The sequence below is a fragment of the Streptomyces sp. Ru72 genome (genome assembly GCF_002920635.1).
Taxonomy (GTDB): domain Bacteria; phylum Actinomycetota; class Actinomycetes; order Streptomycetales; family Streptomycetaceae; genus Streptomyces.
The window spans coordinates 1-49,490 of sequence record NZ_PQSR01000058.1 but is presented as its reverse complement, the minus strand read 5'-3'; the positions used below and the strand labels follow the sequence as shown (position 1 = coordinate 49,490).

General features: G+C 71.3%; 51 protein-coding genes and 1 pseudogene. 27 read left to right on the top strand and 25 right to left on the bottom strand.

Going from position 1 to position 49,490, the window contains the following annotated elements; all coding sequences use genetic code 11:
• The 3 genes from C3488_RS24580 to C3488_RS24570 all read left to right on the top strand — a co-directional run.
• Positions 1 to 651, top strand: a 651-nt coding sequence (locus C3488_RS24580) for a uracil-DNA glycosylase (protein WP_103842851.1), incomplete at its 5' end; no start/stop codon positions are given.
• Positions 648 to 1,679 carry an N-acetylglucosamine kinase gene (locus C3488_RS24575; RefSeq protein WP_374955452.1) on the top strand — a complete coding sequence of 344 codons (1,032 nt, stop codon included), beginning with the start codon at positions 648 to 650 and terminating at the stop codon, positions 1,677 to 1,679. The genes C3488_RS24580 and C3488_RS24575, both read left to right, overlap by 4 nt.
• Before the next feature lie 168 nt (positions 1,680 to 1,847).
• Complete coding sequence (locus tag C3488_RS24570) at positions 1,848 to 2,771, top strand: sirohydrochlorin chelatase (protein WP_103842849.1); 924 nt, start codon at positions 1,848 to 1,850, stop codon at positions 2,769 to 2,771.
• A 106-nt stretch (positions 2,772 to 2,877) separates the two neighbouring features.
• Here C3488_RS24570 and C3488_RS24565 read toward each other — a convergent pair whose 3' ends face one another.
• Complete coding sequence (locus C3488_RS24565) at positions 2,878 to 4,365, bottom strand: FUSC family protein (protein WP_103842860.1); 1,488 nt, start codon at positions 4,363 to 4,365, stop codon at positions 2,878 to 2,880.
• 256 nt (positions 4,366 to 4,621) lie between these two features.
• Between C3488_RS24565 and C3488_RS24560 the strand changes: the two genes are divergently transcribed.
• Positions 4,622 to 5,098 carry an Lrp/AsnC family transcriptional regulator gene (locus C3488_RS24560; RefSeq protein WP_103842847.1) on the top strand — a complete coding sequence of 159 codons (477 nt, stop codon included), beginning with the start codon at positions 4,622 to 4,624 and terminating at the stop codon, positions 5,096 to 5,098.
• Positions 5,099 to 5,121: 23 nt separating this feature from the next.
• On the opposite strand, the gene C3488_RS24555 is transcribed toward C3488_RS24560, so the two are convergent.
• On the bottom strand, positions 5,122 to 5,883 hold the full coding sequence (locus C3488_RS24555) for a LysR substrate-binding domain-containing protein (RefSeq protein WP_103842845.1): 762 nt from the start codon (positions 5,881 to 5,883) through the stop codon (positions 5,122 to 5,124).
• A gap of 58 nt (positions 5,884 to 5,941) precedes the next feature.
• On the opposite strand from C3488_RS24555, the gene C3488_RS24550 reads away from it, so the two are divergent.
• Positions 5,942 to 6,346: a DUF5997 family protein gene (locus C3488_RS24550; RefSeq protein ID WP_103842843.1), complete on the top strand. Its 405-nt coding sequence runs from the start codon at positions 5,942 to 5,944 to the stop codon at positions 6,344 to 6,346.
• Positions 6,347 to 6,426: 80 nt separating this feature from the next.
• Here C3488_RS24550 and C3488_RS24545 read toward each other — a convergent pair whose 3' ends face one another.
• The gene (locus C3488_RS24545; protein WP_103842841.1) at positions 6,427 to 6,846 is read right to left on the bottom strand and encodes a CBS domain-containing protein; all 420 of its coding nucleotides are present in this window, start codon (positions 6,844 to 6,846) and stop codon (positions 6,427 to 6,429) included.
• A gap of 168 nt (positions 6,847 to 7,014) precedes the next feature.
• Positions 7,015 to 7,362, bottom strand: coding sequence for a DUF6479 family protein (locus C3488_RS24540; protein ID WP_258053626.1), 348 nt, complete (start codon positions 7,360 to 7,362; stop codon positions 7,015 to 7,017).
• Positions 7,363 to 7,613: 251 nt separating this feature from the next.
• Here C3488_RS24540 and ctaD point away from each other — a divergent pair, with 251 nt between their 5' ends.
• Complete coding sequence (ctaD, locus tag C3488_RS24535; protein WP_103842837.1) at positions 7,614 to 9,287, top strand: cytochrome c oxidase subunit I; 1,674 nt, start codon at positions 7,614 to 7,616, stop codon at positions 9,285 to 9,287.
• Positions 9,284 to 9,673, top strand: coding sequence for a cytochrome c oxidase subunit 4 (locus tag C3488_RS24530; protein WP_103842835.1), 390 nt, complete (start codon positions 9,284 to 9,286; stop codon positions 9,671 to 9,673). Before ctaD ends, C3488_RS24530 begins: the two co-directional genes overlap by 4 nt.
• Here the strand turns inward: C3488_RS24530 and C3488_RS24525 are convergent.
• The 6 genes from C3488_RS24525 to C3488_RS24500 all read right to left on the bottom strand — a co-directional run bounded on the left by C3488_RS24525 (position 9,603) and on the right by C3488_RS24500 (position 14,129).
• A complete protein-coding gene (locus C3488_RS24525; RefSeq protein ID WP_258053627.1) occupies positions 9,603 to 11,051 on the bottom strand; it encodes a ubiquinol-cytochrome c reductase cytochrome b subunit in 1,449 nt (482 codons plus the stop codon). The genes C3488_RS24530 and C3488_RS24525 overlap by 71 nt on opposite strands.
• A 236-nt stretch (positions 11,052 to 11,287) precedes the next feature.
• On the bottom strand, positions 11,288 to 11,476 hold the full coding sequence (locus C3488_RS24520; RefSeq protein WP_103842831.1) for a hypothetical protein: 189 nt from the start codon (positions 11,474 to 11,476) through the stop codon (positions 11,288 to 11,290).
• A gap of 92 nt (positions 11,477 to 11,568) precedes the next feature.
• Complete coding sequence (locus C3488_RS24515) at positions 11,569 to 12,588, bottom strand: iron-containing redox enzyme family protein (RefSeq protein WP_103842829.1); 1,020 nt, start codon at positions 12,586 to 12,588, stop codon at positions 11,569 to 11,571.
• Positions 12,585 to 12,860, bottom strand: coding sequence for a CDGSH iron-sulfur domain-containing protein (locus C3488_RS24510; RefSeq protein ID WP_103842858.1), 276 nt, complete (start codon positions 12,858 to 12,860; stop codon positions 12,585 to 12,587). Before C3488_RS24510 ends, C3488_RS24515 begins: the two co-directional genes overlap by 4 nt.
• Positions 12,861 to 12,873: 13 nt before the next feature.
• The gene (locus C3488_RS24505; protein WP_103842827.1) at positions 12,874 to 13,551 is read right to left on the bottom strand and encodes a HemK2/MTQ2 family protein methyltransferase; all 678 of its coding nucleotides are present in this window, start codon (positions 13,549 to 13,551) and stop codon (positions 12,874 to 12,876) included.
• 155 nt (positions 13,552 to 13,706) lie between these two features.
• Positions 13,707 to 14,129 carry a secondary thiamine-phosphate synthase enzyme YjbQ gene (locus C3488_RS24500; protein ID WP_103842825.1) on the bottom strand — a complete coding sequence of 141 codons (423 nt, stop codon included), beginning with the start codon at positions 14,127 to 14,129 and terminating at the stop codon, positions 13,707 to 13,709.
• A 122-nt stretch (positions 14,130 to 14,251) separates the two neighbouring features.
• Here C3488_RS24500 and C3488_RS42685 point away from each other — a divergent pair, with 122 nt between their 5' ends.
• The 6 genes and pseudogenes from C3488_RS42685 (at position 14,252) to C3488_RS24475 (ending at position 18,664) form a co-directional block, all read left to right on the top strand.
• Positions 14,252 to 14,335, top strand: a complete 84-nt coding sequence (locus C3488_RS42685) for a putative leader peptide (protein ID WP_313884353.1) — start codon at positions 14,252 to 14,254, stop codon at positions 14,333 to 14,335.
• A gap of 130 nt (positions 14,336 to 14,465) precedes the next feature.
• Positions 14,466 to 15,344, top strand: coding sequence for an ABC transporter permease (locus C3488_RS24495; RefSeq protein ID WP_103842823.1), 879 nt, complete (start codon positions 14,466 to 14,468; stop codon positions 15,342 to 15,344).
• The gene (locus C3488_RS24490; RefSeq protein WP_103842821.1) at positions 15,317 to 16,081 is read left to right on the top strand and encodes an ABC transporter ATP-binding protein; all 765 of its coding nucleotides are present in this window, start codon (positions 15,317 to 15,319) and stop codon (positions 16,079 to 16,081) included. The genes C3488_RS24495 and C3488_RS24490 overlap by 28 nt, the downstream gene beginning before the upstream one ends.
• A gap of 44 nt (positions 16,082 to 16,125) precedes the next feature.
• A complete protein-coding gene (locus C3488_RS24485) occupies positions 16,126 to 17,157 on the top strand; it encodes an ABC transporter substrate-binding protein (RefSeq protein WP_103842819.1) in 1,032 nt (343 codons plus the stop codon).
• 71 nt (positions 17,158 to 17,228) lie between these two features.
• Positions 17,229 to 17,526: pseudogene (locus C3488_RS24480) on the top strand (LLM class flavin-dependent oxidoreductase); the annotation flags it as partial.
• A gap of 58 nt (positions 17,527 to 17,584) precedes the next feature.
• Positions 17,585 to 18,664 carry an NAD(P)-binding domain-containing protein gene (locus C3488_RS24475; RefSeq protein WP_103842817.1) on the top strand — a complete coding sequence of 360 codons (1,080 nt, stop codon included), beginning with the start codon at positions 17,585 to 17,587 and terminating at the stop codon, positions 18,662 to 18,664.
• An 18-nt stretch (positions 18,665 to 18,682) separates the two neighbouring features.
• Here C3488_RS24475 and C3488_RS24470 read toward each other — a convergent pair whose 3' ends face one another.
• Complete coding sequence (locus C3488_RS24470) at positions 18,683 to 20,482, bottom strand: ABC transporter ATP-binding protein (RefSeq protein WP_103842815.1); 1,800 nt, start codon at positions 20,480 to 20,482, stop codon at positions 18,683 to 18,685.
• A 127-nt stretch (positions 20,483 to 20,609) separates the two neighbouring features.
• Between C3488_RS24470 and C3488_RS24465 the strand changes: the two genes are divergently transcribed.
• Positions 20,610 to 21,077 (top strand): MarR family winged helix-turn-helix transcriptional regulator, encoded by a 468-nt coding sequence (locus C3488_RS24465; protein WP_103842813.1) that lies wholly within the window; start codon positions 20,610 to 20,612, stop codon positions 21,075 to 21,077.
• A 92-nt stretch (positions 21,078 to 21,169) separates the two neighbouring features.
• Here C3488_RS24465 and C3488_RS24460 read toward each other — a convergent pair whose 3' ends face one another.
• Together C3488_RS24460 and C3488_RS24450 are read right to left on the bottom strand one after the other, a co-directional pair.
• The gene (locus tag C3488_RS24460; RefSeq protein WP_103842811.1) at positions 21,170 to 22,558 is read right to left on the bottom strand and encodes a cation:dicarboxylate symporter family transporter; all 1,389 of its coding nucleotides are present in this window, start codon (positions 22,556 to 22,558) and stop codon (positions 21,170 to 21,172) included.
• A gap of 589 nt (positions 22,559 to 23,147) precedes the next feature.
• The gene (locus C3488_RS24450) at positions 23,148 to 23,969 is read right to left on the bottom strand and encodes a hypothetical protein (protein ID WP_103842807.1); all 822 of its coding nucleotides are present in this window, start codon (positions 23,967 to 23,969) and stop codon (positions 23,148 to 23,150) included.
• 227 nt (positions 23,970 to 24,196) lie between these two features.
• Here C3488_RS24450 and C3488_RS24445 point away from each other — a divergent pair, with 227 nt between their 5' ends.
• From C3488_RS24445 to C3488_RS24430, 4 genes are all read left to right on the top strand, one after another.
• On the top strand, positions 24,197 to 26,005 hold the full coding sequence (locus tag C3488_RS24445) for an ABC transporter ATP-binding protein (RefSeq protein WP_103842805.1): 1,809 nt from the start codon (positions 24,197 to 24,199) through the stop codon (positions 26,003 to 26,005).
• Complete coding sequence (locus C3488_RS24440) at positions 26,002 to 27,783, top strand: ABC transporter ATP-binding protein (protein ID WP_103842803.1); 1,782 nt, start codon at positions 26,002 to 26,004, stop codon at positions 27,781 to 27,783. The genes C3488_RS24445 and C3488_RS24440 overlap by 4 nt, the downstream gene beginning before the upstream one ends.
• Positions 27,784 to 28,133: 350 nt before the next feature.
• Positions 28,134 to 28,604: a DUF5709 domain-containing protein gene (locus C3488_RS24435; RefSeq protein WP_103842801.1), complete on the top strand. Its 471-nt coding sequence runs from the start codon at positions 28,134 to 28,136 to the stop codon at positions 28,602 to 28,604.
• Positions 28,605 to 28,640: 36 nt separating this feature from the next.
• A complete protein-coding gene (locus C3488_RS24430) occupies positions 28,641 to 28,913 on the top strand; it encodes a type B 50S ribosomal protein L31 (protein ID WP_103842800.1) in 273 nt (90 codons plus the stop codon).
• Between the two features lie 41 nt (positions 28,914 to 28,954).
• Here the strand turns inward: C3488_RS24430 and C3488_RS24425 are convergent, their stop codons facing one another.
• Positions 28,955 to 29,749, bottom strand: a complete 795-nt coding sequence (locus C3488_RS24425; RefSeq protein WP_103842799.1) for a metal-dependent hydrolase — start codon at positions 29,747 to 29,749, stop codon at positions 28,955 to 28,957.
• A gap of 145 nt (positions 29,750 to 29,894) precedes the next feature.
• Between C3488_RS24425 and C3488_RS24420 the strand changes: the two genes are divergently transcribed.
• A complete protein-coding gene (locus C3488_RS24420) occupies positions 29,895 to 32,408 on the top strand; it encodes a DEAD/DEAH box helicase (RefSeq protein WP_103842797.1) in 2,514 nt (837 codons plus the stop codon).
• A gap of 19 nt (positions 32,409 to 32,427) precedes the next feature.
• A complete protein-coding gene (locus C3488_RS24415) occupies positions 32,428 to 33,300 on the top strand; it encodes an acyl-CoA thioesterase II (RefSeq protein WP_103842795.1) in 873 nt (290 codons plus the stop codon).
• Positions 33,301 to 33,347: 47 nt separating this feature from the next.
• Here the strand turns inward: C3488_RS24415 and C3488_RS24410 are convergent, their stop codons facing one another.
• Together C3488_RS24410 and C3488_RS24405 are read right to left on the bottom strand one after the other, a co-directional pair.
• Positions 33,348 to 34,436, bottom strand: coding sequence for a DUF6397 family protein (locus C3488_RS24410; protein ID WP_181139176.1), 1,089 nt, complete (start codon positions 34,434 to 34,436; stop codon positions 33,348 to 33,350).
• Between the two features lie 126 nt (positions 34,437 to 34,562).
• Positions 34,563 to 34,973: a roadblock/LC7 domain-containing protein gene (locus C3488_RS24405; RefSeq protein ID WP_103842793.1), complete on the bottom strand. Its 411-nt coding sequence runs from the start codon at positions 34,971 to 34,973 to the stop codon at positions 34,563 to 34,565.
• Between the two features lie 94 nt (positions 34,974 to 35,067).
• Here C3488_RS24405 and C3488_RS24400 point away from each other — a divergent pair, with 94 nt between their 5' ends.
• On the top strand, positions 35,068 to 35,496 hold the full coding sequence (locus tag C3488_RS24400; protein ID WP_103842791.1) for a PPOX class F420-dependent oxidoreductase: 429 nt from the start codon (positions 35,068 to 35,070) through the stop codon (positions 35,494 to 35,496).
• Between the two features lie 28 nt (positions 35,497 to 35,524).
• Here the strand turns inward: C3488_RS24400 and C3488_RS24395 are convergent, their stop codons facing one another.
• The 5 genes from C3488_RS24395 to C3488_RS24375 form a co-directional block, all read right to left on the bottom strand.
• A complete protein-coding gene (locus C3488_RS24395) occupies positions 35,525 to 36,130 on the bottom strand; it encodes an ATP/GTP-binding protein (RefSeq protein WP_103842789.1) in 606 nt (201 codons plus the stop codon).
• Positions 36,131 to 36,325: 195 nt separating this feature from the next.
• The gene (locus C3488_RS24390; protein WP_103842787.1) at positions 36,326 to 36,739 is read right to left on the bottom strand and encodes a DUF742 domain-containing protein; all 414 of its coding nucleotides are present in this window, start codon (positions 36,737 to 36,739) and stop codon (positions 36,326 to 36,328) included.
• Between the two features lie 19 nt (positions 36,740 to 36,758).
• Complete coding sequence (locus C3488_RS24385) at positions 36,759 to 37,196, bottom strand: roadblock/LC7 domain-containing protein (RefSeq protein WP_103842785.1); 438 nt, start codon at positions 37,194 to 37,196, stop codon at positions 36,759 to 36,761.
• Positions 37,193 to 39,721: a nitrate- and nitrite sensing domain-containing protein gene (locus tag C3488_RS24380; RefSeq protein WP_103842783.1), complete on the bottom strand. Its 2,529-nt coding sequence runs from the start codon at positions 39,719 to 39,721 to the stop codon at positions 37,193 to 37,195. Before C3488_RS24380 ends, C3488_RS24385 begins: the two co-directional genes overlap by 4 nt.
• A 48-nt stretch (positions 39,722 to 39,769) precedes the next feature.
• On the bottom strand, positions 39,770 to 40,543 hold the full coding sequence (locus C3488_RS24375) for an MHYT domain-containing protein (RefSeq protein ID WP_103842781.1): 774 nt from the start codon (positions 40,541 to 40,543) through the stop codon (positions 39,770 to 39,772).
• A gap of 152 nt (positions 40,544 to 40,695) precedes the next feature.
• On the opposite strand from C3488_RS24375, the gene C3488_RS24370 reads away from it, so the two are divergent.
• Complete coding sequence (locus C3488_RS24370) at positions 40,696 to 41,295, top strand: class I SAM-dependent methyltransferase (RefSeq protein ID WP_103842856.1); 600 nt, start codon at positions 40,696 to 40,698, stop codon at positions 41,293 to 41,295.
• Between the two features lie 76 nt (positions 41,296 to 41,371).
• On the opposite strand, the gene C3488_RS24365 is transcribed toward C3488_RS24370, so the two are convergent.
• A complete protein-coding gene (locus C3488_RS24365) occupies positions 41,372 to 42,280 on the bottom strand; it encodes an oxygenase MpaB family protein (protein WP_103842854.1) in 909 nt (302 codons plus the stop codon).
• 99 nt (positions 42,281 to 42,379) lie between these two features.
• Here C3488_RS24365 and C3488_RS24360 point away from each other — a divergent pair, with 99 nt between their 5' ends.
• From C3488_RS24360 to C3488_RS24350, 3 genes are all read left to right on the top strand, one after another.
• The gene (locus C3488_RS24360; protein ID WP_103842779.1) at positions 42,380 to 42,679 is read left to right on the top strand and encodes a hypothetical protein; all 300 of its coding nucleotides are present in this window, start codon (positions 42,380 to 42,382) and stop codon (positions 42,677 to 42,679) included.
• 131 nt (positions 42,680 to 42,810) lie between these two features.
• Positions 42,811 to 43,650 carry a hypothetical protein gene (locus C3488_RS24355; protein ID WP_103842777.1) on the top strand — a complete coding sequence of 280 codons (840 nt, stop codon included), beginning with the start codon at positions 42,811 to 42,813 and terminating at the stop codon, positions 43,648 to 43,650.
• A 149-nt stretch (positions 43,651 to 43,799) separates the two neighbouring features.
• The gene (locus C3488_RS24350) at positions 43,800 to 45,176 is read left to right on the top strand and encodes a tannase/feruloyl esterase family alpha/beta hydrolase (protein ID WP_103842775.1); all 1,377 of its coding nucleotides are present in this window, start codon (positions 43,800 to 43,802) and stop codon (positions 45,174 to 45,176) included.
• Between the two features lie 4 nt (positions 45,177 to 45,180).
• On the opposite strand, the gene C3488_RS24345 is transcribed toward C3488_RS24350, so the two are convergent.
• From C3488_RS24345 to xylA, 3 genes are all read right to left on the bottom strand, one after another.
• Entirely contained in the window at positions 45,181 to 45,363 is a 183-nt protein-coding gene (locus tag C3488_RS24345) for a hypothetical protein (protein WP_103842773.1), read from the bottom strand.
• A 144-nt stretch (positions 45,364 to 45,507) separates the two neighbouring features.
• On the bottom strand, positions 45,508 to 45,912 hold the full coding sequence (locus C3488_RS24340; protein ID WP_258053625.1) for a hypothetical protein: 405 nt from the start codon (positions 45,910 to 45,912) through the stop codon (positions 45,508 to 45,510).
• A 130-nt stretch (positions 45,913 to 46,042) separates the two neighbouring features.
• Positions 46,043 to 47,209 (bottom strand): xylose isomerase, encoded by a 1,167-nt coding sequence (xylA, locus tag C3488_RS24335; protein WP_103842771.1) that lies wholly within the window; start codon positions 47,207 to 47,209, stop codon positions 46,043 to 46,045.
• 197 nt (positions 47,210 to 47,406) lie between these two features.
• On the opposite strand from xylA, the gene xylB reads away from it, so the two are divergent.
• Both xylB and C3488_RS24325 read left to right on the top strand, forming a co-directional pair.
• The gene (gene xylB, locus C3488_RS24330; protein WP_103842769.1) at positions 47,407 to 48,852 is read left to right on the top strand and encodes a xylulokinase; all 1,446 of its coding nucleotides are present in this window, start codon (positions 47,407 to 47,409) and stop codon (positions 48,850 to 48,852) included.
• A gap of 17 nt (positions 48,853 to 48,869) precedes the next feature.
• Positions 48,870 to 49,490, top strand: a 621-nt coding sequence (locus tag C3488_RS24325) for an ROK family transcriptional regulator (RefSeq protein ID WP_146067918.1), incomplete at its 3' end; no start/stop codon positions are given.

Below are 49,490 nucleotides of genomic sequence, written 5' to 3'. Positions count from 1 at the left end.
GTCGAAGCAGGCTGGGCGAAGGCCCTGGAGCCGGTGGCCGAACGGATCGCCGCGATGGGGGACTTCCTGCGCGCGGAGATCGCCGCGGGGCGCACCTACCTCCCGGCGGGACCGAACGTCCTGCGGGCCTTCCAACAGCCCTTCGACGAGGTCCGAGTCCTGATCGTCGGCCAGGACCCCTATCCCACACCGGGCCACGCGGTCGGGTTGTCGTTCTCGGTCGCTGCGGACGTACGGCCGCTGCCGGGCAGCCTGATCAACATCTTCCGGGAGCTGAACGCCGACCTGGGCCTGCCCCAGCCGTCCAACGGCGACCTCACCCCGTGGACCGGGCAGGGCGTGCTGTTGCTCAACAGGGCGCTCACCACGGCTCCGCGCCGTCCTGCGGCCCACCGCGGCAAGGGCTGGGAGGAGGTGACCGAGCAGGCGATCCGGGCGCTGGCCGGGCGCGGCAAGCCGCTGGTGTCCATCCTGTGGGGCCGCGACGCGCGCAACCTGCGCCCGCTGCTGGGCGATCTCCCGGCGATCGAGTCCGCACACCCGTCGCCGATGTCGGCGGACCGGGGCTTCTTCGGCTCACGGCCGTTCAGCCGGGCCAACGACCTGCTCATCAGGCAGGGCGGGCAGCCGGTGGACTGGCGTCTGCCGTGACGCCCTCCGGGCCGGGGACCGTTCCGTCGGCGGGCGCACCCGGCGCGGTGCCGGAAGCCGTGCTCGCCGTCGACTCCGGGGGCTCCGGCCTGCGGGTCGCCCTTGCCCCGCGGGGCGGCCCGGCCGCGGCGGCGACGGGCCCGCGGACGTCCCGGGAGCCGGTGCGCACCGGTGCGCTGGGGATCGATGCCGGGCATCTACTGGAACAACTCCTGCCGATCGCAAGGCGGTTGCTGGCGGACGCCGGTGGTGCCGAAGTGCGGGCGGTCGCGGTCGGGACGGCAGGTCTGGCCACGCTGGGCGACGATCTGCGCGCCCGGCTTCCCGGCGCGCTCGCCCGTGAGCTCGGTGTCCGCAGGGTGGCGCTGGTCGCGGACGCCGTCACCGCCTACGCGGGCGCGCTCGGCGCACGCCCCGGCGCGGTGGTGGCGGCCGGCACCGGTCTGATCGCGCTCGGCACGGATCTGACGAGATGGCACCGGGCGGACGGCTGGGGTCATCTGCTGGGCGACTGCGGCGGCGGCGCGTGGATCGGGCGGGCCGGCCTGGAGGCGGCGCTGCGCGCGCATGACGGGCGGCCCGGCGGTTCCAAACGTCTGCTGGCGCGGGCCGAGGCGGTGTTCGGCCCGGTCACCGGCCTGCCCGGCAAGGTGTACCCGCGCCCCGACCGGGCGGCGGTGCTGGCGTCGTTCGCTCCCGAAGTGGCCGCCTGCGCCGCTGAGGACCCGGTCGCCGACGGCATCCTCTGCGCAGCCGCCCGGCACATGGCCGAATCCGCGGCCGCCGTGTGCCCCGCCTCGGGCGAGCCCCGCGTCGCTCTCACCGGGGGCCTGTTCCGGATGGGCGAGCCCCTTCTCGTACCGCTGCGGCGCGAGTTGGCGCACCAGGTGCCGCGGGCACGCCTGATCCCCGCGGAGGGTGACCCCCTGTCCGGCGCCGTACGCATCGCGCTCGCACTCGCGAACGATTCACTCACACTCCCCGACGACGAACACCTGTTGCATGTCGTGGTCGAAAAGAGTGAGTGATCCCCCTTGCCGGGAGAGGGGAGTTACGCCCTCGTATCTGGCGGAGAAGTCACACCGTATCGATCACTTCTCCTCCGCACGTAACTCATCAGACAAAACCGGACGGATACCGCTCACCTGCACCCTCCCCGAACAGGGGAGCCCACAAAGCCAGTAGCATGCGGCGCCATGAGCTCCCCCACTGGGCCCGCATCCGGCCTGCCTGTACGAATGCCGCGACCCCGCCAGCCCGGGCGGCACCGCCGCCCGGAACCCCTGGTGGCTCCCGAGGGCGCGCCTGCGCTCGTCCTCGCGGTGCCGGGCACTCCCAGCGCCGCCACGCGCAGCCTCGCCGAGGAGGTCGTGAGCATCGCGCGTTCCGAGCTGCCCGGCCTGGACGCGCGCATCGGCTACCTGGACGGGGACGACTCCGAGTTCCCCACGCTGAAGTCCGTGCTCACGCACACCGCCGAGGAGCGCACCGCACGCTACGAGCAGGCTGTCGCGGCCGGCCTCGAGGTCAAGGAGCCCGACGGCCCCGTCGCCGTGGTGGTACCGCTGCTGGCCGGGCCGGACAGCGCGCTGCTGCGTCGCGTCCGTCAGGCCGTCATGGACAGCCGGGTCGCGGCCGACCTGACCGATGCGCTCGGCCCGCACCCGCTGCTCGCCGAGGCGCTGCACGTGCGCCTGTCCGAGGCCGGTCTGGCTCGTGCCGACCGCGCCCGGCTGTTCACGGTCGCGACGGCCGCGGACGGCATCATCCTCGCCTCCGTCGGCGGCGACGAGGCCGTGCAGGCGGCCGGGATCACGGGCATGCTGCTGGCCGCGCGGCTCGCCGTCCCGGTGATGGCGGCGGCGCTGGACCAGGAGGGTTCGATCACGTCCGTGGCCGAGCAGCTGCGCTCCTCGGGCTCGCAGCAGCTGGCGCTCGCGCCGTACCTGATCGGCCCGGAGCTCGACCCGGGGCTGCTGGAGGCGGCCGCCGAGGAGGCGGGCTGCCCCGCCGCCGAGGCGCTCGGCCCGTACCCGGCGATCGGCAAGCTGGCGCTCGCCAAGTACACGACGGCGCTGGGCATCGCCCCGCAGCAGCCGCAGGGGACGCCGGTCCGCTGACCCCGCCGGACACCCGTACGGCCAAGGGCCCGCTCCTCCGGGGAGCGGGCCCTTGGCCGTGTCACGGGCAGGCCTTGCCGCCGACCACGCTGCGGGACGACCGGCGTCAGACCCGGACCGGGGACGAACCCTGCAGCGGAACGGCCAGGGCGATCAGGGCCCGCTCCAGTCCGTGGAGGTGGCTGAGGGCCTGCTCGGCGCCGGGGTGGTGGACCGGTACACCTGCGGGGGGCGTCACGGCGCGTTCGGGGACCGCTCCGAGCAGCGCCTCCACCGCGGTCTCGACGCGCCGGCACGCGTCCATGAGACGGGCGTCGTGCGAGGCGTCGGGGTCGGCGGCGACGGCGACGAGGCCGCGCGTCCGACGGGCGCACTCGTCGAGCAGCGCCAGCACCTGGCGGGCCCGGGCCTTGCGCGCCCGCAGCGGGTTCAGCGGATGCACCAACGGCGCGACCGCCTGCCGGACGCGCCCCAGCAGCGCCTCCAGCTCCGCCGCGCGCGAGGCGGGGTCCGCCGCCGCGTCGCCCGCGAGCCGTCGTGCCGCTGCGGCGGTACAGGCGTGCACCGCGTGGACGGCTCGGCGCACCCATTGGTCGGTGACCGTGTGCGTGGTGATCGGCAGCACCAGCGCGACGGCGAGGGCCGCCCCCGCCGCCCCGACACCCGTCTCCGCGAGGCGCAGAGCGAGCAGCCCCGGGTGCAGCACGCCGAGGAGGCCGTAGAGCAGGCCCGCCATCACGGTGACGAAGAACATCATCCAGCTGTAGGACGGGGCCGCCGTGTAGAAGATGCCGAACACGCAGACGGCGACGAGCGCGGCGGTGGGTGCCGGGGCACCGTGCAGCGGTACCGCGACCAGCAGGCCGGCGACGATGCCGGTGACCGTGCCGACGACCCGCCGGAAGCCGCGCACCAGCGTCTCGCCGCGCGAGGCGGTGTTCACGAAGATCCACCAGGCGGTGCCGACGGCCCAGTACCAGCGCTCGTGGGACAGCACCTGGCCCGCCGCGACGGCGAAGGCGCAAGCGGCGGTCGCCTGGAAGGCCTGGCGGGTGGCGGGCCGGGCAAGGCCGCGGCCGCCGAGCGGTGCGGGCGCGGCGGGCAGAGGCGTACGGCGTTCGACGCACCACAGCCCGAAGCGCACCGCCGAGGCGGTGGCGAGCGACAGCGCCACGGCCGCGTACAGCTCCGGCAGCTGCCCTGGGACGGCGTGCAGGAACTGCGCGACGAAGAAGGTCATGAAGGCGAAGATGCCCAGCGCATGACCGCGCGGACCCCAGCGGCGGGCGTGCACACCGGCGAAGACGACCGCGAGCCAGACCGCGTCCCGCACCGTCGGCACACCGTGCAGGGCGGTCGCGACCGAGAGGACCGGAAGGCCGACGGCGGGCAGCAGCGCGGTGGTGACCGCCTGGCCGCGCACGGTCGGGTCGGCGACCGTGAACAGCGCCAGCAGCGCGGCGAGCCCGCCGGTGACCGAGGCGGGCAGCGGCAGCCCGGCCGCCTCGCACGCGGTCACGGCGAGGCCGATGCCGAGCACCGCGCGCAGCGACACGCGCAGCCGGAACAGCCCCGGATCGGGAGCCGTGAACATCTTCTTCATCTTCTTGAGCGCCGGGTGAGTCACCGTCGTCCGTCCGCCCCCGCTTCTTGTGCCATCGCGACGCCAGGTCATGGGAATGGCGCCGCGGGCACGGATTCCGGCCTCGTCACCGGTCCTGCGCTGCGCGGCGCCATTGATACCCCTAAGGAAAGCATCAGAGCATCAGTGGCTCAACCGGCGCGCTTTCGACTGGTCCATTGGTACAGTCGGAGAAGATCCACTGGTACCACCGGGAGGCCAACGGACCATGGCCGTGGACGGACTCGACACCCGCATCCTGCGACTGCTGCTCGAACAGCCGCGCACCAGCGTGCGCGAGTACGCGCGCACCCTGGGCATCGCCCGGGGCACCCTGCAGGCCCGCCTCGACCGTCTGGAACGCGACGGGGTGATCACCGGCACGGGGCCGTCCCTGTCCCCTGCCGCGCTCGGGCACCCCGTGCTGGCGTTCGTGCACATCGAGGTCACGCAGGGGCATCTGGACGAGGTGGGCGACGCGCTCGCGGGCGTGCCGGAGATCGTTGAGGCGTTCTCCATCACCGGTGGCGGCGACCTGCTGACCCGGGTGGTCGCACGCGACAACGCACACCTGGAGGACGTCATCCAGAAGCTGATCAGCCTGCCCGGGGTGGTCCGCACCCGCACGGAGGTGGCACTGCGCGAACGCGTACCGCACCGTCTGCTGCCGCTGGTGGAGTCGATCGGCCGGGCGGCGGCGAACTGACCGGGAGCCGGCGCACTCGGGGCCTACCGCCGACGTGGCTTGCCGCGCCGTGCCGCCTTGGAGCCCCCGGAACCGCTGCGGGGACTGCGGCCGGTCGACTTCCCCGGGGCGGGCTTGCGCCGGGTCCCTGCGGCGTCGGCGCGCTGCCGCTTCGGTTCGGCGGGGGGCTGGGCGGCGCGGCCCCGGGTGCTGTTGACCGTCCGTCCGCGCACGATCCCGATGAAGTCCTCCACCAGGTCGGTGGTCGCGTCCTCGGGCCAGGACAGGGCGACGCTCGACTGCGGCGCGTCCACGACCGGGCGGTAGGTGAGGTCGCGGCGGTGGTACAGCCGCGCCAGCGACTGGGGCACGACCAGCAGGCCCACGCCCGCCGCCACGAGTTCGATGGCGTCCTCAGTGGTGGCAGGGCGCTCGAAGGCGGGCTCGCCCGGCGGCCGCTCCCAGTCCAGGACGTCGTCGAGGGGATGGAGGACGACCTCGTCGGCGAGGTCGTCGCAGGACACCTCGTCGACGGCTGCCACCACGTGGTCCTTGGGAACGACGACCACCGTGGTCTCGGTGTAAAGGGGGATCGCGCTGAACACCGTGCGATCCACCGGCAGCCGTACGAGCCCCGCGTCCGCCTCGCCGCCGCGCAGCACCTCGGGCGCTTCGGCCGCCGGCACCTGGAGCAGGTCGAGGGGCACATCGGGCAGGCGCTCGTTCCAGATCCGCACCCATTTGGCGGGCGTCGCCCCGGGGACGTACACGAGCCGGAACGAGGGGGATGCATCCGTGCCTGTCACCCCGCCAGGCTACCGGGCGTGGTCAATGGGCCCGAATCCGGCCGATAGTCTGGAGAGCATGAAGTCGCAGCAGACCACCCAGACGATGAAGCCCGCCACCGCGGCGAAGAAGCTGGGTGTGTACCTCCCCGCCACCCCCGCCGAGTTCCAGGAGGGTGTCGTCTCCCGGGCCGAGCTGAACGAGCTCCAGGCCAACCCGCCCGAGTGGCTGCGGGAGCTGCGACGCAACGGCCCGCACCCGCGACCGGTGGTCGCCGCGAAGCTGGGCGTCTCCATCGCCGGCCTCGCCCGCGGCGGAGTCACCGAGGCGCTCACCACGGAGCAGATCGAGGCGCTGAAGAAGGACCGTCCCGAGTGGCTGGAGAAGGAGCGCGCCACTCAGGCCGAGGTCCGCAAGGAAGCCGCGCGCATCAGGAAGCGGGACGCCGAGCGCGCCGAACAGGCCGGTCGTCCGCGTTCCTGACCTCCGCCGAGCACCGCTCCGACAGAGCGGCAGCGGGGCCGGGCTGATGCCCGGCCCCGGCTCCTCCCGCCGGTGGTGTCCTAGACGTTGGGCTCCGCCGCGCTGATGTCGCCGAGCGCCGACTCCGGCTGGCGCTCCACGGCCAGGTCGCCGAGGGAGATGATCCCCACCGGCTCTCCGCCCTCGACGACGGGGACACGGCGGATGTGGTGCTCGCGCATCACCTGCACCGCGCGGTCCAGGTCCTCGTCGGGGGTCAGGGTGATCAGCTCTTCACTGCACGCGCGAGCCACCGTCGTCTCCTGCGGGTCGGCTCCCTCCGCGAGCGCGCGCACCACGAGGTCGCGGTCGGTGACCAGGCCACGCAGATGATCCTCCTCGGTGACGAGGACGGCTCCGATGTCCCGATCGCGCATGATCTGCGCCACCGCCGCCAGCGAGGTCTGCGGTTCGACCTTGACGGGCTCGGCGGTCATGATGTCGCGTACGTGCTGGGCCATGACTTGTCCCTTCTCCACAGGTCTCCCTGGTCTTCCCAGGGCTTCCCCGGGGCGGCGGTCCCGGTTCCCGCCGCTCAGGCGCCGAGTACCCGATGGGCGCGGTCCTGCACGGCTGCGGCGCGGTCTCCCGAGCCGCGGCGGTCCGCCGGGACGGGCGGCCCCTTCCGGTCAGGTGGCGCCGGAGCCCCCGCTGCCGAAGGAGCCACTGGAGCCGGGGCTCCAGCGCGGGCGCTTCTGCTCCCCGCTGCGCCGGGTGCCGGAGGCGTGGACCTCGTGCGGGGTGAGACGCTCGCCCTCGTCCTTCGCGCGCGGAACCTCGTTCGGCTCCCTGACCTCCCGGGACTCCATGACGGGTCCGGAGGTCGGCCGGGTCGGCTGGTCCGAGGGGCGCGGCGGCGACGGTTCCCGGCGTCGCACCTTGATGCCGAGCCGGACGGCCCACACCAGGGCTCCCGCGATGAGCAGACCGCCGACGAAGGCGCCGAGCACGCCCCAGGCGGCATCCGAAGCGGCCATTTGAAGAGAGATCGTCAGCATGCCCCCCGGGTACCCCGCTGCCGGAAATGAACCCTCCGCTCCCGGGCGCCCGCGACGGGGGCGGCGACGCCGGGGCGGCGGACCGGCTCGCGGCACGGGGCCGCACCGGCCCCTCTCTTCTTCCCGACCGGTTTTCAGCGGCCGAGCCGGGGCACCCGCGATGCGCTCGCGTGCCGTCCGGCCCGTGCGCCGGGTGTGACACCGCGGGCGACGGCGCGTGGAGGAGGACGATGACAGAGCTGTCGGATTACACCGCGGACCTCAGGCGGAAGGCCACCGCCCCCTCCCCTCTCGGTCGTACGGTGCTGAACTGGACCACGACGACCGACCACAAGGTGATCGGTCGTCTGTACATGGTGACGGCGTTCTGCTTCTTCCTCTTCGCCGGTCTGCTGGCGATGGCGATGCGGGCGGAGCTGGCCCGCCCGGGCCTGCAGTTCATGTCCGAGGACTTCTACAACCAGCTCTTCACGGTGCACGGCACGGTGATGATGCTGCTCTTTGCGACGCCCATGTTCGCCGGGTTCGCCAACGCGGTGATGCCGCTGCAGATCGGTGCCCCGGACGTGGCGTTCCCGCGCCTGAACGCCCTGTCGTACTGGATGTACCTCTTCGGCGGCCTGATGGTGGTGTCCGGGTTCCTGACACCCTCCGGCGCCGCCTCGTTCGGCTGGTTCGCCTACGCCCCGCTCAACAGCGCTTACCGCACGCCCGGCGCCGGCGGCGACCTGTGGACGATGGGCCTGGTGGTGACGGGTGTGTCGACGACGCTGGGCGCGGTCAACTTCATCGCCACGATCATGTGTCTGAGAGCCCCGGGCATGACGATGTTCCGGATGCCGATCTTCACCTGGAACATCCTGTTCACCTCCATCCTGGTGCTGCCCGCGTTCCCCGTGCTCACGGCCGCGCTGCTGGCACTGGAGGCCGACCGGAAGTTCGGGGCACACGTCTTCGACGCGACGAACGGCGGCGCCATCCTTTGGCAGCACCTGTTCTGGTTCTTCGGGCACCCGGAGGTGTACATCGTCGCGTTGCCGTTCTTCGGGGTGATCTCGGAGATCCTCCCGGTGTTCTCGCGCAAGCCGCTGTTCGGCTATCTGCCGATGATCGGCGCCACGACCGCGATCACCATGCTGTCCGCGGTGGTGTGGGCGCACCACATGTTCACCACGGGTGGGGTGCTGCTGCCGTTCTTCTCCCTGATGTCGTTCCTGATCGCGGTCCCGACCGGCATCAAGTTCTTCGCGTGGATCGGCACGATGCACCGCGGGTCGCTGTCCTTCGAGACGCCGATGCTGTGGTCGCTCGGCTTCCTGGTGACGTTCCTGCTGGGCGGCGTGAGCGGGGTGCTCCTCGCGTCGCCGCCGATCGACTTCCATGTCACCGACTCGTACTTCGTCGTGGCGCACCTGCACTACGTCCTCTTCGGCACCGTGGTCTTCGCGATGTTCGCGGGCTTCTACTTCTGGTGGCCGAAGTTCACCGGGAAGATGCTGGACGAGCGGCTCGGCAGACTGCACTTCTGGTTGCTGTTCCCCGCCTTCCAGCTCACCTTCCTGGTACAGCACTGGCTGGGCACGGAGGGCATGCCCCGCCGCTACGCCGACTACCTGCCGGCCGACGGCTTCACGCTGCTGAACACTCTCTCCTCCGCGGGCGCGTTCCTGCTGGGCGTCTCCACGCTGCCGTTCCTGTACAACGTCTGGCGCACCGCGCGCTACGGCGAACGGGTCACCGAGGACGACCCCTGGGGCTACGGCCGCTCGCTGGAGTGGGCGACGTCCTGTCCGCCGCCGCGCCACAACTTCGTGGCCCTGCCCCGGGTGCGGTCCGACTCGCCCGCCTTCGAACTGCACCATCCCCAGGCCCTGCGGCAGTCCCTCGAGGAGGGCGCGCGATGAAGACCGAAGCCATGCTCTTCGGCGGCGTCGCCGCCTTCTTCGCGGGCTCCGCCGTCCTCTACGGTGCCTGGTCGAGGGATCCGGCGGGCACGGCGTGCCTGGTCATCGCCTTCGGGATGGCGGCCCTGGTCGCCTTCTTCTGCGCCGTGCAGTACCGGCGCAAGGGGCGACGCCCGCAGGACCGCAAGGACGCCGAGGTGATGGACGCGGCCGGTCCGCTGGAGTTCTTCCCGGCCCACAGCGCGTGGCCCGTGGTCACGGCGCTGGGCTTCGCCCTCGCCGCGACCGGTGTGGTCTTCGCCCTGTGGCTGTTCCTCATCGGCCTCGGGGTGCTGGCTCGGGGTGTTCTCGGGATGGTGTTCCAGTACGCGGCTCGAGGGAGCTGAGCGGCTTCCTCGGCGCTCCCGGCCGGAAGTCGGTCACCGGTTCGTGGCCGCTCTCGTAGCCGCCCTCCACGGTCTGCCGCACCTCACCTGTCTCCTCGCCCTCGGCCAGGCGCTGCTGCTCCGCCTCCAGCAGGGCGTGGCACAGTCGGCGGGTGACCAGGAAGGCGGCCACGGGCGCCGCCACGAGGGCGATGCGCAGGGTCCAGGTCAGCGAGTTCAGCGAGATCTGGAAGGTGTCGGCCACGATGTCGTTGCCGCCGGCCAGCAGCAGGACGCCGTAGAAGGTGATCCCGGCGACGCCGAGCCCGGTGCGCACCGGGCGTTCCCGCGGCCGGTCGCACAGGTGCTGTTCCCGGTGCCGCTCGCCCGTCAGCCGCTGTTCGACGAACGGGTAGGCGTACAGGACGGCGAACAGCAGCAGCGGCAGGACGACCCCTGGCAGCAGCACGTTCCACATGATCGTGTGGCCGGCGACGGTGGTCTCCCAGCGCGGCACGAGCCGCAGCGATCCCTCCAGGAAGCCGACGTACCAGTCGGGCTGCGAGCCGGTCGACGCCTGGTCCGGCCGATAGGGGCCGTACGTCCACACGGGGTTGATCTGGGCGACTGAGCCGAGCATCGCGATGACGCCGAAGACCATGAGGGACAGGCCGATGGAGGACGCGGCGAACTGTGGGAAGAGCGGCTTGCCGATGACGTTCCGGTTGGTCGCGCGCGGGCCGCGCCACTGGGTGTGCTTCAGGTGGAAGACCAGGATCAGGTGCAGGGTGACCAGGGCGAGCAGTGCTCCGGGCAGCAGCAGGACGTGCACGGGGTACAGACGGGACACGATGTCCTCGCCGGGGTACTGGGACCCGAACACGAACATGCTGACGTACGTCCCCACGACGGGCAGGGACAGCATGATGCCCTGGGCGATGCGCAGTCCCGTGCCGGAGAGCAGGTCGTCGGGGAGCGAGTAGCCTGCGAAGCCCTCGGCCAGGGCGACCAGCAACAGCGTGACACCGATGATCCAGTTGATCTCCCGCGGCCTGCGGAAGGCACCGGTGAAGAAGACCCTCAGCAGATGCAGCCCGATCGCGGAGACGAACACCAACGCGGCCCAGTGGTGCATCTGCCGGACGAGCAGGCCACCGCGCACCTCGAAGCTGATGTGCAGGGTCGAGTCGAACGCCTCCGACACCAGCGTTCCACGCAGCGGCACGTAAGGCCCGTGGTAGACGACCTCGTGCATCGCCGGCTTGAAGAAGAGTGTCAGCCACACGCCGGTCACGACCAGCACGAGCAGGCTGTAGAGCGCTATCTCGCCGAGCAGGAACGACCAGTGCTCGGGGAATGCCTTGCGCAGCAGTCGTCCGCCGCCGTCCAGTACGGGCAGCCGCGCGTCCGCCGCGTCGGCGAACCGCTCCCCGGGACGGCGGGCCTCGGATGCCTCGGACGGGGCCGGTGGCCGGTGCCCCGCCGTCACCGTGCCCTCCCCCGGGCGGTCGGCGGACCCCTTGCACCGGTGCCGGCCCACGGAACGCCTCCCTCTCCCGCCTGTCACCGACCGTTCCCTGCCCCACGCGGTCCTCGGACCGCCGACGACCACCCCTGCCTTCATGCGGCCCGTCCTCAGGGGAAGAGCGCGATGCCGAGGACGATCAGCAGGACGATCACGACGATGATCGCCACCATGCTCCAGGACCCGCGGTACTTCGCCGGTGCCTTGGCCTTCCCGCCGCGGGGCCGGTCCTCCTCCAGGGTCGGGTGGGCCGGGCGGTCACGCTTGTAGAACTCTTCGTCATCTCGGTGCTCGGTCATGACGACTCCTTCCCGATGTGCCCCAGTCCTTGTGTGCCCCTGTCCTTGTCGCGGTGCGGGTTCCCCGTCCTGGCGCCGGGATTCCGGACGGTTCAGGCGGCCAGTGCTCCCGTTCGCAGGGCGCTGTCCCCGCCGCGCCATGCCTTGAGGAGGTGGGCGCCGAGCCGGTCCTCGAGGAACCCGGTGGCCCGGATGCCGAAGACGACGTCCGCCTCCAGATCGGGCTCGCTCTCCAGCAGCCCGCCGATCACGTCATGGCGTACGACCTGTTCGTGCACTGCGTCCGCCACCACGTGCTCGTCGTAGAAGCGGGCGGCGGCCTCCCCCGCGCCCGACCGGCGCATGGCCTCGGCCAGGCGGCGGGAGCCGGGGGAGGAAGTGACCTCGACCGCCGCGAAATGGCCGGTCAGAGCCCCGCGCAGGCTGCGGTGCAGGCCGAGGAGGGACATGAGGTTGACCGTGGCGAGCATCTCCGCGGGCGCGGCCTCCACGTAGTAGCCGTAGGCGGTGTTGAGCCCCAGGTCCTCCATCAGGTCGGCGAAGAGGCCCGCGTGGATCTCGTCGGCACGTCCCGCCCCGAACTCGTCGAACTCGACGGCCACCATGGCCGCCTTGGCCCTGCCGTGCAGCCGGGGGATCACCCAGGCATGGGGGTCGGCCTCCTTCAGGTGGTACAGCGACCGCAGCGCCGCGTACTCCCTGAGGTGGCGCAGTTCGCCCTCGCTCCGCAGGAAGTGGGTGACGCTGCCGGTGTCGTCGCCGACGGGTTCGACCTGGAGTTCGTCCAGGGCCTCCTGCGCACCGGCGTCGACGGGGACGTCGGCACGCAGGGCGTCCAGGAAACGGTCCTCGAGGGCGCGGCGGAAGGTGAGCAGGGTGGGGTCCCACTCGTGGTCGTCGTCGACCCCGTCGAACCCCTGGTAGTGCAGTTCGTACAGGACGTACAGCGCCAGCTGCAGGTCTTCGCCGTACGGGTCACTGTCCGCGAGGGACGCCAGCGACAGCGGGCTGCCCCGCTCACGCAGCGCGCTGACCGCACCGTGCGAGAGCGGGCCCCTGGGCAGGGGCAGCGGCGGGCTGAACCGGCGTGGTTCGCGTCGGCCGGTCGTCACGCGCGCGTCTCCTTTCGTTCCGGGTCCTCATCGTCCGGAGTCCTCCCGCACCGTGCTTGCGGCTCCTCCGGCATCTCCCTGCGGCCGGCCTCCCGGTCGTCCGCCGGCTTCCCGCGGCGGCGATGGCTGGTGTCGCACCACGGGTAGGTGCGGCTGCGCCGGCAGGTGCAGATCGCCACCACGAACCGCCGGCTGACGACGGTGTCGCCGTCGGGGCCTGTGACCTCCACGGGGCCCTCGACCAGCAGCGGGCCGTCGCGATCGGCCCGGATACGGGTCACGCGTTCACTCTCGTACGGCACGGACGACCACCAGCTCTTCCACCATGTCGTCGGCGGGCAGACCGCGCTGCCGCAGCCAGGCCAGCCGGGACCGCAGCACCCGGCCGAACGGGATGGGCACGCGATCCGTGACCCGGGCACTGAGACCCGCCGAGGTGAGTCGGCCCAGGGTCTCGTCCACCCCGGACAGCGCCGAATGCACCATGAGGAGCACTCCGCGGGGGCGCAGGTGCCCGGGCGCGGCATCACAGATGCGGTCCAGCAGCAACCGCCCGTCCAAGCCGGCATCCCAGGCGCGGGCGGGGCCCCGGGGGCTTCCGGCAACGGGTGAGGGGACGTACGGCGGATTGCTGACCACCAGGTCGAAACGGCGTCCGGGCACGGCCGCCGTGAGGTCGCCGCGGCGCACGCTGATGCGCTGCCCGCTGAGCAGCGCGTTCACCCGGGCCGCCAGCACCGCCCGCCAGGAGATGTCGATGGCGGTGACACGCGCCCCGAGCCGTGCGGCCTCCAGCGCCAGGGCTCCGCTGCCGGTGCCGAGGTCGAGGACGTCCGCCCCGGGGGTGATGTCCTCCCGGCGCAGGGCCCGGGTCAGCAGCCAGGTGTCCTCCTGCGGCTGGTACACACCCGGTGGGGTCCACGCGGGGGCGGGAAGGGGCGGACAGGGGGTTTCGACGGTCATCGGCTCCTCCGTGCGGCTACACGCAGGCGGTATCCGCACCCGCCGTGGGACACCACGGCCGGTGCGGATCTTCTGCCTGCGCACCACCGAGTCCCCCACTGCACGTGGTCGACACGTGTCCTTCTCACCCCGCGCACCCCGAGCCGGGGCGAAGGTCACCCGAGGAAGCTCAACCGCACCTGGCGCCGGGCGTTGTCCCGGTTCGTGTCCACCAGGCACACCGACTGCCAGGTGCCCAGTTTCAGCTCTCCGCCGATGACCGGCAGGGTCGCGTGGGGCGGGACGAGGGCCGGCAGGACGTGGTCACGGCCGTGGCCGGGGCTGCCGTGGCGGTGCTGCCAGCGATCGTCGGCCGGGAGGAGGGTGTGCAGGGCGGCCAGGAGGTCGTCGTCGCTGCCGGCGCCCGTCTCGATGATCGCCACGCCGGCCGTGGCGTGCGGCACGAAAACGTTCAGGAGGCCGTCCCGGCCCCTGCTCACCTCACGCAGGAAGGCCGCACATTCTTGCGTGAGGTCGAAGACCGTCTCCGAGGATCCGGTGGCGATATCCAGGACGCGGGTGCTGAAGGCATCGGGCATGCTTCCATGGTCACCCACACGACCCGTCTCACACACAGCTGATGGCCCGTCCGGCGATACGAGAGGTCCACTTCCCGAGACACCGTTGACCCCGAAGGCGCCATCTGGCTACTTTCAGCCGCATGTTGCGTTCAGCCCTGCTCACCACGCGCGGTCACATCGACCTGCTGCGGGTGGCCTCCGCCGCGTGTCGCCGCGGTCGCTGACGCCTTCCTCCGCTCTCTCACCCTCTTCTCCTCGCCTTGGCACCGCCCTGCCCGCACGTCTGAGCCCGCTCTGACGCGGCGCCGCCAAGACGTGTCCCCGTCCGGCCGCTCTCCTCCTCATGGAGCACTCATGAGCATCAGCCATGCCCCACCCGGGACCCCCAAATCCGATATTTCGTCTATATCGAAATACGCGCATGCCGCGCCCGAGCTCGAACCCCTCGTCCCCTCCTCTGCTCGCCGCACACGCGTCCCCCGCTGGCTGCGGCGCACGTCGGGCCCGCTCCTGCTGCTCGCCCTGTGGCAACTCCTCAGCAGCACAGGTGTGTTGCCCTCCGGCGTCCTCGCCTCCCCCGGCAGGATCGCGCAGGTCGCGGGCGATCTCGTCGCCGACGGATCCCTGCCCTCCGCAATGGGCACCTCGCTGCGCCGGGTCGCGGCCGGTCTGCTGCTCGGCACCGTCATCGGCACGGGACTGGCCCTCGTCTCCGGGCTGTTCCGCATCGGTGAGGACCTCGTGGACGCGCCGGTCCAGATGCTGAGAACGGTTCCGTTCGTCGGCCTGATCCCGCTGTTCATCATCTGGTTCGGGATCGGCGAGGCCCCGAAGGTCGCCATCATCACCCTCGGCGTGACCTTCCCGCTCTACCTCAATGTCTACGCCGGCATCCGCGGCGTGGACGCCCAGCTGATCGAGGCCGGGGAGTCCCTGGGGCTTTCCCGGTGGGGGCTCGTCCGGCATGTGGTCCTGCCGGGCGCGTTGCCCGGCGCGATGACCGGTCTGCGCTATTCCCTCGGCATCGCCTGGCTCGCCCTCGTGTTCGCCGAGCAGGTCAACGCGGACGCCGGGATCGGCTTCCTCATGGTGCAGGCGCGGGACTTCCTGCGGACCGACGTGATCGTCGTCTGCCTGATCGTCTATGCCTTCTTCGGTCTGCTCGCCGACTTCATCGTCCGCTCCCTCGAAAGGCTGCTGCTGCAATGGCGACCGACGTTCACGGGCCGGTGACGACCGGCGCCGCAAAGGCCCAGGCCCCCGCCTCGGCCGTCCGCGTCGAGGGGCTCACCCGCTCCTTCGGCGGGCGCGCCGTCATCGACCGCCTGCAACTCGATGTGCGGCCGGGAGAGTTCGTGGCCCTGCTGGGCCGCAGCGGCTGCGGCAAGTCGACCCTGTTGCGCATCCTCGCCGGCCTCGACCGCGACATCGAGGGCACCGTCCTCGTCCCGCGCCGCAAGGCGGTCGCCTTCCAGGCCCCTCGGCTGATGCCGTGGAAGAAGGTATGGCGCAACGTGCTGCTCGGCCTGCCGGGCAAGCCCGAACGCACCGTCGCCGAAAAGGCGTTGGAGGAGGTCGGCCTGGCGCACCGCTCCGACGCCTGGCCCAAGACCCTCTCCGGTGGCGAGGCCCAGCGTGCCTCCCTGGCCCGCGCTCTGGTGCGCGAACCCGACCTGCTGCTGCTCGACGAGCCGTTCGGCGCACTCGACGCGCTCACCCGTATCAGGGCCCAGCGTCTGGTGGGCGAGCTGTGGCAGCGGCGTGGTTGCGCCGTTCTGCTGGTCACGCACGACGTCGAGGAGGCGGTGCTGCTCGCCGACCGTGTCCTGGTGATGGACGACGGCGTCATCGCCCACGAGACGAGGGTCGACCTGGACCGCCCGCGCGAGATCACCGATCCCCGCTTCGCGGAGGTGCGCGCCGGACTGCTGGAACGCCTCGGCGTCGCCCCGGCCACCGAAGCCGGCTGACTCCCCTGTCTTCCTGTACCTCACTGAACACGAACGGATCCGTCATGCGACGACGCCTCCTGACCGCCGCGCTGCTCCTGCCCTTCGCCCTGCTGCTCACCGCCTGCGTCGGGAACTCCGCTGCGGGGACCTCCGCCGGCGGCCGTACCGACGGCAAGGGCTCCCTCACCCTCGACGTCGGAGACCAGAAGGGGGGTTCCGAAGCGGTCCTGGAGGCCGCCGGTGAGCTCAAGAACCTCGACTACAAGATCAAGTGGTCCACCTTCACCTCTGGGCCTCCCCTGCTGGAGGCGGTCAACGCGGGCGCCGTCGACATCGGGGGCGTCGGCAACACCCCACCGGTCTTCGCCGCCGGCGCCGACTCGAAGATCACGGTGGTGGCCGCCTGGCACGGCACGTCCAAGGGCGATGCCATCCTCGTACCGAAGAACTCCCGGCTGAGCGCGGTGCAGCAGCTCAAGGGCAAGTCGATCGCGGTGGCGCAGGGGTCGTCCGCCCACTACCAGCTGGTCGCCTCCCTCAACAAGGCCGGACTCAGGCTGAGCGACGTGAAGGTCAAGTACCTCCAGCCGGCCGACGCTCTGGCCGCGTTCTCCAGCGGCAAGGTCGACGCCTGGGCGGTGTGGGACCCGTACACCTCGCAGGTGCTGCAAGGGAGCCTGGGGCGTGTCCTGACCACCGGCGACGGCGTGACCAACGGCCTCACCTTCCAGGTGGCGGCTCCGAGCGCACTGAAGGACAAGAAGAAGGCCGCGGCCGTCAAGGACTACCTTGAGCGGCTGCGGCGCGCCCAGAACTGGGTCTATGCGCACCCCGACGCCTGGGCCAAGGTGTGGGCGAAGGACACCGGTCTGTCGTACGAGGTGGCGCTCGCCGCGGTCAAGCGCACCAATGCCTCTCGGATCCCGGTCGCCGTGGACAAGTCGCTGATCGCCTCCGAGCAGCAGATCGCGGACACCTTCACCGGCCTGAAGCTCATCCCGCGCAAGGTCGACTTCGGCCACTTCGTGGACACCGAGTTCAACGGCGACCTGCCCCCGTCCACCACGACGCCCCGTGTTCTGAAGGAGTCGTGACATGACCGTCCGGCTTCACCGGTTCCTGCCGACGGGTGGCGAGTGCCGCACCCTCGTCGACCGGCACACCGCCGTACGACTTCGACGACTCCCACCACCGGGTCGAGGGCGAGCTCACCGCCGTTCCGCCGGGCCCGTTGCCGCAGCTGTTCCTCGACGGCTCGTCGTCAGCGGCCGGACCGGTCGCCGCGCGGCATGCGCACGTACATCTCACGTGGGCAGAGACTCCCGCCCAGGTCAAGGAGAAGATCGACTGGATTCGCTCGCTCGCCGAGCGCGAGGGGTGCACGGACCGTTTCGCGATCCGGTCGCACACCATCTCCCAGAACCGCAGCCGAGGCCTGGGCGACCGCGAACCGGCTGCTCGACGGCGAGCGGGCGCTGATCCGCCGGGAAGATCCCCGCCCTCGACAGGGTTGGTGGAAGCGTGAACAACACACGCGAGGTCGAGGTGGTCGTCACAGGCGCTGGGCAGGCCGGCCTGTCCAGCGCCTATCACCTGCGGCGTACCGGGTTCGAGCCGGAGCGCGACTTCGTGGTCCTCGACCACTCCCCCTCTCCGGGCGGCGCCTGGCAGTTCCGCTGGCCCTCGCTGACCTACGGCAAGGTGCACGGGATGCACGCGCTGCCGGGCATGGAGCTGACGGACGCGGATCCGGCGCGGCCGTCGTCGGAGGTCATCGGCGCGTACTTCGAGACCTACGAGCGCACCTTCGACCTGCGCGTACGGCGACCGGTGCATGTACGGGCCGTGCGGGAGGGCGGAGACGGGCGCCTGCTCGTCGAGACGTCGGCGGGAACATGGTCGACACGGGCGCTGATCAACGCCACGGGGACCTGGGACCGGCCCTTCTGGCCGCGCTATCCCGGCCAGGAGACCTTCCGGGGGCGGCAGGTGCACACCGCCCAGTACCCCGGGCCTGAGGAGTTCGCAGGACAGCGGGTGGTCGTCGTCGGTGGTGGCGCGTCCGGAACCCAGCATCTGATGGAGATCGCCCCCTACGCCGCCGCGACCACATGGGTGACCCGGCGTCCGCCGGTGTTCCGCGAGGGCCCGTTCACCGAGGACGTGGGACGGGCTGCCGTGGCGCTCGTGGAGGAACGGGTGCGGCAGGGGCTGCCGCCGAGGAGCGTGGTGTCCGTGACCGGGCTGCCCCTCAATGACGCGGTCCGGCAGGCGATAGCCGACGGTGTGCTGGACCGGCAGCCGATGTTCGACCGGATCGTGCCGGACGGCGTGGAATGGGACGACGGGCGGCGTGTGGAGGCCGACGTCATCCTGTGGGCGACCGGTTTCCGGGCCGCGATCGACCATCTGGCTCCGCTGCGGCTGCGCGAGCCGGGCGGCGGTATCCGGGTGGAGGGCACGCGGGTGGTCTCCGACCCGCGGATCCATCTGGTCGGCTACGGCCCGTCGGCGAGCACGATCGGCGCGAACCGGGCGGGACGCGCGGCCGTGCGCGACATCAGGCGTCTACTGGCGGGGGAACCGGTCGCCGCGGCGTGAGGCGCGATACGCCGGCCCTCAATTCGTGGCCTCCAGTTGCGCGTCCCGCCGGACCAGGGCAGCGTACCGGCCGTCCATCTCCAACAGCTCCTCGTGCGTGCCGCGTTCGACCGCGCGCCCGGAGTCGAGGACGACGATCTGGTCGGCGCTGCGGATGGTGGACAGCCGGTGCGCGATGGTGAGCGTCGTGCGGTTGGCCGACAGGGCGTCGATGGCCTCCTGAACGGCGTGCTCGGTCCGCGTGTCGAGCGCGCTGGTCGCCTCGTCCAGGATGAGGACCGGCGGGTCGCGCAGGATGGTGCGGGCGATGGCGAGCCGCTGTTTCTCACCTCCCGAGAAGCGGTGGCCGCGCTCGCCGACGACCGTGTCGTACCCGTCGGGCAGGGACATGATGTGGTCGTGGATCTGGGCCGCCCCGGCCGCCGCGTACAACTCCTCGTCGGTGGCGTCCGGCTTGGCGAATCGCAGGTTGTCGGCGACCGAGGCGTGGAAGAGGTAGGTCTCCTGGGAGACGACGCCGACCGCGCGGGCGAGCGTGTCGAAGTCCAGATCGCGCACGTCCACGCCGTCGAGCGTGACCCGCCCGCCCGTCACGTCGTACAGCCGGGGCACCAGGTAGCCGAGCGTGGACTTCCCGGAGCCGGTGGGTCCCACCACGGCGAGGCTGCCGCCTGCCGGGACGGTGATGTCGATGTCCTTGAGGACCGGGCCGCTCTTGTCGTCGTAGTGGAACTCGACGTCCTCGAAACGGATCTCGCCCTTGACCTGGTCGAGGTGGACCGGCTCCTCCGGCTCGGTGATGTCGATGGGCAGGTCGAGGTACTCGAAGATGCGCTGGAAGAGCGCCAGAGAGGTCTGGATCTGGACGCCGGTGGAGAGCAGGCTGACCGTCGGCCGGAACAGGCCCTGCTGGAGCGAGACGAACGCGACCAGGGTGCCTATCGAGATGGTCGGGCCGCCGAGTTGGAGCGCCAGCCCCGCGGTCCAGTAGATGACGGCGGGCATGGCGGCCATGACGATGGTGATGACGGCCATGCGCCAGCGGCCCGCCATGTTGGACTTCACCTCGAGGTCGACCAGGCTCTCGGACTCACGCCCGAAGGACTGGGTGAGCGAGTCGGCGCGGCCCATCGTGCGGCCGAGCAGGATGCCGCTGACCGACAGGGACTCGGTGACCGTGGCGGCCATCGCGGCCATCTGCTTCTGGCGCTGGGTGGCTATCTTCTTGCGTTCGTTGCCGACGCGCCGGCTGATCCACACGAACAGCGGCAGCAGGAGCAGCGAGACGACGGTGAGGCGCCAGTCGAGGGCGACCATGGCGACGATGGTGGCGACCACGCTGGTGAGGTTGGACACCAGGGAGGTCGCGGTGGAGGTGACCGTCGCCTGCATGCCGCCGATGTCGTTGGCGATCCTGGACTGGACCTCGCCCGTGCGGGTGCGGGTGAAGAAGGCGAGCGACATGCGCTGCAGCCGGCCGTAGACCGCGGTGCGCAGATCGTGCATGACGCGCTGTCCGACGGTGGTGGATATCAGGGTCTGCAGCACGCCGAAGACGCTGGTGACGACAGCGCTGAGGATCATGCCGAGGGCGAGCAGGGTCAGCAGACCGGTGCGGCCCTGCGGGATCGCGACGTCAAGGGTCTCCTTCAGCAGGAAGGGTGTGGCGACGGAGACCAGAGACGAGGCGCCGACCAGCAGGCCGACGATCGCAAGCCGGCCACGGTAGGGCTTGAAGAGCTTCAGGATGCGGCGGACCTGCCGCGGCTGCTCCGGTGAGCCGGGCGACGGTGTCCATGTGGGTTGGTCGGGGTGCATGGGCTCCTACGGAGGTGAGGCGTCGGAACGCGTCGGGGACGCGTATGGACGAGCATCGGAATCCATCGGGATCCTAGCTCACTGTTACCTATACTCACAATGCACAAGGTCCTGATATTGTTCCCACATGACGACCCCCGATCCGGACAGCCTGCTCGCCGAGCAGCTGCTGCGGCTCACCCGTCGGGTCCACCGCATTCAGAAGCGCCACCTGGAGCGGTGCGACCTGGGCATCACCCCGGCGCAGTCCCGGCTGCTGCGCACCCTCGCCCACTTCGGCTCACCGCCCCGCATGGCGGATCTCGCCGAGCGTCTGGAGGTGGTGCCGCGGGCGGTGACGACGCTGGTCGACGGCCTGGAGGCGAGCGGCAGGGTGCGCCGAGTTCCGGATCCGACCAACCGGCGGGTGATCCGGATAGAGGTCACGGACGAGGGGCGCAGGGCGTTGCGCGCGTTGCGCGGTGCGCGCCGGTCCGCGGCCGAGGAGATCCTCGCTCCCTTGACGGACGAGCAGCGTGAGGTGCTCGGTGATCTGCTCACCACATTGATCGACGGCGGTGAGGTCACGGCCGCACCCGACCAGGCATCGTGCTGACGTCCCACAGCACTGGGGAAAGCACATGACGGGCCGCGGCCGCCACTCCGTACCTCCGGAGCGAGAGCGCACGACCCGTCCGTGCCGTTGTGTCAGCCCACCTCGGGTGCGGGCTGCCTGACCGGCTGAGCGGGGATCTCCGCCGTCGGCGCGGCTGCCTCCTCCGACTCCTCGGGCTCCGCCATACAGACGATCTCACCGTCAAGGACCTTCTTCGCCTGCACAGCGTCCAGTGCACCCTCCCAGCGGGACACCGCGAAGACGGCGACGCAGTTGCCCAGCAGGTTGGTGACCACACGCATCGAGTCCATGATGCGGTCGACGCCGAGCAGCAGGGCGACGGCACCGGCCGGGAGGACGCCGAGGGACGAGGCGGTCGCGGACAGGGCCAGGAAGGCCGAACCGGGCACGCCCGCCATTCCCTTGCTGGTCAGCATGAGGACCAGCACCACGGTGATCTGCTGGCTCAGACTGAGGTGCACGCCAACCGCCTGGGCGATGAACAGGGTGCCGATGGACAGGTAGAGCGAGGCGCCGTCGAGGTTGAAGGAGTACCCCGTGGGCAGCACCAGGCCCACCGCGTCGTCGCGCGCGCCGGCCCGGCGCAGCTTCTGCATCACGCGCGGCATGACGGACTCGGTGGAGGCGGTGCCGAGGGCCAGAAGCACCTCCTCACGGATGTAGCGGACGAACTTCCACAGGCTCAGGCCTGTGACCACCCTCAGGGCCACGGCGAGCAGCACGAGGAAGAGAGCCGCGGCCGCGTAGCACAGCACGATGAGCTTGGCGTACGTCTTCATCACGCCGAGCCCGTACTGCCCCACCAGGTGAGCCATCGCACCGAACACGGCGAGCGGCGCCAGGCGCATGACGAAGCCGACGATCGCGAAGATGACGTCCTGCGCCTGCTCGATGGCGGGCAGGACCTTGGGCACCTTGGTGTGACCGAGGTGAAGCAGCGCCGCACCCACCAGGCAGGCCAGCACCAGCACTTGCAGCAGTGCGTTGTCGGCGAAGGCGCCGAGGAAACTCTGCGGCAGGGCGTTCAGGACGAACTCGGCCGCCGACGGCAACGCACCGCCGTGCGTCTGCTTGTCGATGGCCGATGCGTCGAGCTTGGACGGGTCGACGTGCATACCGGAGCCAGGTCCGACGACGTTGGCGGCGACCAGTCCGATCACAAGCGCGGCCGTGGACGCTACCTCGAACCAGATCAGGGCCTTCATTCCGATCCGGCCGCAGGCCTTGAGATCGCCCGCCTTGGCGATGCCGACGACGACGACACAGAACACGAGCGGCGAGATCACTGTCTCGATGAGCCTGGTGAAACCGTCGCCGATCGGTTGAAGAGCTGTGGCCGCGTCCGGCCACAGCTTTCCTACCACGATGCCGAGTACGAGGGCGCAGGCGACCTGCGCGAAGAGGGAGGTACGCAGTATGCGTGCGACGCGTCGCGGCAGGGACGGTGCGGACTGCGGCACGAGCACTCCTAGAGGGGACGATGACGCACAGAAAGACCAAGAGGACTTCTGCGATACGGAAAGCAGATTCCGTGTCGATCACTCTGGAGGTCATATTTCTTCCGCGGAAGACGTCTGCGTTTCAGTCGTGTAAATCACGCCACGAGTGACTCATCACGCACATAAGGTCCAGCAACCGCTGTCTTGGGTGAGCGGTTTCTGAAGTGTGGTCAACTGGCGCGCCCGCCGCAGCCGCTAGACGGGTGCCCGTGCCTCGGTGCGACGTGAAGTCACGGAACTGCGCCTCGGCGAGCGTCACCCGACAGAACCGCGCCAGCGGCTTGGCGACTGGCCTGGCGGCGGTCAGCGGATCGTGCCCGTCGGTGCCGAACTCGGCGGGCGGGGTGACGGGCGGCGGGAGAGGCACCCTTGACCGATGACGCCGCGGCCAGCGCGGTTCCGGCATGCACAGCCTGCGTCGACGTGGGGCCCGCCCCGAGGAGGGCTTGCTCACTGCGAGGACCCACATCCGTTGAGCATGAAACATGCCGCTACACGCCTTCATGCCCAGCGTTTTCCACGGATGGTCCACCCGCCCCACATTGGGTCCTCACTGGGCGTCAGTGGGTTCCTCCGGTTGCTTCCAGGCCTTCAGGTGCGCCCTGTCGCCCATCACCACCACGGGCTCCTGGTCGGGATCGAGCACGCGCAACAGGTGCCTCATACCGGACTCGGGCAGCGTGACACAGGCCAGCGTGCCGTCTTCGTGATCCACGTGCAGCCAGATGCCGCCGCCCTTCTCCTCCCCCTCGGGGCGGGTCGGATCGTGGGGTGGGGTGCCCCTGAGCCGGTTGTAGTCGATGGCGATGACATAGTCGAAGACGTTCCGGTGCGACTCGTCCCAGCCCTCCGGCGCCTCGTAGGACTCCCCCTGGCTGTACGGGAGCTTCGTCCCCGGATCGTCGAGGAGACCGCCGGCGTCGCTGAGCGTGAACACGCCGACCGGGGTGCGCAGATCGCCCATGTAGTGGTCCGTCGTCCAGCCGGCCTTCCCGTTGTGCCCGCGCCAGCGCCCCGACTCCTTCCACGCCGAGCCCTCCTTCAGGTAGAGCACGACCGTGGAATCCGGAGAGTCCTCGTCGTCGCCGTAGACCACCACGACCTGACGCGACCCGTCGGGGATCCGCCGGTCGAGCCCGTCACCGACACCCGGAATCCGGCTCGGCCCGGGCATGGGTGCAGGTGTACTGCCGGCTCCGTTCCCCGGAGCACCGCGAAGGGTCCGGCCGTCCCGGGTCGGATCGGGGCCTTTCACCCGGTGGCTCTCGCCCGCCGAACCGCCACACCCGGGCACGGACATCAGCAGCACACCGCAGGTCACCGCCACCATCCACCTGTCCACCGCCGTACCGCGCACACCACCTGTTCGCATATGTCGTATCGTCACATCGCTTTCCAGACCCTTCCGTCCGGATGTCTGCCATTCGGCCGCACGCAGCGGCGGGGTCCGGTTCTCGTCTGCGCGGCCGGAAAACCGTTTGCTTCCGAGCGCGTTCCGACGCGACGCTGTCACGGCTTGTCACGGGCAGGCGTCGGACCCTCAGACTGCCCCGGCCTGCCCCACCACCCGTTTCCATTGACACGAGCCACTGGGACGTCATGCAGATTCACGACCTTCCGTATCCCGACCCGGGTGTGCCTGACGCACGCTCGGGTCCCCGATTCCTGTGGTGGCTCGGCCGGAACCAACTGGGCGGGCAACTGAAGTCCCTGGCGTGGGGGCTGCTGCACTTCCTGTCCGTCTGCGGGCTGCCCTTCTGCGTCGGTCTCGCCGTCCAGGCCGTCGTCGACCGGTCGGGCGCCCGGCTCGCTCTGACGGGCGGACTGCTCCTGCTGTGCGGGGCCGGTATCGCGCTGGGCGACACCATGCTGCACCGCACGGCGGTCACCAACTGGATCACCGCCGCCGCGCGGGTCCAGCAGCTCCTGGCACGCAGGACAGCCCTGCTCGGCTCCGCCCTGACCCGGCGGGTGGCGGCCGGTGAGGTCGTCGCGGTCTCCACCGGTGACGTCGAGAAGATCGGCTGGTTCGTGGAGGCCGTCTCGCGGTTCAGCGCGGCCGCGCTCACCGTCGTCGCGGTCTGCGTCGCGCTCGTCGTCTACCAGCCCGCGCTCGGCGTCATCGTGGCGGTGGGCGTGCCGGCGCTGGCGCTCACCGTGCTGCCGCTGCTGCCCAGGGCGACCCGGCGCGCCGACGTCCAGCGCGAGAAGGCGGGCCGCGCCACCGAACTGGCCTCGGACACCGTCGCGGGCCTGCGGGTGCTGCGCGGCATCGGCGGCGAGGAACTGTTCCTGGAGCGCTACCGCCGGGCCTCCCAAGAAGTCCGCACCGCGGCCGTGCGCAGTGCCCGCATGTGGTCGCTGATCGCGGCGATCCAGGTGCTGATGCCGGGGCTGCTGGTGATCGCGCTCGTCTGGCGCGGTGTCCAGTTGGCCCATGAGGGGCGTATCGCGGTCGGCGAGCTGGTGACCGTGTACAGCGCGGTCATGCTGCTCACCTACCCGCTGCAGCACTTCGAGGAGATCGCCATGGCGTACTCCTTCTCGCGGCCGTCCGCCCGGCGCGCGGCCCGGGTGCTGTCCCTGGAGCGCGCCACGGACGCCGCGGGCTCCCGTGAGGCGAGCCTGCCGGCAGGGGACCTGTACGACCCGCGGACCGGCCTGCTCGCGCCTGCGGGGCAGTTCACCGCCGTCGTGTGCGGCGACCCGGACGCGGCGGGCGTGCTGGCCGAACGGCTGGGCGGACACCCAGCGGAGGAAGGGACCTCGGTGCTGCTGGGCGGCGTCCCGCTGGACGAGCTGCCGCTCCAGACGGCCCGTACCGCCGTCCTCGTCCAGGACAAGGATCCGGTGCTGCTGTCCGGCTCCCTGCGCGACCTGCTCGACGTGCCCGCCTCCGGTCAGGTCGGCGCCGAGGAGGCGCTCGCCGCCGCGCAGTGCGGTGATGTCCTGGACGCGCTCGTGGAGGGGACGACGGACACCGACGACCCGATGGACGCACGGATCACCGAACGCGGCCGGTCCCTGTCCGGCGGCCAACGCCAGCGGCTCGCCCTGGCCCGGTCGCTCATCACGGACCCGCAGGTGCTGGTCCTGGACGAGCCGACGTCCGCCGTCGACTCGCACACCGAGGCACGCATCGCCGAGGGGATCCGCCGCCTGCGGGCGGGTCGCACGACGGTCGTGCTCACCTCCTCGCCCCTGCTCCTGGACCGTGCGGACCGGGTGGTACTGGTGCACGAGGGAGAGGTCGCGGCGGTCGGCCTGCATCGCGAACTGGTGCACGCCGAACCCCGGTACCGCTCGGTCGTCACCCGCGAGACCGACGACGAGGCCGCCGCGCGCGCCGACGTCCTGGCCGAACTGCACGAGCTGGAAGACCTGGAAGAGATCGAGGAGACCGCATGATCGGCGTGGCGCCACCGGCGTACGACCCGGCGGCCCCGACGACGGCGACCACGCTGCCCGTCGGTGCCCCGGAGACCGTACGCGCCTACGTGGCCGAACTGTTCCGCCGGCACCGCCGCCCCTTCCTGCTGCTCATCGCCGTGAACACGGTCTCCGTGGTCGCCTCGATGGCTGGCCCGTACCTGCTGGGCGGGCTCGTGGAACGCATCTCGGACGGCGTCCGCGAACTCCATCTGGAACGCACCGTCGCGCTGTTCGTCGTCGCGCTCCTCGTCCAGGCGGTTTTCGTACGCCTGGTGCGGCTGCAGGGCGCCGTGCTCGGTGAGCGGATGCTGGCCGACCTGCGCGAGGACTTCCTCGTACGGTCCGTGAGGCTGCCGCCGGGCGTCCTGGAGCGGGCCGGGACCGGCGACCTGCTGTCCCGGATCACCACCGACATCGACCGGCTCGCCAACGCCATGCGTGAGGCCGTGCCGCAGCTGGCCATCGGTGTGGTCTGGGCCGCACTGCTGCTCGGCGGCCTCACCGTCACGGCCCCGCCGCTGGCACCGGCCGTCCTCCTCGCGGTACCGCTGCTGGTGATCGGCTGCCGCTGGTACTTCAAACGCGCCCCGTCCGCCTACCGCTCCGAAGCCGCCGGGTACGCCGCCGTGGCCGCGGTCCTCGCCGAGACCGTGGATGCGGGGCGCACCGTCGAGGCCCACCGCCTCGGCGACCGGCGCATCGAGCTGTCGGACCAGCGGGTGAAGGAGTGGACCGCCTGGGAGCGCTACACCCTCTGGCTGCGGTCGGTCCTCTTTCCGGTCATCAACGTCACGCACGTCACCGTCCTGACCTCGGTCCTGTTGATCGGCGGGGTGTTCGTCCTGCAGGGCTGGATCGACATCGGGCAGCTGACGACCGGCGCGCTCATCGCTCAGATGCTCGTCGACCCGGTGGGGCTGATCCTGCGGTGGTACGACGAACTGCAGGTGGCCCAGGTGTCGCTGGCCCGGCTGGTCGGGGTCCGCGAGATCGAGCCGGACGCGGGCGACACCTCCCTGGCGCCCGACGGCCGTGACGTGGCCGCCGAGGAGGTGCGTTTCGGCTACCGCGCGGGCGTCGACGTGCTGCACAAGGTCTCCCTGCAGGTGGCGCCCGGCACCCGACTTGCCCTGGTCGGCCCGTCCGGCGCGGGCAAGTCGACGCTCGGCCGGCTGCTCGCCGGCATCTATGCCCCCCGGGAGGGCCGCGTCACCCTCGGCGGTGCGGAACTGTCGCGGATGTCCGCCGAGCGGGTGCGCTCGCACGTGGCCCTGGTCAACCAGGAGCACCATGTCTTCGTGGGCTCCTTGCGCGACAACCTGCTGCTGGCCCGGACGGACGCCGTCGACGCCGAGCTGTGGGCCGCCCTCGCAGCTGTGGACGCCGACGACTGGGCGCGTGCCCTGGACGACGGGCTGGACACCGAGGTCGGCTCCGGTGGTCTGGCGCTCACCCCGGCACAGGCGCAGCAGATCGCGCTGGCCCGGCTGGTACTCGCCGACCCGCACACGCTGGTCCTGGACGAGGCCACATCCCTGCTCGACCCGCGGGCGGCCCGCCATCTGGAGCGCTCCCTGGCCCGTGTGCTGGACGGCCGCACGGTCGTCGCCATCGCGCATCGGCTGCACACCGCTCACGACGCGGACGTCATCGCCGTCGTCGAAAACGGGCGGATCAGCGAGCTGGGCAGCCACGAGGAGTTGGTCGCCGCCGACGGGGCGTATGCGGCGCTGTGGCGCTCCTGGCACGGGTGACCTCGGGTCCCGCCCCGCGGCGGTCCGGGGCAGGCGGCCTCGGATCGGCGGTCCGGGCGGGCGTCCGTGGCCTCGGATCGGCGGCCGGGCGGGCGGTCGGCCGCGAGGACCGCTGCCGTCGCGGGCGCGCCGGTCCGCCCGCTCACGGACGCCTCTCCCGGCCTTTCCCCGCCGCTGTCCGGCTGCCGTTGCGCGGTTCCGACGCGGGGTGGAAGGCTGGAGGTGGCACCGGCCCGGGGGACGTGCCGGAACCGTCTGGGTCGGGAGGGCGTGGCCCGTCCGACCGGTCCCCCGCGTCCGCGACGCGTGCATGGCGGCAATCGGTTCCGTCCCACCACCTGGAGGTATCTGTGGACAGCACCGAGGGATGGGGCGACGACGTCTACCAGCCCGACGGATCCGAGGTGCAGGACGACGCTGGGCTGCTCGACGCCGAGGACACCCTGGAGAGCGACGGCGTCACCAACCCGCTCGACCGGGGCTGGTCGCCGCCCGAGCGGCCCTGGGCGGTGGAGCACGTGGGCGTGACCGCGGCCGAGCGGCATCAGGGAGAAACCCTGGACCAGCGGCTCGCCGAGGAGATCCCGGACATCTCCGTCCCGGACGACGACGGCATCGGGGACTGGCCCGACGGTGACGGGGAACCCCTGGACAACGAGGTCGGCGATGCCCGCTCCGGTCGTCTCGTCGCCCCGGACGAAGGGGCGCACGAGGACGAGGAGAACGGACTGGTCGCCACAGACGTCGGCATCGACGGCGCGGCGGCCTCGGCCGAGGAGGCGGCCGTGCACATCGTCGACGAGGACACGCTGCCCGGCTGAACGCCACCCGCCGCACGCGCCACACAAGGAGGCCCCATGCAGCAGGACAAGCACCCCGACTACCGCCCCGTCGTCTTCCGCGACCGCGCCGCCGGCTACGCCTTCCTCACCCGGTCCACCGCGACCAGTGACCAGACCATCGAGTGGGACGACGGTGCGACGTATCCGGTGGTGGACGTCGAGATCTCCTCCGAAAGCCACCCCTTCTACACGGGCAAGGCCCGCACGGTGGACACGGAGGGGCGCATCGCCCGGTTCGAGCGGCGCTACGCCAGGGGGAAGGGAGCAGACGGCGACTCCGGCCGGTAGGCTGCCGCACCCGTCGAACGGCCGTCGCCCCACAGCCGCCCTCAGATGACGTTGAGCGCCGCCGCGCAGCCCACCCCGCCCAGCAGCATGAACGCCGGCATCAGAACCTTCAGCTCGACCCAGCTGCCCGCCCGGAACCGCAGCGCCTTCGGCGGGCCCAGCGGGTACCAGCGCTTGCGGCCCACGGGTATCGGCCACAGGATCGGGCAGCCGGACACCGTCAGCGCGTCCCCGATGTCGTGCACCAGGGCGCCGAGGACGATCGGCAGGCCGAGCCACAGGTAGTGCTGGTTCGGAGCCGTGAACAGCCAGTTCGCACCGTTGCCCGGTTTGTCGAGTATGCCGGCCAGAATCCACGCGCTGGTCGCGGCCAGCAACCACACCAGCACATCGCTGCTCGAGCCGCGCGCCGCCCGCCACAGCAGTCCCTCGATGGCCAGCACCATGTGCGCGAAGAGGATGGCCAGGACCGTCCAGCGGCCGCCCGTCACGGCCGCCACGGCCGTTCCCGTCCCGATCAGCACCGCCCACAGCCAGGTATGCGTGAGCGTACGGTGACCGCCCGACCGGCGAGCATCGCCCGGTTTCCTGGTCGCCTTGTAGACGGCGTACGACAGCTTGTCGACGATCTCGCAGATCCAGCGGGAGAGGGGGCCGAACGCCCGAGAGATGGTGGCCGCCTTGTGATCCAGATCGGGGGCAAGCGCGGCACCGGCGCAGATCAGCGCACCGACGAGAAGGACCGGCCAGGGCATCGGATGACCCGACGCTGCGGCGGCCGCTCCCACCCCGAGCCAGGCCGCGGCCCCCGACAGTGAGTGTGCTGGTCCCATCATGGCCGCATCCCGCCCCATTCCTCTTGTAGCGCTGTCCAGTTGTCCGTGTGCGCCGACGTACTGTCGGCGCCACAGCGTAGCGTCCAAGATCTTCGGGTCGGCAGCCGATTCCCTCATCGGGCGCGAGGGCAGGCAAGATGGGGACGTGACCCTCATCGATCAGCTCCCGCAGACCGCAGACCCCGACGCCCTCTACGAAGCCTTCGAGTCGTGGGCCGGGGAGCGCGGGCTCACCCTCTATCCGCACCAGGAGGAGGCGCTGATCGAGGTGGTCTCGGGAGCGAACGTGATCGTGTCGACTCCCACCGGGTCCGGCAAGAGCATGATCGCCGCGGGCGCGCACTTCGCGGCACTCGCCCGGGACGAGGTCACTTTCTACACCGCGCCGATCAAGGCACTCGTCTCGGAGAAGTTCTTCGAGCTGTGCAAGCTCTTCGGCACCGAGAACGTCGGCATGCTCACCGGTGACGCCTCCGTCAACGCCGACGCGCCTGTGATCTGCTGCACGGCCGAGGTCCTGGCGTCGATCGCGCTGCGTGACGGCAGGCAGGCCGATGTCGGCCAGGTCGTGATGGACGAGTTCCACTTCTACGCCGAGGGTGACCGCGGCTGGGCGTGGCAGATCCCGATCCTGGAGCTGCCGCAAGCACAGTTCATCCTGATGTCGGCGACACTCGGCGACGTCTCCATGTTCGAGAAGGACCTGACCCGCCGCACCGGTCGCCCCACGGCGGTGGTGCGCTCGGCCACCCGCCCGGTGCCGCTCTCCTACGAGTACCGGCGCACCCCGCTCACCGAGACGCTCACCGAGCTGCTGGAGACCCGGCAGGCTCCTGTCTACATCGTCCACTTCACCCAGGCGCAGGCCGTGGAACGGGCCCAGGCGCTGATGAGCATCAACATGTGTTCGCGGGAGGAGAAGGACCAGATCGCCGAGCTGATCGGCAACTTCCGCTTCACCACCAAGTTCGGCCGCAACCTCTCCCGTTACGTGCGGCACGGCATCGGCGTCCACCACGCCGGCATGCTGCCGAAGTACCGGCGCCTGGTGGAGAAACTGGCCCAGGCCGGCCTGCTGAAGGTGATCTGCGGCACCGACACCCTGGGCGTCGGCGTCAACGTCCCCATCCGCACCGTCCTCTTCACTGCCCTGACCAAGTACGACGGCAACCGGGTGCGTACCCTCCGCGCCCGGGAGTTCCACCAGATCGCGGGCCGCGCCGGGCGCGCCGGCTTCGACACGGCCGGCCTCGTCGTGGCGCAGGCGCCAGAGCACGTCATCGAGAACGAGAAGGCACTCGCCAAAGCCGGTGACGACCCGAAGAAGCGTCGCAAGGTGGTGCGCAAGAAGGCCCCCGAAGGCTTCGTCGGCTGGACGGAGAACACCTTCGAGAAGCTGATCGACTCCGAGCCGGAGCCGCTCACCTCCCGCTTCCGGGTCACCCACACGATGCTGCTGTCGGTGATCGCCCGCCCGGGCAACGCCTTCGAGGCGATGCGCCATCTGCTGGAGGACAACCACGAGCCCCGCAAGCAGCAGCTGCGGCACATCCGGCGGGCGATCGCGATCTACCGCTCGCTGCTGGACGGCGGCATCGTCGAGAAGCTCGACGAGCCGGACGCCACCGGCCGCATCGTGCGCCTCACCGTCGATCTCCAGCAGGACTTCGCGCTCAACCAGCCGCTGTCCACCTTCGCGCTGGCCGCGTTCGAACTCCTCGATCCCGAGTCCCCGTCCTACGCCCTCGACATGGTCTCCGTCGTCGAGTCCACGCTGGACGACCCGCGTCAGATCCTCATCGCCCAGCAGAACAAGGCGCGCGGCGAGGCCGTGGCCGCGATGAAGGCGGACGGTGTCGACTACGAGGAGCGCATGGAGCGGCTCCAGGACGTCACCTACCCCAAGCCCCTGGAGGAGTTGCTCTTCCAGGCGTACAACACCTACCGCAAGAGCCACCCCTGGGTCGGTGACCATCCGCTCTCGCCCAAGTCGGTCATCCGCGACATGTACGAGCGTGCGTTGTCCTTCACGGAGTTCGTCTCGTTCTACGAGCTGGCCCGCACCGAGGGCATCGTGCTGCGCTACCTGGCCAGTGCCTACAAGGCCCTCGAGCACACCGTGCCTGACGACCTGAAGTCGGACGACCTGGAGGACCTGATCGCCTGGCTCGGCGAGATGGTGCGCCAGGTCGACTCCAGCCTGCTGGACGAGTGGGAGCAGCTGGCCAACCCCGAGGAGATGACGGCCGAGGAAGCCCAGGAGAAGGCCGACCAGGTCAAACCGGTCACCGCGAACGCGCGCGCCTTCCGGGTGCTGGTCCGCAACGCCATGTTCCGCCGCGTGGAGCTCGCCGCCCTCGACCAGATCGAGGAACTCGGCGAGATGGACGCCGAGTCCGGCTGGGACGCCGAGGCGTGGGGGGCCGCCATGGACAAGTACTGGGACGAGTACGACGAACTCGGCACCGGCCCCGACGCCCGCGGCCCCAAGCTGCTGATCATCGATGAGGAGCCGGAGAACGGGCTGTGGCGGGTCCGCCAGATCTTCGCCGACCCGAACGGCGACCACGACTGGGGCATCAGCGCCGAGATCGACCTCGCGGCCTCCGACGCGGAGGGCCGCGCCGTCGTCCGGGTCACCGACGTCGGCCAGCTGTGAGCACAGGAGCACACCACCCATGACGAACCCAGCCGAAAGGCTCGTCGACCTGCTCGACCTGGAGCGGATCGAGGTCAACATCTTCCGCGGCCGCAGCCCCCAGGAGTCCTTGCAGCGGGTCTTCGGCGGCCAGGTGGCCGGCCAGGCGCTGGTCGCCGCCGGCCGCACCACGGACGGCGAACGGCCGGTGCACTCGCTGCACGCGTACTTCCTGCGCCCGGGCATACCGGGCGTGCCCATCGTGTACCAGGTCGAACGGGTCCGTGACGGGAGGTCCTTCACGACCCGGCGGGTCACGGCCGTGCAGCAGGGCCGCACGATCTTCAATCTGACCGCCTCCTTTCACAAGCCTGAAGAGGGGAGCTTCGAGCACCAGTTGCCGCCGGCCCGGGAGGTACCGGATCCGGAGTCGCTGCCGACGGTGGCGCAGGAGGTCAAGGAGCATCTGGGCGCGCTGCCCGAGACGCTGGAGCGGATGGCCCGGCGTCAGCCGTTCGACATCCGTTATGTGGACCGGTTGCGCTGGAACGCCGATGAGATCAAGGACGCCGAGCCACGCAGCGCGGTGTGGATGCGTGCCGTGGGCCCGCTCGGGGACGATCCGCTCGTGCACACCTGCGCGCTCACGTACGCGAGCGACATGACGCTCCTGGACGCCGTCCGCATCCCCGTCGAACCGCTCTGGGGGCCACGGGGCTTCGACATGGCGTCGCTGGACCATGCCATGTGGTTCCACCGGCCCTTCCGCGCGGACGAGTGGTTCCTGTACGACCAGGAATCCCCGATCGCGGTGGGTGGCCGGGGTCTTGCTCGGGGCCGCATCTACGACGTCGAGGGTCGCCTGCTCGTCTCGGTCGTCCAGGAGGGACTCTTCCGTCGGCTCGAGCGGTGACGGCACACCTGCCTCACGCCCGCGTCGGCCGGTCCCCGCGACGCCGGTCAGGGGTTTCTGCGGCGCAGCCACCCGAGCACGCCTCGCGACGGCGGCTCCTCCGGCCGCCCGGCCGTCGCCCGCCGTTCGGGCGCCGTCCCGGTGTGGGCCACCGGTACACCCGGGACGGCCTTTGTGGTGAGGCTTGCGGTCCGGACCACGTCCGTGGCCCTGTGCACGGTCGTGTTCCCGCAGACCGTCGCGGCCCCGGCCCCTTGGACTGGCGCAGGGTGGTGAGCGGTCCCGGGCCGGCATTCGTCGCCGGAGACTTCCGGTGACGGCCACGCCGCGGGCCGCTGTCGCCGGGCCTCGATCAGCGTCCGGCCCAGGTCGGCCCGGAGCCAGTCGACCTCGTCGGGGTCGTCCGCGATCATGATCCGCGCGGCGGTCCGGGCCGCAGGGGAATCGGGCGGCCACTGCACGGACTGGGCGGGCCGCAGGCGGTACAGCTCGGCGCGCTCGTACGGGTCCGGGACGACATCCGCCACATGCGCCGGATCCAGCAGCGACGCCACCACGGCGGCCTTCGCCCACGGGTCCTCCGTCAGCCGCAGCCGGAATCCGAGGTGGCGCCCACGCCAGTTGCGGGGCCGCAGGTCCAGCCCCGCGTCCAACTGGTCACGCAGCCCCTCCGGCGTCCGGCCGGTGAGCAGCGGCGCGTTCGCCTCCCCGGAGGCGAACTGCTTGACCTCCTCGGCCAGATACCGCCACACCACGGCACGGTACCGGTTCAGGTACCACGTCACCGGCACGATCAGACCCAGGCGTGCGAACCGGGTGAACCGGGCGGGCGTCACGTCCATCAGGTCCGCGCCGTCCCTGGTGCCCACCGTCGCGACCCGTTCCCGGAGCGTCTCGGGGAACCCGTCCTCGCATCGGGCCCGGTCGATTTCGGCGCGCGTGATGCGGCGACCGCCCCCTCCCCCGTCGTCGGGTACCGTCCGCACACAGCCGAGCTGGACGGCGAGGTCCAGCTCGCCCCGCCTGAGACCCAGGTCACGTGCGGCGCGGCTCAACGCCAGCGACGGCAGCCGTGGCGTGATGTCCGCGGCGCCGGTGGTTTCCGCGATGGCGGGCGTGATCGTGTGTCCGGACATGGCCGTTCTCCCCCGTGGAGTCCGCTGCGGGCGCCGTGTGCGTCCGCGTCGGAAAAGACCGTAGCCTCATCGCCGGATCCCGGAACCGACCTGTGGAAAACCCGCTCACTCCACCGTCGAGGCAGGTCAGAGGTCCGCAGTAGGTGTGTCCCGCTCTCGCTCGGCCACGGCGAGGTGCTCCCCGACCCGGTTCACCATCAGTGTCATCTCGTAGGCGATCTGGCCGACGTCGGCCTCGACGGCGCTGAGCACGCACAGGCAGCTTCCGGGCCCGGCCGCCGTAACGAACAGGATCGCGTCCTCAAATTCGATCATGGTCTGCCGTACCTGGCCCGCGCCGAAGTGGCGGCCGGAGCCCTTGGCCAGGCTGTGCAGACCGGAGGAGACGGCGGCGAGGTGCTCGGCGTCCTCGCGCCGCAGTCCGGTGCTGGTGCCGGTCACCAGTCCGTCGTTGGACAGGACCAGCGCGTGCCGTATGGGCTCCACACGCTCGGTCAGGTCGTCCAGGAGCCAGCCGAGCTCCGTGTTCTGCGCCATGGTCCGCTCTCCCCGTGTTGTAGCTCTCCCTGGCCGGAGGATCCGGTCAGCCAGCCTTCACCACAGCCGCCGTCCCGGCAAGCAGGATGGAGGTATGGCACAGAAGATGACCGACGAGGAATGGCGGGCCTTCGTCTCGCACGGGACCCGCACCGGGAAGCTCTCCACGGTCCGCGCCGACGGCAGCCCGCATGTGGCGCCGATCTGGTTCCTGCTGGACGGCGACGACGTGGTCTTCAACACGGGCAAGGAGACCGTGAAGGGACGGAATCTGGCCAGGGACGGCCGGGTCGCCCTGTGCGTGGACGACGACCGCCCTCCGTACGGCTACGTCGTGCTGCACGGACGCGCGGAGTTGTCGGAGGACCTGGAGGAGGTGCGGCACTGGGCGACGCGGCTCGGAGCCCGGTACATGGGTGAGGGCCGGGCCGAGGAGTTCGGAGCCCGCAACGGCGTTCCGGGAGAACTCCTCGTCCGGGTAAGGGTCGAGAAGGTCCTGGCCTATTCGTCCGTTGCCGAATAGACCCGGCCTGCCCTGGCCGGCTGAGGCGTCATCCCACGGAGTCGAGCAACCGGGCGGTGTGCATCCGCCCGGCGTACTCGACGAGGCGGATCAGCACCTCCTTCCCCGAGTCGCGGTCCCGCGCGTCGCACAGCACCACCGGCGTGCCCTGGTCGAGGTCGAGGGCGCGCGACACGTCCTGGGCCGCGTGGGCGCGGGCTCCGGCGAAGCAGTTGACGGCGACCACGAACGGGATGCGCCGGTGCTCGAAGTAGTCCACCGCCGGAAAGCAGTCCTCGAGCCGTCGGGTGTCCGCGAGCACCACGGCACCCAGGGCGCCCTGGGAGAGCTCGTCCCACAGGAACCAGAACCGGTCCTGACCCGGTGTACCGAAGAGGTAGAGCGAGAGTCCGGACCGGATGGTGATGCGCCCGAAGTCCATGGCGACGGTCGTCGTGACCTTCTGGTCCACACCGTCGGTGTCGTCCACGGACTGGCCCGCCTCGCTCAGCAGTTCCTCGGTGCGCAGCGGCCTGATCTCGCTGACCGCTCCCACCAGGGTGGTCTTGCCCACGCCGAATCCGCCGGCGACCAGTATCTTCAACGCCAGGGCGGCCATCTCGTCCTCGGCGGCGTCGGAGTGCTCGGAGACCATCGATCACTTCTCTCGGGAGTGCCGACCACGGTCGACGTCAGTACATCCGTGCGGAGTCAGCATCATGGCAACGGCGGTGCCTCCCTGGGGAGTTCGCCCGCTTTTTGACCGATGCGACCACCTGGCGTCCATTCGGCGCCCGAATGGACGTACAACTCGGTACGGGTCCGGTCCGCTGTGGTTGCGGCCCATCGCCTACAGCGCCCTCAGTCCCTCGATGACCTCGCGCAGAATCCGTTCGTCGGGAAGTTGGGCCGGCGGTACGGGACGGCTGACCGTCACGCACCCCAACTCCAGGAGGTCCCCGAGGAGCACTCGGACGACACCCACGGGCAGGTCGGCCCCGGCGGCGAGTTCGGCGACCGACTGGATCTCGATCCGGCAGAGGTCGATGAGGGCCCGGTGTTCCGGGCCCAGCGCGGCGTCGTCGTCGAGTTTCGGTGCCCCGGGATCGAGCGAGACGAGTGCGATGAGGTCGAAGCGCACCCCGGTGGGTCCTGGTTTGGTGCGGCCGCCCGTCATCGCGTAGGGCCGCACGAGGGGGCCCGCCTCGTGGTCGTACCACTGGCTGCCCGGCTGGTACGGGACGCCTGTCCTGTCCTCGGTCATCTGCGACCGCCCTTGGTCCTCATCCGGCGGCGGGTGGTCGCGCGCCCACCCTGGGCGCGGTGTGGAGGTGCTCGCCGACGCGCTTGACCAGTCGTGCCATCTCGTACGCAACCAGGCCGATGTCGGCGGTGACGGCGGTGAGGACGGCGAGGCAGGAGCCGTCGCCCGCGGCCGCCACGAAGAGGAAGCCGTCGTCCATCTCCACCATGGTCTGCCGTACGCCGCCCGCACCGAAGTGGCGGCCCGCGCCCTTGGCGAGGCTGTGGAAGCCGGAGGCGACGGCCGCCAGGTGCTCCGCGTCCTCCCGGCTGAGGCCGGTGGAGGCGCCGACCGCCAGGCCGTCGTTCGACAGCACCACGGCGTGCCGGACTTCGTTCACGCGTACCACCAGGTCGTCCAGCAGCCAGTCGAGTTCACCCGACCGCTGGGCGGCCCTCATGCTCGGGTCCTGGATCATGCGGTGTCTCCTTCGCTGCTGTCACCTGTGGGTCGAGCCGCCTGTCCGGGTGCGCGGCCACCGCCGCGTGCCCAGCCGTCTCGGTAGGCCGCCATGCGGTCCCGTACCAGTTCGGGGGTGCGCTCGTCGTCGTGCCGGGAGCCGGGAGCGCTTGTCGCGCCTTGCTCCGGGCCTCGGTCGCGCAGCTGGGGGGCGAGGCTCGCCTGCCGTACCCGTCGCGGGAGGTCGTCGGAGGCCTCGGGGTCGTCCGCGGGGCGGTGCAGCCTCAGGGGAGCGACTCCTGGGGGATGGCTCTCGGGCGGCAGGTCGGCGGAGCGTTCCGCTCCGACCCGGGCGGAACGTGCCAGGGCGGGCCGGTCCGCGGCCTGCGCCACCTGCTCCCTCGGCGGCGGGACCGCGGCCACGCGCGCGTACTCGCGGTCCTCGTCCCGCTCGGCGTCCGCCGTACGGGGAGGGGGTTGCGCTGCGCCGTTGTGCAGCAGGGCGGTCGGCAGGAGGACGACCGCGGTGGTGCCGCCGTAGGGCGAGGTGCGCAGGTGCACCTTGACGGCATGCCGGGAGGCGAGCCTGCTGACCACGAAGAGGCCGAGCCGGTCGCTGTCGAACAGGTCGAGCGCCTCGGACTGCTCGATGCGCCGGTTGGCCTCGGTGAGAGTCTCCTTGCCCATGCCGAGTCCCCGGTCCTCGATCTCGACGGCGTAGCCGTTGCCGACGGGCTCTCCGTTGACGCGCACGCGCGTGTGGGGTGGCGAGAACTGTGCGGCGTTCTCGATGAGTTCGGCGAGGAGGTGCGTGAGGTCGGCGACCGCAGTGCCGATCACGAAGGCCTCGGGGAGTTGCCGCACCTCCACGCGCGCGTAGTCCTCGATCTCGGAGACCGCGGCCCGTACCACGTTGGTCAGCGAGACGGGCATGCGCCAGGCCCGGCCGGGTGCGGCGCCGGAGAGGATGATGAGGCTCTCGGCGTGGCGGCGCATCCGCGTGGTCAGGTGGTCGAGCCGGAAGAGGTCGCTCAGTTCGCCAGGGTCCTCGGAGCGGCGTTCCATGCTGTCGAGCAGGTTGAGCTGGCGGTGCACCAGGACCTGGCTGCGCCGTGCGAGGTTGACGAACACCCCGGAGATTCCGCTGGCGAGTTCCGCGCGTTCGACGGCGGCACGCAGGGCGGCGCGGTGCACGATGGCCAGGGCCTCGGCGACCTGCCCGGTCTCGTCCTCGGCGGGTGGGCCGCCGGGCGCCTCGGCTTCGACGTCGATCTCCTCCCCTGCGCGCAGCTTGCGCATGGCCTGAGGGAGTTTGTGGCGTGCGATCTCCAGGGCGCTGTTGCGCAGGCTCACCAGTTCGACGACGAGTCCTCGTCCGATGCGTACGGAGATGACGAGCGACGCGGCGACGGCGACGAGACCGAGCAGGACGGCTGCGCCGGCGGGTGTGAGCACGCCGCGGGTGAACGGGTCGGCCTGGCGTGCGACGCTCCGGCCCGCCTCCGCTTCGATGATCCGCATGCCGTCCTGCACGCGCGCGTGTGCCGGGTTCCAGGCGGCTTCGGGGGCGGCCGCGACGGCCGAGGCGCCGGACCGTCTGGCCAGTACCTTGTCCTCCATGGCACCGACGCCTGCGTACGCGCTGCTACTCGCCAGCCGGTTCCAGGAAGTGCGCTCGGCGCCGCGCAGGTCGGCGACGGCGGACGCGGTCAGGGTGCGGCGCGTGTCGACAGCGCCGGTGAACAGCCTCAGCCTGTCGCCGTCGAGGCTCCGCGCCAGGCGGGCGCCGGCGAGAACGGCGTCCTCCTGTGCGAGCGACTCGCCCGCGCGGGAGAACTCGAGCAGCACGCGCGCGTCGGAGCCCAGGTCGGCGTCCTGCACTCCGGTGAGCGCACCCCCCACCTGGAAGGCGGTGGCGATGGTCCTCGTGTACTGCTCGTACGCCGCCTTCCAGCCGACCCGACGGGCGAGGATGTCGCTGCGGAGGGGCCGCAGGTGTTCGGCCCCGGCCACGAAGGATTGGAGACGGCCCGAGACGCCGGAGGGCAGGTCGGTGCCGTCGGCGACGGTGTGGTGGCCGCCGAGCCTCAGTGCGGCCACGGCCCGGTCGGTGCGTCCCGCGAGAGCTTGCAGATCGCTCTGCTGCTGGGCGGCGGGATCAGTGGCATAGCGCACGGCGGCGACGCGCTCGTCCTGGAGCGCGGCCACGGCGTCGGCGACCGGCACGCGCACGGTGGAGTCCACTCGTTGCAGCTGGCGCAGCCGGGCGACGTCCTGGGCGGTGCTGACGGTGGCGTATGCCCACAGGGCGATCAGGGAGATCACGGGCACCATGAGCAGGCAGACGATCTTCGCCCGGACGGTGCGCGGCCGTATGCGCCACCGTCCCGTCCGCACGGCGGTGCCGGACGATTCCGTGCCGCCCGCCTCGTCGGTCCCGGCACGCTCGTCGGCCGGCGGACCGGCGTGTGCACGGCGGCCGCGCGCCGGTGGCCGGGGCGGCGGCTCGGCGCCGGCCGTGGGTGTCCTACGGGGTGTTCGCATGGTCTTCTCACTCGGAGTGTGTCGCGGCATGTGGTCCGTGGCCCTTGGTCAGCGGGCGGCGCTCTCGAGCGGCCGCTGGGCCGACTCGGAGGCCTCGCGCTCCCCGGCGGTCGGCGACAGTGCGACGAACGCCGAGGTCAGGAAGAGGTAGGACCCGAGGCCGACGGCGAGGGGGAAGATGAACTGCATCGCCGTGGCCCCGGGCAGGACCTCGCCGGACGGGATCACATCGACACTCACGGCGAACATCCCGGTGTAGTGCATGCTGCTGACCGCAGCGCCCATGACGAGGGAGGCGACGGTGACCGCGACGGGCGACTTGATGTTGAGGCCCGCCCACAGGGCCGCCGTCGCCGCGACCACGGCGATCAGCACGGAGAGGGCGACGAGCACCGGGTCGTAGCGCGCCGCCCCGTGCAGCCGCAGCGCCGCCATACCGAGGTAGTGCATGCTCGCGACGCCGAGACCGGTGGTCAGCCCGCCGAGGAAGAGCGCCCGCGGGCGGCCACCGCCGTAGCCGACGGCGAACACGCCGACGCCCACGACGATCATGGCGACGAGCAGGCTGAGGATGGTCAGGGGCACGTCGTAGCGGATCTCGGTCCCGGTGACGCCGAAACCGAGCATGGCCACGAAGTGCATGGTCCAGATGCCGGTGCCGATCGCCGAGGCCGCGGTGACGAGCCAGTTGCGACGCGACCTGCCGGTGGCGCCGAGCGCACGGACCGTGCAGCGCAACCCGAGGGCGGCGCCTATGCACGCCATCACGTACGACAGCACGGGGGTCAGCCAGCCGAATGTGGCGTGGTCCAGGTGTCCCATGGCCACGGGACGCTAGCCCGGGCGTAGGAGCGCAAAGGGGGCGCATTTCGAAAGCTGTTTAAATCTGACGCAGACGAGACACGGAACGATCGCGTCATGCTCGAACATGCGCACAGAGACATCCCTCGTGAAGGTGAGGGATCATGCGGAGCATGAGCGACGTCCATACACACGTCCAGGAGTTCTTCACGGCGCGAGCGGCCGACTGGGACGCGAAGTTCCCCGACGACGGCCCGGCGTACGCCGCCGCGGTCGCCGCTCTAGGCCTGCACAAGGGCGACCGGGTGCTCGACGCGGGATGCGGTACGGGGCGGGCTCTGACGCCGCTGCGTGCGGCCGTGGGCGCCTCGGGGCTGGTCCTCGGGGCCGATCTGACCCCGGCGATGCTTCAGGCGGCGGTGCGGGCCGGGCGGGACCGCGACGGCCTGTTGCTGCTTGCCGACGTGGCTGCGCTTCCGCTGCGGGCGGAGTCCCTGGACGCGGTCTTCGCGGCAGGGCTGATCGCGCACCTGCCCCACCCGGCCGGGAATCTGCGTGAGCTGGCGCGCGTGGTGCGGCCCGGCGGACTGCTCGCGCTCTTCCACCCGGTCGGCCGGGCGGCCCTCGCGGCCCGCCAGGGACGGCAGATCACCCCCGGAGATCTGCGCGCCGAGCCCAACCTCCGTCCGCTGCTGGCCGGTTCCGGCTGGCGTATGACGTCGTACGTCGACGAGGACAACCGCTTCCTCGCCCTGGCCGTCCGCGAGAGCTGAGTCTCAGCCTCGCCGCGCGACGGCGGTCCGTCGCGGGGAGCACGCTGTATCCGGCGATGCGTTCGACTCCCTCGACTCACTCCGTGGGGGAGATCGTCGAGGAGGCGCCTGCCTGCCGGACCGGGCAGCCCTTGGCCCCGGGGACCGGACGGGTGCCCAGGTCGGCGATGCGGTAGCCGTTCGGGTAGCCCTTGATCTCCCAGTTCTGCCGTGCGTAGTGGGGGCTCCGGCGCGGGGGCATGAGGCGGACGAGGCGGCCGCGGGCCCGGACCGCGCGGCGCACCCACGCGCGTGTGGCAACGCTCGGCGGCTCGTACCGGAAGGCCCGCAGAAGCGAGTCGTCGAGCAGGGAGAGAGTCACCCGGCGCAGCACCGGTGCGAGGGGGCGCGGATACCAGGAGGCCATCAGGTCCAGGGTCGCGTCGGACACGCGCCGGGCTTGCGGGTCCCAGGCGAAGTGGGCGGCCTCATAGGCATCGAGGCAGGTCTCGAACTCCTCATAGGTCCCGGGGATGTCCTTGATGCCCATGTGCCGCCCCAGGGTGCGGTAGTGGGCGGCGGAGGCGACGGTCTCGTGCCGGGACAGCCGGCGCCATCCGTAGGCGTCGATCCACCGCTTGGGCATCACCACGAAGGTGCACAGCACGTACCTCATGTCGTCGTTGCGGATGTCGTAGCTGCGGTGCATCTGGTTGATGCGGCGGATCGCGGTGCGCCCCTCGTCGCTGTCAAAGCCGTGTTCGACAACGGTGTCGAGGAGCAGCGAGGTGTCGTCGTACCGCTTCTGTGTGCGGTCGGTGAGCTCCCCGGTCTCGGCGAGCAGCCGACCGATGCCGGGGACGGCGTACGTACGGTAGAGCGCCAGTTCCAGGGCGCGGGTGTAGTCCCAGGGAAACTCGTACGCGACGCTGAGCCGGTAGATCTCCAGCGCGTCCTTCTCGGGGTGCAGACCCCGGATCTGTTCGAGCCGCTCGAACCGCTTCACCGTTCCGTCCCCCTTCTGCCGCGGCGACTGCCACCCTACGTTGAAGAGCAGCACATGCACGTCGGCGAAGGCAACCACACAGGGGGAAGGTGGCTTGGCATGTTCGACAGGATCCGCACATCGGTGGGCAGACTCGTCAACAACTCTTCGCGCGCGGGGGCGGCAGCGGCCGGGGGCAAGCGCACGCACAACCTGTTCGAGGCGGCGGCCGCTTATGTCTCGGCGTGCGCCGAGGACGACCAGGACCGGATGGACGAGGCCGCGGCGTGGGTCTCGCCGGAGGCCCTGTCGTTCGGTGTGACGGAGCTTGCCTGCCGTGCGCTGATCGCTCTCGCACGGGAGCGCGGCGACTCTCCGCGGGCGGTCGCGCGGACGCTCCTCGGCCTGCCTGCCGCCTGACGCCGGAACTCGCCGGGTGCTTTCGCCCCGTCCGGTCGGAGACGTGCGGTTCCTTCTGCGATTCGCAGTCGTGACAAGCGGTCGGCGGGCGCATTAGGGTGCGCCGACGAACGACGGATGGGGAGGACGGCATGACCGGGACGGACGAGGACTCCGTCGCCGCCACGGACGACGCGCTGTATGTACTCACGGCGATTCTGCTGACGCCCGCGCAGTTCCCGAGCGTGCTGGGCGACGACTATCCGGCGGCCTGCGCGGCGCTCGGTCTGCCGCCGGTGACGGACGGGTACGGCCTGGTGCTCGGCCAGGACGGCGGCGGTGCGCGCTGGACGGTGGTCGTCGACGACGTGTCGCTGGTGGCCGTGGCGATCGCGTCCTGGGACTGCGGCATGGAATACGACCTGTCGCCCGACGAGCGCACGGTCGTCGCCGCGCTGCCGGGCTGGCCGCTGGCTGTGGCCGTCGCAGCGCCCGGTGTGCCCGCCCCGCACGACCCCGCACCGGAAGACACCGACCGTGAGCCGCTCTCCCCACCGGACACCGACACCTGGGGTCCGGCGCAACGGCGCCTGGGTGCCGACCAGATCGCGCTCCAGTGGGCCATGTGGCGAGACCAGATCGGCGCCGCCGACTTCGCACCTGTGGACGCCGAGCCGGCGGCGGAGGGTGGCGAGCCCGCGGACGGCAAGCCCGCAGAAGGGGCCCGCAGCGCGATACATCGTGCGCTCGACGAGGCGCACGGGTACGTGGACTCCCCTCCGCCGCCGGGCCGTGTCCGTTCCTCGTTCGCACCCGGTGACGCACGCCTGTTGCGTGCCGACGGACCCGGCTGGTCCATGGTGGCCAGGACCGACGACATCGCGTTCTTCCTCCTCGACGAGAAGCCCGGAGAGGTGATCCCGGTGGGCCGGGGTTCGCAGTTGCCCGGACTGCTGGAGGGTCTGGACAAGGTGGCTGCACGTCCGGCCTGAGTGCGGGCAACCGGGTGCGATGGGCATGGGCTGCGTTGTGAGCCCCCATAGGGCCACCTGCGCCCATGTGGCTCAGACCTATGGTCGGCGAACTTCCGTGGTCGCAGCATGGGCAGCCCCGTGCTCCCGTCCTGACCCGGAGGTCCCTCATGCGCCTGTCCCGTCGTGTCGCGTTGTGCGCCGCCGTTCTGCTTGTCTCGGCCCTCCCCGGCCGCGCGGCGGCGGGCGACGGCGGCCATTGCCAGTCCCAGGGGCGGATACGGGTACCTGGTGCGGCGGTCCAACAGAGTGCCTGTCTGGGCGATATGACGACGGCGGGGCTCGCGGGAACGCCGTACACGGACATGACCGACCAGGCGGGCCTGACCGCCACGGCCACCCGCAATCCGTCCGGTGTGCCGGGGTTGCAGATCGACGGCTACTTCCCGGACGACTCGCACTTCAACACCACGCACGGCTGGCGGCACGACGCCCAGTTCGTGATCCGGCTCCCCGACCGGTGGAACGGCGGCCTCGTCGTCACGGGCGCCCCCGGCACACGTCGGCAGTACGCGACCGACACGGCGATCTCCGACCGGGTGCTGGCACAGGGCTACGCGTACGCGGCCACCGACAAGGGCAACAGCGGGCCGGACTTCTACCGCGACGGAACCCGCCCCGGTGACGCCGTCGCCGAGTGGAACCGGCGCACGACTCAGCTCACGCTGGCCGCCAAGCGGGTGGCGGCGCAACGCTACGGGCGGGCCCCTCGGCGCACGTACATGACCGGGATCTCCAACGGCGGCTACCTGACGCGCTGGCAGTTGGAGCACCACCCCGAGTTGTACGACGGCGGGGTGGACTGGGAGGGCGCCCTGTGGACAGCCGATGGCCCCAACCTGCTGACGTCGCTGCCGGTGGCCGTGGCCCGCACGCTGGGCTCCGCCCGGGACGAGGATCTGTACGCGGCGGGGTTCGCCCGAGGGTCCGAGTTCCTGTGGCCATACCACGAGAAGGCGTACTGGGGCATCACCCAGAAGATCTACCGGGCCGAGTTCGACCCCGCGTACGACCCGACCTGCCCTGGTGCGTCCGCCGGGTCCACGACGGCGCAGATCCTGGCGCCCTGTCCGTCGGACGCGGCCTACGACTACGCGGCGCGCCCCGCATCCGTGCACCGGGCGGTCGCCCGGGTCGCCCTCACCGGACGGATCGGCAAACCGCTGATCACCCTGCACGGCGACCTGGACGCCCTGCTGCCCAAGAGCACGGACTCCGACGTGTACGCGCGCATGGTGCGGGAGGCCGGTCGCGGACCGCTGCACCGCTTCTACACCGTCGCAGGCGGTACGCACGTCGACGGCCTGTACGACTCCTATCCCGACCGGCTCAGGCCGATTCTGCCGTGCTACCGGGCGGCCTTCGACGCGCTGACCACGTGGGTCGAGCGGGGCGAGCGGCCGCCCGCGGACCGTACCGTCGGCAGGCCCGCGGGCGGGGACGTGGTCGACTCCTGCGCACTGGCGGGACCCCGGGCCGATCGCTGACCTCTCAGCGGCCGAGCTCCTTGCGCGCCACTCGGCGCAGCCTGCGCCGCTGCGACGGGTCCAGGGTGAAGTACGCGGCCGCCGGGACTCCCAGCACGATCAGGAGGGCGGCCCACCACGGCAGCCATATCCACAGGATGAGTCCGGCCAGCACTCCCCCGGTGGCGATCTTCGCGTTCCTCGACATGTGTCGCCTCCTTCGCGGCCACTGCCGCTCCTTGTTCTGAGAACGGGTGCCCGCTGCGTGCGGTTCCGGGCCCCGACCCTGAGAGAACCCTGAGCCCCGCCCCTCAGCCGTCCCTGAGAGGCCGCTCAGGGGACGGCCGCGAGCTCAGTGCTTCGACGGTGCGGCGGCAGGCGCCGTGAAGAGTGACTCCAGGTCGCTCGGAAAGCCGCTGGGAAGCACGCTGGGCCACCCGGACGGCAGCCTCGTCGGAAGGCCCGAGGGGAGCCTCGAGGGCAGTGCGGTGGGCAGTCCTGTCGGGATGCCCAGGGACGGGGCGGGTGCACGACTTGTGCTCGCGCCGCTGTCGGTGGGCGATTTCCGCTGCGCCGCGCCGCCGCTGTTGATCACGAGGATCACGGCGACGATACCGAGGGCAACGATCGCGGCGAGCGTCAGGAAGAGGCCGGCGCGGCGTCTGGCGGGCGCGCCGGGTGGTCCGGGCGGCGGCTGGAACGGCGGGCCGAACCCGGTGTGGTCCGAGGGCGGCGTGTCTCCCGGCGGCATGGCCATACGGTCCACAGTCGCGTCCGACCGGCCATGGCGGGGCCCCCGCGCGGCCGTTGACACAGACTCATGCCATGGACGGCACGAGTCCGGCACATTCCGCGCGAGGGCGTCACCTCTCCAGTACCGGCAGCGATCAGCCGCGCGCGCCCAGCAGGTGGTCCATGGCCAGCTGGTCCAGGCGCTCGAAGGCCATCCCGCGCGCGGCGGCCGCCTCCACGTCGAACTCCTCGAAGGCACCGCGGTCGGCGAGCAGCGCCTCCAGGCCGTCCTCGGCGGTCGGCTGCGCCAACTGGTCCAGACGCGAGGCGCGCAGGGCCTCCTGGACCTCGGGATCGGCCCGGAAGGCGGCCGCACGCTCCTTCAGGATGAGGTAGTTGCGCATGCAGCCCGCCGCCGACGCCCACACGCCGTCGAGGTCCTCGGTCCGCGGCGGCTTGAAGTCGAAGTGGCGCGGTCCGCTGTAACCGGCGCTCTCCAGGAGGTCGACCAGCCAGAACGCGGCCCGCAGGTCGCCCGCGCCGAAGCGCAGGTCCTGGTCGTACTTGATGCCGGACTGGCCGTTGAGGTCGATGTGGAAGAGCTTGCCCGCCCAAAGTGCCTGGGCGATGCCGTGCGGGAAGTTGAGGCCGGCCATCTGCTCGTGGCCCACCTCCGGGTTGACGCCGTACAGCTCCGGACGCTCCAGACGCTCGATGAAGGCCAGGGCGTGGCCGACGGTGGGCAGCAGGATGTCGCCGCGGGGCTCGTTCGGCTTGGGCTCGATGGCGAAGCGCAGGTCGTAGCCCTGTGAGGTGACGTACTCGCCCAGGAGGTCGAAGGCCTCCTTCATGCGGTCGAGCGCGACTCGCACGTCCTTGGCCGCGCCGGACTCGGCACCCTCCCGGCCGCCCCAGGCGACGTACGTCTTGGCACCCAGCTCCACCGCCAGGTCGATGTTGCGGATGGTCTTGCGCAGTGCGTAGCGGCGGACGTCCCGGTCGTTCGCCGTGAAGGCGCCGTCCTTGAAGACGGGGTGCGTGAAGAGGTTGGTGGTGGCCATCGGCACGGTCAGCCCGGTCGTGTCGAGGGCCTGACGGAAGCGCTTGATGTGCGCCTCGCGCTCGCTGTCCGAGGACCCGAAGGGGATCAGGTCGTCGTCGTGGAAGGTCACACCGTAGGCCCCGAGCTCGGCGAGGCGCTGAACCGTCTCCACCGGGTCCAGGGCGCGCCGGGTGGCGTCGCCGAACGGGTCCCTTCCCTGCCAGCCGACGGTCCACAGACCGAAGGTGAACCTGTCCTCGGGGGTGGGCTGGTAGCTCATGCTGCGGCTCCTTGTTCGCTGAGACTATTTCGTCATGGCGCTTAACAAATTAGTATGCGAAGGCATCTCTGGGAAGAGAAGGGGTGCCCTCCGTACGGTGACTCCGTACGGTGACGACGGGCGCACGCCGGCCACTGCGGCCGATGCGCGCCCGCTCACAGGCCAGAACCCGCGAGCCGCGGAAGAGGGAGAGCCCGATGTCAGCAGCCGAGGGTCCGCTCGTCGTCGGAGTGGACTCGTCCACCCAGTCCACCAAGGCCCTGGTGGTCGACGCGTCGACCGGACGGGTGGTGGCGAGCGGTCAGGCACCGCACACCGTCACGTCGGGCGCCGGTCGCGAGAGCGACCCACGCCAGTGGTGGGAGGCACTGTGCGAAGCCCTGCACCAGTGCGGCGAGGCGGCGCACGAAGCCGCCGCCGTGTCGATCGGCGGCCAGCAGCACGGCCTGGTCACCCTGGACGGCCGAGGAGAGCCGGTCCGCCCGGCCCTGCTGTGGAACGACGTACGGTCGGCGCCGCAGGCCCGCCGCCTGGTGGAGGAGCTGGGCGGCCCCAAGGTCTGGGCAGAGCGCACGGGAAGCGTGCCCGGCCCGTCTTTCACAGTCACGAAGTGGGCCTGGCTGGCCGAGAACGAGCCGGAGGCCGTCCGCGCGACCAAGGCCGTGCGGCTGCCCCACGACTACCTGACCGAGCGCCTCACCGGGCAGGGCACGACCGACCGCGGCGATGCCTCGGGCACCGGCTGGTGGGCGTCGGCGACGGAGTCGTACGACGAGGAGATCCTCGCGCACGCGGGCCTCGACCCCGCCCTGCTGCCGCGCGTGGTCCGGCCCGGGGAGGTGGCCGGCACAGTGCGTGACGCGCATGACCTGCCGTTCTCCAAGGGCACCCTGGTCGCGCCCGGCACCGGCGACAACGCGGCCGCGGCGATGGGTCTGGGGCTGCGCCCCGGGACCCCGGTGCTGAGCCTCGGGACCTCCGGAACGGTGTACGCGGTCTCGAGACGGCGGCCCGCCGACCCGACCGGGACCGTCGCGGGCTTCGCGGACGCGCACGGCGACTGGCTGCCGCTGGCGTGCACGCTGAACTGCACGCTCGCCGTCGACCGGATCGCCGCACTGCTCGGCCTGGACCGGGAGGCCGTCGAGCCGGGTACCGGTGTGACGCTGCTCCCCTACCTGGACGGCGAGCGCACCCCGGCCCTCCCGCACGCCTCGGGGCTGCTGCACGGCCTGCGGCACGACACGACGGCCGGACAGCTGCTGCAGGCGGCCTACGACGGAGCGGTGCACTCGCTGCTCGGCGCCCTCGACCTGGTGCTCGACGCGGATGCGGACCGCACCGTTCCACTGCTGCTCATCGGGGGCGGCGCACGGGGCCGGGCCTGGCAGGAGACCGTACGACGGCTCTCGGGGCGTCCGGTCCAGGTACCGGAGGCCAGGGAGCTGGTCGCGCTGGGCGCCGCCGCTCAGGCCGCCGGGTTGCTGACCGGTGAGGACCCCGCAGCCGTCGCTCGGCGCTGGGACACCACGCGCGGGCCGGTCCTCGAGGCCGTGGAGCGGGACGAGGCGACGCTGGCCAGGATCGCCGGGGTACTCTCCGACGCGGCCCCGCTGCTGGAGCGGGAGCCGGACCGGCGCTGACGAGATCCGAGGGAGGCATGAGCACACCGCTGCACGAAGCCCATCCGTCCAGCCCCGGCCGACGGCTGCCGGACACCCAGCAGGGCATGCGCCGCCGGAATCTGGCGCGGGTCATGCACACCGTCAGCGCCGAGGGGCCGCTGTCGCGTGCCGCGGTCGCCTCTCGGATCGGGCTGACCCGCGCTGCGGTCTCGACCCTGGTCGACGAGCTGATCCGGTCCGGACTGCTGGAAGAGCTGGGGCCCGAGCGGCCCGGCCGGGTCGGGCGCCCGGGTTCCGCTCTGGCCGTCAGCGGGCGCGGTCCCGCCGGGATCGGCGCCGAGATCGGTGTCGATCACCTGGCGGTGTACGCGGTCGATCTGCGCGGCGACGTACGGGCTCGGGCGGTGCGGCACGGCACGAACCGTGGCCGCCCGCCGCAGCCGGTGCTCGGCGAACTGACCGCACTGATACGACAGGTGGTCGCGGAGGCGGAGCGGGAAGGGCTGTGGCCCGCGGGGCTCGCCGTCGCCGTGCCCGGCCTCGTCGCGCGCGACGCCCGGACCGTGGTGCGCGCCCCCAACCTCGACTGGCAGGACGTCGACCTCGGGCCCCACCTGCCGGACGGGCTGCCGCTGACGGTGGACAACGAGGCCAAC

Excerpts from the sequence above, each read along its gene's own strand:
- C3488_RS24570 (WP_103842849.1), top strand. The coding sequence starts at position 1,848 with ATGAGCTCCCCCACTGGGCCCGCATCCGGCCTGCCTGTACGAATGCCG.
- C3488_RS24565 (WP_103842860.1), bottom strand. The coding sequence starts at position 4,365 with ATGTTCACGGCTCCCGATCCGGGGCTGTTCCGGCTGCGCGTGTCGCTG.
- C3488_RS24560 (WP_103842847.1), top strand. The coding sequence starts at position 4,622 with ATGGCCGTGGACGGACTCGACACCCGCATCCTGCGACTGCTGCTCGAA.
- C3488_RS24550 (WP_103842843.1), top strand. The coding sequence starts at position 5,942 with ATGAAGTCGCAGCAGACCACCCAGACGATGAAGCCCGCCACCGCGGCG.
- C3488_RS24545 (WP_103842841.1), bottom strand. The coding sequence starts at position 6,846 with ATGGCCCAGCACGTACGCGACATCATGACCGCCGAGCCCGTCAAGGTC.
- C3488_RS24540 (WP_258053626.1), bottom strand. The coding sequence starts at position 7,362 with ATGGCCGCTTCGGATGCCGCCTGGGGCGTGCTCGGCGCCTTCGTCGGC.
- ctaD (WP_103842837.1), top strand. The coding sequence starts at position 7,614 with ATGACAGAGCTGTCGGATTACACCGCGGACCTCAGGCGGAAGGCCACC.
- C3488_RS24530 (WP_103842835.1), top strand. The coding sequence starts at position 9,284 with ATGAAGACCGAAGCCATGCTCTTCGGCGGCGTCGCCGCCTTCTTCGCG.
- C3488_RS24520 (WP_103842831.1), bottom strand. The coding sequence starts at position 11,476 with ATGACCGAGCACCGAGATGACGAAGAGTTCTACAAGCGTGACCGCCCG.
- C3488_RS24505 (WP_103842827.1), bottom strand. The coding sequence starts at position 13,551 with ATGACCGTCGAAACCCCCTGTCCGCCCCTTCCCGCCCCCGCGTGGACC.
- C3488_RS24500 (WP_103842825.1), bottom strand. The coding sequence starts at position 14,129 with ATGCCCGATGCCTTCAGCACCCGCGTCCTGGATATCGCCACCGGATCC.
- C3488_RS42685 (WP_313884353.1), top strand. The coding sequence starts at position 14,252 with ATGTTGCGTTCAGCCCTGCTCACCACGCGCGGTCACATCGACCTGCTG.
- C3488_RS24495 (WP_103842823.1), top strand. The coding sequence starts at position 14,466 with ATGAGCATCAGCCATGCCCCACCCGGGACCCCCAAATCCGATATTTCG.
- C3488_RS24490 (WP_103842821.1), top strand. The coding sequence starts at position 15,317 with ATGGCGACCGACGTTCACGGGCCGGTGACGACCGGCGCCGCAAAGGCC.
- C3488_RS24485 (WP_103842819.1), top strand. The coding sequence starts at position 16,126 with ATGCGACGACGCCTCCTGACCGCCGCGCTGCTCCTGCCCTTCGCCCTG.
- C3488_RS24470 (WP_103842815.1), bottom strand. The coding sequence starts at position 20,482 with ATGCACCCCGACCAACCCACATGGACACCGTCGCCCGGCTCACCGGAG.
- C3488_RS24465 (WP_103842813.1), top strand. The coding sequence starts at position 20,610 with ATGACGACCCCCGATCCGGACAGCCTGCTCGCCGAGCAGCTGCTGCGG.
- C3488_RS24450 (WP_103842807.1), bottom strand. The coding sequence starts at position 23,969 with ATGCGAACAGGTGGTGTGCGCGGTACGGCGGTGGACAGGTGGATGGTG.
- C3488_RS24445 (WP_103842805.1), top strand. The coding sequence starts at position 24,197 with ATGCAGATTCACGACCTTCCGTATCCCGACCCGGGTGTGCCTGACGCA.
- C3488_RS24440 (WP_103842803.1), top strand. The coding sequence starts at position 26,002 with ATGATCGGCGTGGCGCCACCGGCGTACGACCCGGCGGCCCCGACGACG.
- C3488_RS24430 (WP_103842800.1), top strand. The coding sequence starts at position 28,641 with ATGCAGCAGGACAAGCACCCCGACTACCGCCCCGTCGTCTTCCGCGAC.
- C3488_RS24425 (WP_103842799.1), bottom strand. The coding sequence starts at position 29,749 with ATGATGGGACCAGCACACTCACTGTCGGGGGCCGCGGCCTGGCTCGGG.
- C3488_RS24415 (WP_103842795.1), top strand. The coding sequence starts at position 32,428 with ATGACGAACCCAGCCGAAAGGCTCGTCGACCTGCTCGACCTGGAGCGG.
- C3488_RS24410 (WP_181139176.1), bottom strand. The coding sequence starts at position 34,436 with ATGTCCGGACACACGATCACGCCCGCCATCGCGGAAACCACCGGCGCC.
- C3488_RS24405 (WP_103842793.1), bottom strand. The coding sequence starts at position 34,973 with ATGGCGCAGAACACGGAGCTCGGCTGGCTCCTGGACGACCTGACCGAG.
- C3488_RS24400 (WP_103842791.1), top strand. The coding sequence starts at position 35,068 with ATGGCACAGAAGATGACCGACGAGGAATGGCGGGCCTTCGTCTCGCAC.
- C3488_RS24395 (WP_103842789.1), bottom strand. The coding sequence starts at position 36,130 with ATGGTCTCCGAGCACTCCGACGCCGCCGAGGACGAGATGGCCGCCCTG.
- C3488_RS24390 (WP_103842787.1), bottom strand. The coding sequence starts at position 36,739 with ATGACCGAGGACAGGACAGGCGTCCCGTACCAGCCGGGCAGCCAGTGG.
- C3488_RS24385 (WP_103842785.1), bottom strand. The coding sequence starts at position 37,196 with ATGATCCAGGACCCGAGCATGAGGGCCGCCCAGCGGTCGGGTGAACTC.
- C3488_RS24380 (WP_103842783.1), bottom strand. The coding sequence starts at position 39,721 with ATGCGAACACCCCGTAGGACACCCACGGCCGGCGCCGAGCCGCCGCCC.
- C3488_RS24375 (WP_103842781.1), bottom strand. The coding sequence starts at position 40,543 with ATGGGACACCTGGACCACGCCACATTCGGCTGGCTGACCCCCGTGCTG.
- C3488_RS24370 (WP_103842856.1), top strand. The coding sequence starts at position 40,696 with ATGAGCGACGTCCATACACACGTCCAGGAGTTCTTCACGGCGCGAGCG.
- C3488_RS24360 (WP_103842779.1), top strand. The coding sequence starts at position 42,380 with ATGTTCGACAGGATCCGCACATCGGTGGGCAGACTCGTCAACAACTCT.
- C3488_RS24355 (WP_103842777.1), top strand. The coding sequence starts at position 42,811 with ATGACCGGGACGGACGAGGACTCCGTCGCCGCCACGGACGACGCGCTG.
- C3488_RS24350 (WP_103842775.1), top strand. The coding sequence starts at position 43,800 with ATGCGCCTGTCCCGTCGTGTCGCGTTGTGCGCCGCCGTTCTGCTTGTC.
- C3488_RS24345 (WP_103842773.1), bottom strand. The coding sequence starts at position 45,363 with ATGTCGAGGAACGCGAAGATCGCCACCGGGGGAGTGCTGGCCGGACTC.
- C3488_RS24340 (WP_258053625.1), bottom strand. The coding sequence starts at position 45,912 with ATGGCCATGCCGCCGGGAGACACGCCGCCCTCGGACCACACCGGGTTC.
- xylA (WP_103842771.1), bottom strand. The coding sequence starts at position 47,209 with ATGAGCTACCAGCCCACCCCCGAGGACAGGTTCACCTTCGGTCTGTGG.
- xylB (WP_103842769.1), top strand. The coding sequence starts at position 47,407 with ATGTCAGCAGCCGAGGGTCCGCTCGTCGTCGGAGTGGACTCGTCCACC.